This window comes from Paenibacillus sp. EKM301P (assembly GCF_011800295.1).
GTDB classification, from domain to species: domain Bacteria; phylum Bacillota; class Bacilli; order Paenibacillales; family Paenibacillaceae; genus Paenibacillus; species Paenibacillus polymyxa.
Map to the genome: position 1 here is coordinate 1 of NZ_JAALFM010000019.1, position 57,671 is coordinate 57,671.

52 protein-coding genes and 1 riboswitch are annotated in these 57,671 nt (G+C 46.8%); of the genes, 35 read left to right on the forward strand and 17 right to left on the reverse strand.

Translation table 11 applies throughout. The features are described 5' to 3' along the window. Positions 1-233 precede the first annotated feature (233 nt). Complete coding sequence (locus tag HFD99_RS23545) at positions 234-1,055, reverse strand: AraC family transcriptional regulator (RefSeq protein WP_025364015.1); 822 nt, start codon at positions 1,053-1,055, stop codon at positions 234-236. A gap of 174 nt (positions 1,056-1,229) precedes the next feature. Between HFD99_RS23545 and HFD99_RS23550 the strand changes: the two genes are divergently transcribed. Next, complete coding sequence (locus HFD99_RS23550) at positions 1,230-3,422, forward strand: alpha-galactosidase (RefSeq protein WP_025364016.1); 2,193 nt, start codon at positions 1,230-1,232, stop codon at positions 3,420-3,422. Positions 3,423-3,446: 24 nt separating this feature from the next. After that, positions 3,447-4,886 carry a PTS transporter subunit EIIC gene (locus HFD99_RS23555; RefSeq protein ID WP_025364017.1) on the forward strand — a complete coding sequence of 480 codons (1,440 nt, stop codon included), beginning with the start codon at positions 3,447-3,449 and terminating at the stop codon, positions 4,884-4,886. An 84-nt stretch (positions 4,887-4,970) separates the two neighbouring features. On the opposite strand, the gene HFD99_RS23560 is transcribed toward HFD99_RS23555, so the two are convergent. Together HFD99_RS23560 and HFD99_RS23565 are read right to left on the reverse strand one after the other, a co-directional pair. Beyond that, positions 4,971-5,459 (reverse strand): DinB family protein, encoded by a 489-nt coding sequence (locus tag HFD99_RS23560; RefSeq protein ID WP_025364018.1) that lies wholly within the window; start codon positions 5,457-5,459, stop codon positions 4,971-4,973. Positions 5,460-5,595: 136 nt separating this feature from the next. After that, a complete protein-coding gene (locus HFD99_RS23565) occupies positions 5,596-6,210 on the reverse strand; it encodes a superoxide dismutase (protein WP_016819339.1) in 615 nt (204 codons plus the stop codon). 521 nt (positions 6,211-6,731) lie between these two features. Here HFD99_RS23565 and HFD99_RS23570 point away from each other — a divergent pair. From HFD99_RS23570 to HFD99_RS23600, 7 genes are all read left to right on the forward strand, one after another. Beyond that, the gene (locus HFD99_RS23570) at positions 6,732-7,157 is read left to right on the forward strand and encodes a GNAT family N-acetyltransferase (RefSeq protein WP_013369410.1); all 426 of its coding nucleotides are present in this window, start codon (positions 6,732-6,734) and stop codon (positions 7,155-7,157) included. A gap of 119 nt (positions 7,158-7,276) precedes the next feature. Further along, complete coding sequence (gene lepB / locus HFD99_RS23575) at positions 7,277-7,861, forward strand: signal peptidase I (protein ID WP_016819338.1); 585 nt, start codon at positions 7,277-7,279, stop codon at positions 7,859-7,861. A gap of 93 nt (positions 7,862-7,954) precedes the next feature. Continuing rightward, a complete protein-coding gene (rnhA, locus tag HFD99_RS23580; protein ID WP_016819337.1) occupies positions 7,955-8,392 on the forward strand; it encodes a ribonuclease HI in 438 nt (145 codons plus the stop codon). A gap of 96 nt (positions 8,393-8,488) precedes the next feature. Then, a complete protein-coding gene (gene queG / locus HFD99_RS23585; protein ID WP_025364019.1) occupies positions 8,489-10,222 on the forward strand; it encodes a tRNA epoxyqueuosine(34) reductase QueG in 1,734 nt (577 codons plus the stop codon). Between the two features lie 105 nt (positions 10,223-10,327). Then, positions 10,328-10,582 (forward strand): YneF family protein, encoded by a 255-nt coding sequence (locus HFD99_RS23590; protein WP_013369414.1) that lies wholly within the window; start codon positions 10,328-10,330, stop codon positions 10,580-10,582. A 54-nt stretch (positions 10,583-10,636) separates the two neighbouring features. After that, positions 10,637-11,230 carry a GTP cyclohydrolase I FolE gene (gene folE / locus HFD99_RS23595; RefSeq protein ID WP_013369415.1) on the forward strand — a complete coding sequence of 198 codons (594 nt, stop codon included), beginning with the start codon at positions 10,637-10,639 and terminating at the stop codon, positions 11,228-11,230. A gap of 198 nt (positions 11,231-11,428) precedes the next feature. Beyond that, positions 11,429-12,274 carry a lipoate--protein ligase family protein gene (locus HFD99_RS23600; protein WP_031462868.1) on the forward strand — a complete coding sequence of 282 codons (846 nt, stop codon included), beginning with the start codon at positions 11,429-11,431 and terminating at the stop codon, positions 12,272-12,274. An 11-nt stretch (positions 12,275-12,285) separates the two neighbouring features. Here the strand turns inward: HFD99_RS23600 and HFD99_RS23605 are convergent, their stop codons facing one another. Together HFD99_RS23605 and HFD99_RS23610 are read right to left on the reverse strand one after the other, a co-directional pair. Further along, the gene (locus HFD99_RS23605) at positions 12,286-13,665 is read right to left on the reverse strand and encodes a Fe-Mn family superoxide dismutase (protein WP_031462869.1); all 1,380 of its coding nucleotides are present in this window, start codon (positions 13,663-13,665) and stop codon (positions 12,286-12,288) included. A 252-nt stretch (positions 13,666-13,917) separates the two neighbouring features. Continuing rightward, positions 13,918-14,955: an alpha/beta hydrolase gene (locus HFD99_RS23610; RefSeq protein ID WP_017428436.1), complete on the reverse strand. Its 1,038-nt coding sequence runs from the start codon at positions 14,953-14,955 to the stop codon at positions 13,918-13,920. 298 nt (positions 14,956-15,253) lie between these two features. On the opposite strand from HFD99_RS23610, the gene HFD99_RS23615 reads away from it, so the two are divergent. Together HFD99_RS23615 and thiC are read left to right on the forward strand one after the other, a co-directional pair. Continuing rightward, entirely contained in the window at positions 15,254-15,997 is a 744-nt protein-coding gene (locus HFD99_RS23615; protein WP_016819332.1) for an IclR family transcriptional regulator, read from the forward strand. A 117-nt stretch (positions 15,998-16,114) separates the two neighbouring features. Further along, positions 16,115-16,226: riboswitch (TPP riboswitch) on the forward strand. Between the two features lie 187 nt (positions 16,227-16,413). After that, on the forward strand, positions 16,414-18,258 hold the full coding sequence (gene thiC, locus HFD99_RS23620; protein WP_025364021.1) for a phosphomethylpyrimidine synthase ThiC: 1,845 nt from the start codon (positions 16,414-16,416) through the stop codon (positions 18,256-18,258). Between the two features lie 208 nt (positions 18,259-18,466). Here the strand turns inward: thiC and HFD99_RS23625 are convergent, their stop codons facing one another. Beyond that, positions 18,467-18,619: a hypothetical protein gene (locus HFD99_RS23625; protein WP_010348453.1), complete on the reverse strand. Its 153-nt coding sequence runs from the start codon at positions 18,617-18,619 to the stop codon at positions 18,467-18,469. Positions 18,620-19,125: 506 nt separating this feature from the next. On the opposite strand from HFD99_RS23625, the gene HFD99_RS23630 reads away from it, so the two are divergent. Next, positions 19,126-19,962 carry a YitT family protein gene (locus tag HFD99_RS23630; protein ID WP_013369422.1) on the forward strand — a complete coding sequence of 279 codons (837 nt, stop codon included), beginning with the start codon at positions 19,126-19,128 and terminating at the stop codon, positions 19,960-19,962. 173 nt (positions 19,963-20,135) lie between these two features. Here the strand turns inward: HFD99_RS23630 and acnA are convergent, their stop codons facing one another. Continuing rightward, positions 20,136-22,847 carry an aconitate hydratase AcnA gene (gene acnA, locus HFD99_RS23635; RefSeq protein WP_016819329.1) on the reverse strand — a complete coding sequence of 904 codons (2,712 nt, stop codon included), beginning with the start codon at positions 22,845-22,847 and terminating at the stop codon, positions 20,136-20,138. 421 nt (positions 22,848-23,268) lie between these two features. Between acnA and HFD99_RS23640 the strand changes: the two genes are divergently transcribed. The 14 genes from HFD99_RS23640 (at position 23,269) to HFD99_RS23705 (ending at position 37,948) form a co-directional block, all read left to right on the forward strand. Then, complete coding sequence (locus tag HFD99_RS23640; RefSeq protein WP_123796789.1) at positions 23,269-24,264, forward strand: amidase domain-containing protein; 996 nt, start codon at positions 23,269-23,271, stop codon at positions 24,262-24,264. A 73-nt stretch (positions 24,265-24,337) separates the two neighbouring features. Beyond that, complete coding sequence (locus HFD99_RS23645) at positions 24,338-25,426, forward strand: D-alanine--D-alanine ligase (RefSeq protein WP_019686144.1); 1,089 nt, start codon at positions 24,338-24,340, stop codon at positions 25,424-25,426. A 102-nt stretch (positions 25,427-25,528) separates the two neighbouring features. Continuing rightward, positions 25,529-25,852 (forward strand): hypothetical protein, encoded by a 324-nt coding sequence (locus HFD99_RS23650; protein WP_016819326.1) that lies wholly within the window; start codon positions 25,529-25,531, stop codon positions 25,850-25,852. 139 nt (positions 25,853-25,991) lie between these two features. Then, entirely contained in the window at positions 25,992-26,993 is a 1,002-nt protein-coding gene (gene uvsE, locus HFD99_RS23655; protein WP_025364023.1) for a UV DNA damage repair endonuclease UvsE, read from the forward strand. A 173-nt stretch (positions 26,994-27,166) separates the two neighbouring features. Beyond that, positions 27,167-28,033 carry an inositol monophosphatase family protein gene (locus HFD99_RS23660; RefSeq protein ID WP_025364024.1) on the forward strand — a complete coding sequence of 289 codons (867 nt, stop codon included), beginning with the start codon at positions 27,167-27,169 and terminating at the stop codon, positions 28,031-28,033. 37 nt (positions 28,034-28,070) lie between these two features. Next, the gene (locus HFD99_RS23665) at positions 28,071-28,307 is read left to right on the forward strand and encodes a hypothetical protein (RefSeq protein ID WP_039268816.1); all 237 of its coding nucleotides are present in this window, start codon (positions 28,071-28,073) and stop codon (positions 28,305-28,307) included. A 171-nt stretch (positions 28,308-28,478) separates the two neighbouring features. Continuing rightward, positions 28,479-30,209 carry a sensor histidine kinase gene (locus HFD99_RS23670; RefSeq protein WP_225164893.1) on the forward strand — a complete coding sequence of 577 codons (1,731 nt, stop codon included), beginning with the start codon at positions 28,479-28,481 and terminating at the stop codon, positions 30,207-30,209. Then, on the forward strand, positions 30,187-31,746 hold the full coding sequence (locus HFD99_RS23675) for a response regulator transcription factor (RefSeq protein WP_016819321.1): 1,560 nt from the start codon (positions 30,187-30,189) through the stop codon (positions 31,744-31,746). The genes HFD99_RS23670 and HFD99_RS23675 overlap by 23 nt, the downstream gene beginning before the upstream one ends. A gap of 174 nt (positions 31,747-31,920) precedes the next feature. Beyond that, positions 31,921-33,213, forward strand: coding sequence for an ABC transporter substrate-binding protein (locus HFD99_RS23680; RefSeq protein ID WP_025364026.1), 1,293 nt, complete (start codon positions 31,921-31,923; stop codon positions 33,211-33,213). Positions 33,214-33,403: 190 nt separating this feature from the next. Then, positions 33,404-34,312: a carbohydrate ABC transporter permease gene (locus HFD99_RS23685; protein ID WP_016819319.1), complete on the forward strand. Its 909-nt coding sequence runs from the start codon at positions 33,404-33,406 to the stop codon at positions 34,310-34,312. 5 nt (positions 34,313-34,317) lie between these two features. Next, positions 34,318-35,157, forward strand: a complete 840-nt coding sequence (locus HFD99_RS23690; protein ID WP_013369435.1) for a carbohydrate ABC transporter permease — start codon at positions 34,318-34,320, stop codon at positions 35,155-35,157. Positions 35,158-35,273: 116 nt separating this feature from the next. Beyond that, a complete protein-coding gene (locus tag HFD99_RS23695) occupies positions 35,274-36,386 on the forward strand; it encodes a rhamnogalacturonan acetylesterase (protein ID WP_025364027.1) in 1,113 nt (370 codons plus the stop codon). A 73-nt stretch (positions 36,387-36,459) separates the two neighbouring features. Further along, positions 36,460-37,494, forward strand: coding sequence for a glycoside hydrolase family 88/105 protein (locus tag HFD99_RS23700; RefSeq protein ID WP_025364028.1), 1,035 nt, complete (start codon positions 36,460-36,462; stop codon positions 37,492-37,494). Positions 37,495-37,546: 52 nt separating this feature from the next. After that, entirely contained in the window at positions 37,547-37,948 is a 402-nt protein-coding gene (locus HFD99_RS23705; protein ID WP_025364029.1) for a sensory rhodopsin transducer, read from the forward strand. 101 nt (positions 37,949-38,049) lie between these two features. On the opposite strand, the gene HFD99_RS23710 is transcribed toward HFD99_RS23705, so the two are convergent. From HFD99_RS23710 to HFD99_RS23720, 3 genes are all read right to left on the reverse strand, one after another. After that, on the reverse strand, positions 38,050-39,000 hold the full coding sequence (locus HFD99_RS23710; RefSeq protein WP_025364030.1) for a DMT family transporter: 951 nt from the start codon (positions 38,998-39,000) through the stop codon (positions 38,050-38,052). Between the two features lie 207 nt (positions 39,001-39,207). After that, the gene (locus tag HFD99_RS23715) at positions 39,208-40,524 is read right to left on the reverse strand and encodes a glutamate-1-semialdehyde 2,1-aminomutase (RefSeq protein WP_025364031.1); all 1,317 of its coding nucleotides are present in this window, start codon (positions 40,522-40,524) and stop codon (positions 39,208-39,210) included. Positions 40,525-40,606: 82 nt separating this feature from the next. Next, positions 40,607-41,728 (reverse strand): LCP family protein, encoded by a 1,122-nt coding sequence (locus HFD99_RS23720; protein ID WP_025364032.1) that lies wholly within the window; start codon positions 41,726-41,728, stop codon positions 40,607-40,609. Positions 41,729-41,831: 103 nt separating this feature from the next. On the opposite strand from HFD99_RS23720, the gene HFD99_RS23725 reads away from it, so the two are divergent. Genes HFD99_RS23725 through bcp form a run of 4 tightly spaced genes read left to right on the forward strand, consistent with a single transcriptional unit; the run spans position 41,832 to position 44,971 of the window. Continuing rightward, a complete protein-coding gene (locus tag HFD99_RS23725) occupies positions 41,832-42,872 on the forward strand; it encodes an ABC transporter ATP-binding protein (RefSeq protein ID WP_016819312.1) in 1,041 nt (346 codons plus the stop codon). Then, positions 42,865-43,659: an ABC transporter permease gene (locus HFD99_RS23730; protein ID WP_025364033.1), complete on the forward strand. Its 795-nt coding sequence runs from the start codon at positions 42,865-42,867 to the stop codon at positions 43,657-43,659. Before HFD99_RS23725 ends, HFD99_RS23730 begins: the two co-directional genes overlap by 8 nt. A 4-nt stretch (positions 43,660-43,663) precedes the next feature. Beyond that, positions 43,664-44,452, forward strand: coding sequence for an ABC transporter permease (locus HFD99_RS23735; RefSeq protein WP_019686156.1), 789 nt, complete (start codon positions 43,664-43,666; stop codon positions 44,450-44,452). A gap of 42 nt (positions 44,453-44,494) precedes the next feature. Continuing rightward, entirely contained in the window at positions 44,495-44,971 is a 477-nt protein-coding gene (gene bcp / locus HFD99_RS23740; protein ID WP_039268825.1) for a thioredoxin-dependent thiol peroxidase, read from the forward strand. A gap of 59 nt (positions 44,972-45,030) precedes the next feature. On the opposite strand, the gene HFD99_RS23745 is transcribed toward bcp, so the two are convergent. From HFD99_RS23745 to HFD99_RS23770, 6 genes are all read right to left on the reverse strand, one after another. Then, the gene (locus tag HFD99_RS23745; protein ID WP_025364035.1) at positions 45,031-46,149 is read right to left on the reverse strand and encodes a GerAB/ArcD/ProY family transporter; all 1,119 of its coding nucleotides are present in this window, start codon (positions 46,147-46,149) and stop codon (positions 45,031-45,033) included. 15 nt (positions 46,150-46,164) lie between these two features. After that, positions 46,165-46,401 carry a hypothetical protein gene (locus tag HFD99_RS23750; RefSeq protein WP_016819308.1) on the reverse strand — a complete coding sequence of 79 codons (237 nt, stop codon included), beginning with the start codon at positions 46,399-46,401 and terminating at the stop codon, positions 46,165-46,167. Between the two features lie 31 nt (positions 46,402-46,432). Then, positions 46,433-47,542 carry a GerAB/ArcD/ProY family transporter gene (locus tag HFD99_RS23755; RefSeq protein ID WP_025364036.1) on the reverse strand — a complete coding sequence of 370 codons (1,110 nt, stop codon included), beginning with the start codon at positions 47,540-47,542 and terminating at the stop codon, positions 46,433-46,435. A gap of 5 nt (positions 47,543-47,547) precedes the next feature. After that, entirely contained in the window at positions 47,548-48,756 is a 1,209-nt protein-coding gene (locus tag HFD99_RS23760; protein WP_025364037.1) for a Ger(x)C family spore germination protein, read from the reverse strand. Further along, the gene (locus HFD99_RS23765) at positions 48,753-50,294 is read right to left on the reverse strand and encodes a spore germination protein (protein WP_039276775.1); all 1,542 of its coding nucleotides are present in this window, start codon (positions 50,292-50,294) and stop codon (positions 48,753-48,755) included. Before HFD99_RS23765 ends, HFD99_RS23760 begins: the two co-directional genes overlap by 4 nt. A gap of 515 nt (positions 50,295-50,809) precedes the next feature. Then, a complete protein-coding gene (locus tag HFD99_RS23770) occupies positions 50,810-51,466 on the reverse strand; it encodes a DedA family protein (RefSeq protein ID WP_016819304.1) in 657 nt (218 codons plus the stop codon). Positions 51,467-51,611: 145 nt separating this feature from the next. On the opposite strand from HFD99_RS23770, the gene guaA reads away from it, so the two are divergent. Together guaA and HFD99_RS23780 are read left to right on the forward strand one after the other, a co-directional pair. Continuing rightward, the gene (gene guaA, locus HFD99_RS23775) at positions 51,612-53,150 is read left to right on the forward strand and encodes a glutamine-hydrolyzing GMP synthase (RefSeq protein ID WP_017428420.1); all 1,539 of its coding nucleotides are present in this window, start codon (positions 51,612-51,614) and stop codon (positions 53,148-53,150) included. Between the two features lie 469 nt (positions 53,151-53,619). After that, positions 53,620-54,237: a Type 1 glutamine amidotransferase-like domain-containing protein gene (locus HFD99_RS23780; RefSeq protein WP_019686161.1), complete on the forward strand. Its 618-nt coding sequence runs from the start codon at positions 53,620-53,622 to the stop codon at positions 54,235-54,237. Between the two features lie 99 nt (positions 54,238-54,336). Here HFD99_RS23780 and HFD99_RS23785 read toward each other — a convergent pair whose 3' ends face one another. Continuing rightward, entirely contained in the window at positions 54,337-55,467 is a 1,131-nt protein-coding gene (locus HFD99_RS23785) for a Gfo/Idh/MocA family protein (protein ID WP_031462885.1), read from the reverse strand. Between the two features lie 129 nt (positions 55,468-55,596). Between HFD99_RS23785 and HFD99_RS23790 the strand changes: the two genes are divergently transcribed. The 3 genes from HFD99_RS23790 to HFD99_RS23800 all read left to right on the forward strand — a co-directional run bounded on the left by HFD99_RS23790 (position 55,597) and on the right by HFD99_RS23800 (position 57,530). Then, positions 55,597-56,442, forward strand: a complete 846-nt coding sequence (locus HFD99_RS23790) for a LysR family transcriptional regulator (protein ID WP_123796790.1) — start codon at positions 55,597-55,599, stop codon at positions 56,440-56,442. Between the two features lie 187 nt (positions 56,443-56,629). Further along, positions 56,630-57,103, forward strand: coding sequence for a MarR family winged helix-turn-helix transcriptional regulator (locus tag HFD99_RS23795; RefSeq protein ID WP_123796791.1), 474 nt, complete (start codon positions 56,630-56,632; stop codon positions 57,101-57,103). 37 nt (positions 57,104-57,140) lie between these two features. Then, on the forward strand, positions 57,141-57,530 hold the full coding sequence (locus HFD99_RS23800) for a hypothetical protein (RefSeq protein ID WP_123796792.1): 390 nt from the start codon (positions 57,141-57,143) through the stop codon (positions 57,528-57,530). Positions 57,531-57,671: the final 141 nt, after the last annotated feature.

Consider the following 57,671-nt stretch of genomic DNA (forward strand, 5'->3'; position numbering starts at 1 on the left):
GCATGCTCATTTTAACTATACCACATGATTTAGAATCACTTTACTGGTAATCTTGACAAGCTATTAGCTGGTATAGCCTAATGAAGCAACGTCAATCTAATACTTTATTTTTTAGTCTAGAACTTTATTTTCTTTTGAAAATAGCGGCAGTATGGACTTAAGGTTACTCCATGCTGCCGCTATTTTTTTGTTTCTGGAATGAAAATGCCTAACTTAGTTACGAACAAAGCGTGTTATTTCTGGTGATGTTTTCGGTATTCGGATGGGGTCAATTTGTTGACCGTTTTGAACATCTTGGAGAATAGGAGTACATCTTTATACCCTACAGACCGAGCAATATCTCCGATTTTAAGGGAAGTATTTTTTAATAGGGAGCATGATTTTTCAATCCTCAAATGCAATAAAAATTCCTGCGGTGACTTATTGAGTTGCTGTTTGAATAAACGATGCAAATACGAACGGTCAATTGAAATGTACTTGGCAATGTCACTTACGGTAATGAAATGTGAATAGTTTTGCTGAATAAAGAGAAGCGCTTCTTTAATATACCGCTGCTGTCTTACCTCATTGTTGACTTCCTGATTAGGATAAAGTTCAAACATCAGATATAGAAATTCATACAACTTGGATGCAAGCAGCAGGTCTTTGTTGGATTTCAGCGTAGAAGAAACGACGATGCTCTCCATACAGAGGGCAAGGCTGCCCTCGGCTTCGAACTGGAAAATGGGATTATCCCTATTGATACAGGTTCGGCTTAGATATTCTTTGGCTTGCACCCCATTAAAACCGATCCAGGCATATTCCCACGGGTCGACTTCATCCGCTTCGTAGTAAATTAAAACCTTCGGCTCAATAAAGAAAGCATCGTTTTTCTCCAAATGATAGATTTTATCGTTGACTTTAAAGATCCCTTTTCCTTTTAAAATAAAATGCACCATATACCCGCTTCGAATGGCTGGACCATAAGAGTGTTTGCTGGTACAGCTTTCTTTGCCACATGTGTATAAATTAAGATCCAGGTTGTTATAGGAATGATTGGAAAAATGCGAACTCATTTGGTTTCACCTCTTAATTCATCTCTGCATATTATCACACCGTTTCATATAGAGTCTACATTATTCCATATAATTATTAAAACTATTCAATTATTATTAGGGTGTAAGAAACAAGGAAACAACATAATTTATATTTTTTGAAAATATTACTATTGGCGCTACAAGGGGGTTACTATGGCTATATACATTGATAAAGAGAAGCTTTTATTCCATTTACAAGGCAGCAATACGAGTTATGTCATGCAGGTTATACGTGATGGTTATTTAGCTCATCTGTATTGGGGGAAGAGAATTCAGACCTATCGGGGGAGCAACAAAATCATCTTCATGGATAGAGGATTTTCACCTAATCCCGATGGGGCGGATCGAGCCTTTTCACTGGATACCATCCCACAGGAATACCCGTCATTTGGAAATAGTGACTTCAGGATTCCTGCGTATCAGCTTCAATTGGAGAATGGTTCTACAGTGACAGATTTTCGGTATAAAGAACATCGGGTTTACCAAGGCAAACCAAAATTGAAAGGGCTTCCTTCTACGTATGCGGAGGATGATGGCGAAGTAGAAACACTGGAAATCATCCTTGAAGACCCATTAATTGATGTAAGGGTTGTACTATCCTATAGCCTATATCAAAAAGGGGATGTCATTACCCGTTCAGTCCGTTTCGATAATGAAGGTCAGCAGCAGCTAAAGTTGCTTAGAGCATTAAGTGCTAGTGTGGATTTTCGTGATGATGAGTACGAACTCATTACCTTGTACGGTGCGCATAATAATGAAAAAAATATAGCAAGACGAAAAATTTTACCCGGGATTCAAATGGTAGACAGCTGCCGCGGAGCCAGCAGCCCTCAACAAGCACCCTTTATGGCACTTGTAAGGGAAGGAACAGATGAAGAACAGGGCGAAGTGTACGCCTTTAATCTGGTGTACAGCGGGAACTTTACGGCCCAGACTCAGGTTGATTCCTATCGGAACACTAGAGTTACGATGGGGATTAATCCTTTTGATTTTACATGGTTGCTTGAACCAGAGGAATCCTTCCAAACGCCAGAAGTCGTCATGGTATACACCGAAAATGGCTTGGGTGGTATGTCGAGAATTTATCATGATTTATACAGGAACAGATTATGTCGTGGACCATTTCGTGACAAGGAGCGGCCGATCCTGATTAATAACTGGGAAGCCACCTATTTTGACTTTGATGCCGACAAGATTGAGCAGTTGGCCAAGGAAGCTCAAAGTGTAGGAGTGGAGCTGTTTGTATTGGATGATGGATGGTTTGGAAAGCGTGATGATGACAATACTTCATTAGGCGATTGGGTGGTGGATCGTCGCAAACTTCCAGATGGCTTGCCGGATCTTGCCAACCGCATTCGAAATTTGGGTATGGAGTTTGGCTTGTGGTTTGAACCTGAAATGGTATCCATAGACAGCGATTTATACAGAAAGCATCCCGATTGGTGTATCCATGTCCCTGATCGTCCGTATACGTTGGGCAGAAATCAGCTTATGTTGGATTTATCGAGGAAGGAAGTGTGTGAGTACATCGTTAAGTCGGTTTCCGACATTTTATCGGATGTTCCAATTACTTATGTGAAATGGGACATGAATCGTCACATGACAGATGTGGGTTCGGCCGCTTTACCACCTGAAAGACAAAGGGAGACGGCGCATCGTTATATTCTGGGGCTCTACAGTGTTATGGAAGAGCTTACATCGAAGTTTCCTCATGTCTTATTCGAGAGCTGCTCTAGTGGAGGAGGCCGTTTTGATGCCGGTATGCTCTATTACATGCCTCAGACCTGGACAAGTGATAATACGGATGCCATTTGCCGACTGAAAATTCAATGGGGAACAAGTCTTGTCTACCCTCCGATTACGATGGGCGCACACGTCTCCACGGTACCTAACCATCAAGTGGGCAGAATAACTCCATTGGAGACCAGAGGTTATGTCGCCATGGCCGGGAATTTAGGATATGAGCTGGATCTGACGGTATTAACCGTTGAAGAAAAAGAAGTGGTAAAACAACAGATAGCTCTGTATAAAGAAATGAGATCGCTCATTCAGTTTGGAAAGTTTTACAGAATTATTAATCCATTTGATGAAAATGAAGCCGCATGGAGCTTTGTGTCAGAGGATCAAACGGAAATGGCGGCCAGCTATTTCAAGGTTTTATCCCAACCGGCTGCTGCGATTAAAACGTTAAAATTCAAAGGTCTGAATCCAGACTACGTTTACAGAAATATAGAAACGGGTGAGCTGTTCGGTGGTGATGAATTAATGCATGTTGGCATAACGCTTGCCAGGGTGAAGCAGGACTTTTTAGGCATGTTCTGGAGATTTGTTAAAGAGGACATCTGATTCAGCTAGAGGAGGTTTTACTAGATGGAAGCAAAAGAAAAGCAGTATAAGCAAATATCTCAAGAAATTTTAAAATATATCGGTGGTGAAGAGAACATTATCGGTGTGGCCCATTGTGCCACAAGACTAAGAATTGTCCTTGAGGACAATGAAAAAGCGGAATTAAAGAAGATTGAAGATATTGATCTGGTTAAAGGTGTTTTCATAGCAGGGGATCAACTGCAGATCATTTTTGGAGCAGGGTTGGTCAATAATATCTATGCTGTGTTCTCCAAACTGACTGGAACGGAAGATATGTCATTAAGTGATGTCAAATCGAAGTCCGCACAAAAGCAAAATCCTTTTCAGAAAGCGATTAAATCCCTGTCAGATGTCTTCATTGAGATCATGCCTGGAATTCTTGCCGCCGCATTGTTAATGGGGATAACCGGTCTTCTAGGTCAAAAGGGGCTATTCGGCCCTAAATCGATTGTGGAGATGTATCCAATTTTCCAAGGGATCAATCGCTTTGTTCAGATCGTTTCCACAGGGATTTTCACCATCCTCCCGCTGCTTGTTGTGTATTCTGCAACCAAGAGATACGGTGGTCGTCCAATTCTCGGGCTTGTGCTAGGTGCGATTATGCTTCATCCGGCCTTGGCGGATGCTTTTGAGGTAGCTAAAGGAAGCCAAAATCCGGAATCGATCAGTCTTTTCGGGCTTCCCGTACAGTTGGTTGGCTTCCAGGGCGGTATTATTATTGCTCTAATGATGGGATATGTGGTAGCCAAGTTGGATCAGTTTTTTAACAAAAAGGTTCCAGACATGATTAAACTATTTTTGGCCCCTTTGCTGACGGTCTTTGTTTCTTCCCTGCTTCTGTTTACCATTATCGGTCCTCTTGGGAGAGAGTTGGCCAGTCTGGTGACTGTTTCGTTGCTCTGGATGACGCAAAACCTAGGGATATTCGGCTTTATGTTTTTTGCAGGTATTCAGCAGATCATCGTTATTACGGGTTTGCACCATGTTATGGGCGCGGTAGAAGCACAGTTGTTAACCGATACAGGCAGAAATTTTATCAATCCATTGGCATCGGTAGCTTTGATGGCTCAAGGGGGCGCCGTTTTGGGGTATGTTCTTTTGAATCGCAAAGACACCAAGGTTAAAGAACTGGGTTACTCTGCATTCGGGTCTGTACTTTTTGGAATCTCGGAACCAGCCATCTTCGGGGTCACTTTAAAGTATAAATTCCCTTTAATTGCTGGTTGCCTTGGAGGAATGGTTGCAGGGGCATATGTATATTTAAGCAAGCTGACAGCCATAGGATTCGGAACCACGGCTCTTCCTGGCTTTGCAATTGCAGCATCAGATAACCACGGTCATATCAATTATCTTGTCGCTCATCTGATTGCCCTGTTATGCGGAGCATTATTTACATTGGCTTACGGTATGATCAAGAGCAAGAGGTCAAAAGTAATATCTTAAGGAATGAATCGAAGTTTATGAATAAAAAGGAGTAGAAAGAGCTTGCAGGCTCTTTCTACTCCTTTTTATTTGCGGATATCGTACTTATATGGAGGGATCGCTCTCAATCAGCCCTTTGCCGATCACATTGGCTGATACCGGAGGCTTGCCAAGCTCGCGCGACCATACGGATAACTGCCCGATATGATGAATCTGGTGGGCAATGACATGGCGCATTACCTCACCCCAGGCATCAATCGCAATTCTGCCGTCCGGGAGGTGATCTTCAAACCTTTTTCGTTCCAGACCTTCATGCCAGGCGAGTACGAACGGCTCTACATCGAGTCGAAACTTTGCATCCAGCACGCGGACTTTATTCAGCGTATTATACTGAGAGAAGTCTTCCTGAAAATCAGGTTTGCCTTGAATGATTTGAATCCAGCTCCATTCTACATCAACGATATGAAAGAGCGTTTTTAGAATTCCGCCAACCCCGCCGATGCGTTCTTTCAGCAGTTCCTCCTGCGGCACCTCTTCACACCAGCGGTACCATTGTTCCCGAATCATCCAATTGTAACGAAAAAAAGTCTGCATCCATTACCCTCCAGGGACTGTAATAAAAAATGGTTTCCACCAGTTTACCACAGAATGCCAAAAGGGCTGTCTCATTCGTAGAAAATCTACTTTTGAGACAGCCCTCGTGATTCAGGATAAGAATGTTGCTACTGGCTTATTTCTTTGCAGCTGCGTAACGTTTGTTGACTTCATCCCAGTTGATTACATTGTAGAAAGCTGCAATGTAGTCTGGGCGTTTGTTTTGATATTTCAGGTAGTAAGCATGCTCCCAAACATCCAATCCAAGCACCGGAGTCAGACCTTCGAACAGCGGGCTATCTTGGTTTGGAGTGCTAGTGATCGCCAATTTGCCGTCTTTGCCGACAACCAGCCAAGCCCAGCCGCTACCAAAACGAGTTGTAGCTGCTTTAGTGAAGTCTTCTTTAAATTTGTCATAGCCGCCCAGTTCGTTGTTGATGGCTTCAGCAATTGCACCTGTTGGCTGTCCACCGCCGTTAGGAGCGATAACTTCCCAGAACAGGCTGTGGTTGTGGTGTCCACCACCGTTATTGCGAACCGCAGTGCGGATGCTTTCAGGAACGCTGTCCAGATTGGAGATCAGATCCTCCAGGCTTTTGCTTTGCAGTTCAGGAGCGCTCTCCAGAGCTGCATTTAAGTTCGTAACATATGTGTTATGGTGACGATCATGGTGAATTTCCATTGTCAGTGCATCAAAGTGTGGTTCCAGTGCGTCTTTTGCGTAAGGAAGTTCTGGTAATTGAAATGCCATAATAAAATCCCTCCTGGTTATATGGTTGGGTAAGTGTTCCTATGTAATAATACCCTCGATAGTTATATTAAACCGCATTCGGCCTATTTTTTCAACATTTTTGTTTGTAAAATACCAAACTGAGCAATAGGGCCTGGTAGCTAGCATGTCCAAAAACCCGATTGGAATACGTAATACATAGGTAATAAGAGGTAAATTTGCCCCTTAAAAATGTAAACGCTTTATATACAGCGCTTACATGAGAAAAAAGGATGTATTCCGTCAAAAAGTATGGTTTAATGGTCAAGGAAGCAGAATTTTGGGCTTTTTTGTCGTCTGCTATAAGCTGTCATGTCTATGACATGACGAACTTGAGGGCACACACCCTTTTCCTGTTCTTCATTTCATATATAGCAGATCGTATGCATTTTTATCATAATGCCTTGTGATTAACACCATGATAAGCGCTTTATGGATTTATGTAAAAATGACGGTGCTGTCTCAATTTTTTTATTATGCTTACGAAAAGGGAGATATTACTTATGCACGTTCGTTCCTTTCAATTAAGTGATGTGAATTCAGTAACGGAACTCATGCAAATTGCCTTGTCAGAGGAGTGCTACAAAGAGACGGTGGGTGCTTTTGCCCGTCAGCTTTCGTGGGATTCCGGTTTGATCGTCGTTGCCGAAGAAGAGGGAGAGATCGTTGGTGCCCTGATTGGCACGATTGATCAGAATCATGGTTGTTATTATCGTATTGCTATTCACCCGGATCATCGTCGGATGGGAATCGGGAAATCGCTTGTGGAGTCCATGGAGCAGCGTTTTCAGCAACGTAAGGTTAGCCGTATTTGGGTAGCAGGGGACAAGCATAACAGTGCGGCCATGCCGTTGTACGAAGCTATGGGCTACGGAGCAAGCCAGATTTTACAGGCGTTTCAGAAGCTGAGTATTTTGGCACCTCATTAATCGGTATTCGATATACAGAAACGAAGTATAATATTTACATTTAGAGCATATCTGAGTAACCGTTGCAATCGGGTACGGGATATGCTTTTCTATTTATAACAGGGTTGAGGAGGTTAATTATGGACGCTTTGGCTCCTTCGTCAGACCCGCTTCCTTCACCGGAAACGTCCAAACAGGCAGGTCGCTCTGGTTACATCCGCGATTGGTTAGTCACTCTGCTGATCGCGATGGTTGTCTTACTGCTTCTGAACCTGTTTGTATTTAACTTGTCTACGGTCAGAGGACATTCGATGCAGCCGACGCTAATGGAAAGCCAGCATTTGTTCGTTAACAAGCTGGTTTATAATTTTCATGATCCGGGAAGAGGGGACATTGTGATTTTAAAAGATCCCGATTCCAAACTGTCCAGCCCAAGATTTTTAGTGAAAAGAGTCATAGGTATTCCCGGAGATGTCATTCGGATTGAGCATAATCATTTATATGTAAACGGTGAGCTGCTAAATGAACCGTACACCAACTCGGACGTGGAGGATGGTGATTACGGTCCTTTTACGGTGGAGCCAGAACACTTCTTTGTCATGGGAGATAATCGCCATACGGCTGCAAGCAAGGATAGCCGGTACTTTGGCAGCGTTAAGTCTGAAGATTTACTGGGACGTGCAGAGTTTATATTTTGGCCGATCTCGGAGTGGAAGTGGCTATAGAGCAGTTATGAGTCTGAAATCAATGCGGAATACGTGCGACCCGATCAGAGCTACAACGGATCAGCGATTCCCAATCAGGAAAGGAAGAGGACGATGAAAGAAGTGATGGTTTATACCGACGGTGCTTGTTCGGGGAACCCGGGCCCAGGGGGCTGGGGGATTGTTTTGCTGTATGGAGAGCATCGTAAGGAGCTGTCGGGTGCCGAAAAGATGACGACAAACAACCGCATGGAGATCAAGTCGGTGATTGAAGCGCTGAAGCTGCTCAAGGAGCCGTGCCGTGTAAAAGTACACAGTGACTCTGCCTATGTCGTCAATTGCTTCAAACAAGGCTGGATTAAGAATTGGCTCCGTAATGGCTGGCGCAACAGTAAAAATCAGCCGGTGGAGAACAAGGAACTTTGGGAAGAACTATGGGCACTAATGGGTAAGCATGAGGTTGAATATGTGAAGGTGAAGGGCCACAGTGACAACGAACTGAATAATCGCTGTGATTTTCTGGCGACGAGTGCTGTTAAAAATTTACGGTAGCATCTGCTGCTATTTTCTGTTGAAATTTGAGATAGGAGAATGATACATCATTCTCCTATCTGTCACGAAGAATTGTGAAAGAGAGGTGAGTATCGGATGCAACGCGAACTAACTCGGACGGCGACCGGAACGGCTTCGACTTGGGCTTCGCTCAAGCAGGAAATTATTGAGGCAGCTCCAGGGCTGGGGATTGATTCCATCGGGTTCGCATCCGCCGATCCCTTTCTGTCTCTGAAAGCTATATTGGAAGAGCACCGTGCTAAAGGCTATGAATCCGGCTTTGAGGAGCCTGATATTGATAAGCGTATCTATCCAGAGCTGTATGGCTCGCAGCCCGCATCCCTGATTGCCATTGCGGTGGCGTATCCTTCGAAAATGAAGGACCCGCCGAAGTCGGACAAGGGCAAATACCGTGGTATTATGGCGCGTTCAGCCTGGGGCAAAGATTATCATCTGGTACTGCGCGAAGCGATGGAAAAGCTTGAGGCTTTTATAAGTGAGCGGGTACCTGATGCACTGTTGAAAAACATGGTGGATACCGGAGAATTGTCGGACCGAGCCGTTGCGGAACGCGCAGGAATTGGCTTTAGCGGCAAAAATACGATGATGATTTCACCGACACTGGGGTCATGGATTTATCTTGGGGAGCTGTTGACGAACATTCCCTTCCAGCCCGATGAACCGGTTACGGATGGTTGCGGAGAGTGCACCAAATGTTTGGATGCATGTCCTACCGGTGCGCTTGTAGGTCCGGGACAGCTGAATGCCCAGCGGTGTGTATCCTTTTTAACGCAAACCAAGGGCTTTTTGGACGAGGAGTTTATGCTGAAAATAGGGAATCGGCTGTATGGATGTGATACGTGCCAAATCGTATGTCCCAAAAATCGAGGCCTTAACTGGGATCATCATCCCGAGCTTACACCCGATCCTGAAATTGTAAAGCCGTTGCTGTTACCATTACTGGATTTGAGCAATCGCGAATTCAAAGACCGGTTTGGTCAAAGTGCAGCGGCTTGGCGGGGGAAGAAGCCGATTCAACGCAATGCAGTCATTGGTCTTGGAAATTTCAAGGATGTTAGCGCGGTGCCCAAATTGACGGAGGTTTTATTGGATGATCCGCGTCCCGAGCTGCGAGGCACGGCGGCGTGGGCTTTGAGTCGAATAGGAGGGGAAAACGCTATGACAGCGATCAAGCAAGCATCAGAGAAGGAACAACATGAGCAAGTACGCGAAATGATCGCGCAGGCGCATTCCAAGCTAGCGGAACAAGAGCAGGCAGAGCAGCAAACTTCTGCTGAATTAAAGACGGAGGATTCACAGGGTCCAACTAAGATTTATTATGACGAAATGGAGACGCCTGTGGGCACTCTGACGCTGTGTGCTACGGATCGAGGGCTATGCCGAATTGACTATGGCTCTTTTTATGCGAAGGAAGCATTGCTTCAGCAATGGGCCCGGACATGGGTCGGGGAATATGTCTATGTACAGGAGCCGGAAAAGCTGCGCGAAGCTGCAGAACAACTGCGTGAATATTTTGCGGGAGAACGACGGGAATTCAGTATAGCCTATGATTTGAGAGGCACTCCTTTTCAAGAGCAGGTATGGCGCGCACTGCAAAATATTCCGTACGGACAAAGTGTGTCCTATCAAGATATTGCAGAATCGATTGGACGAGCCAAGGCGATACGTGCTGTCGGCGAAGCCAATAACAAAAATCCATTGCCTATCCTGTTTCCATGCCACCGTGTATCGGGTGCAAATGGTAGTTTGGTTGGCTATGCCGGAGGCTTGCCAGTCAAAATGAAGCTGCTGGATTTGGAGAAGGAATAAGGACATATGTTTGCAAAAAGTAATTTGCTAGCTGTCCCATGTTTTGCTATGATAGGTTCGTGTAATTCAAGATGTCTCATATAAATATACAGAGGTGACGACTTCGTGGTGTGGAATATTGTCATTCCGATTATTACCCTGATTGTTGGCTTGGTCGGGGGATTTTTCATCGGTGCTTATTATCTTCGCAAACAGCTTGAAAAGATGCAGAACGACCCTGAAACGCTGCAAAAAATGGCCAAACAGATGGGCTACAACCTGAATGGGAAACAAATGCAAAAAGCCCAGCAGATGATGAAGAACCAACAGTTCTCCAAAAATCAGCCTGGTGCGCGTAAAAATCAGGGCCGTCGGAAATAATGAGCAACGTGAGCACGGATGCCGCATGAGGTTGCTGCATAGAGGAGGATTACTGTGGCTGGCGTAAAAGATTATATTAACCGCAAAGCTGCGGATAACCGGGATAAAATCGAATACCATGTGGAGCAGATTTTAAAACTGATCGGTGAGGACCCCAAGCGTGAAGGTTTGTTGGAAACACCGGCACGCGTTGCGCGCATGTATGAGGAAATATTTGCGGGTTATGAGGTTGATCCACGGGATGCGCTGGGTGTGACATTTGACGAGAATCACGAGGAGCTTGTAATCGTGAAGGATATTGTCTACTACAGTCAGTGTGAACACCATATGGCTCCTTTCTTCGGAAAAGTGCATATCGGCTATGTACCCAGTGGCAAAATTGTAGGACTAAGCAAGCTAGCCCGTTTGGTGGAGGCGGTGACCCGCCGATTGCAGGTACAGGAGCGTATTACCTCGCAGATCGCTGATATTCTAAATGAAGCGGTCTCCGCTCACGGAGTTATGGTGGTCGTGGAAGGCGAACACTTGTGCATGTGTGCCAGAGGTGTCAAAAAGCCTGGCAGCAAAACGGTAACGTCCGCCGTACGCGGTACGTTCCGTGATAATGCAGCACAACGCGCAGAGTTCTTGTCCCTGATCAAGGAATAATTGAACAGAATGCAATGGTTAGTGATAAAAAAAGGGTGGTTTACGCATAGGCGTAGCCGCCTTTTTTTGTTAACATCGGTAATAGTGACAATGGGATAGCTACTGTGAAGAAGATGAAATAAAAAAATAGCAGCATGCTGCCTTGAAAATTACGATTAGCCTATGGATAACAGTTATTTTTAAGATAGGGGATAACGTATGGATCATTTACATAGCTCAACAGAAACAACAACAGCATTGCCTGAGTTGCAATGGTTGGAAGCGCCACTGATGACTACTCAGGAAGACGTATTGTTTCCGCTGGCTTGGGAGGAGCTGGCTTGTCGGCAAGTAGGGAAAGGAGCTGCGCCCATTTTGCATGTATGGCGGCATCCGGCAGCGCTTGTGATTGGTCACCGGGATCGCAGGCTTCCCAACGCTCCACAGGCGATGGAGCGAGTGCGTAGTTCAGGAACGTCGGTATGCGTGCGTCCTTCAGGCGGAGCAGCCGTCATGCTGGACAGAGGGGTACTGAACCTGTCCTTGATCCTGCCGAATCCGCAGCGGGCCATCAGCCTGCATGAGGATTTTCGGCTCATGGCAGGGCTGATTGCCGATGCGCTGGCCCCGTGGTCTGCCGAGGCGCAGACTGGAGAAATCATCGGGTCCTTCTGTCCCGGGGATTACGATGTGAGTGTCCGAGGACGCAAGTTTTGCGGCATTGCGCAGCGGCGTCAAGCCAAGGCGTATATCATCACGGCCTTTGTGATGATTGAGGGCCACGGAGCAGAGCGCGCACAGGCGGTGCAGCAGTTTTATCGGGAGGCAGCCGGGGATACACCGGCAGGCGTGCAGCAGCCGGATTATCCCCGGGTTAATCCGGCAACGATGGGCAGCCTGGCAGAGCTGGCCGGAGTGCCGTCTGTCGAGGCGTACACAGCATCGCTACGCCGTGTAGTCGAGAGTCGGGCGGCCATTTTGCCTGCCGATGGCTCGCTGGTGCAACTGGAAGGATTGGCAGAACAGATGGCAGCGCTCAGAGAGCGGTACGATTTGCAGGTGTAGTTTATTTTAGTTTAGAATGGTTGCCATCTCAGCTTGGAGGCTTGAGCGTAGCGCGCTTCCACCTCAGGCCAGTTGACGACATGCCACCAATCTTCGATGTATTTATTGCGTTCAGCCTGATGCTTTAAGTAATATGCGTGTTCCCACACATCGATCGCCAGCAGCGGAATAGATTCCCATTGAGTCAGGTTCTGGTGCTTTTCGGCCTGCAAAATTTCAAGCCGCCCGGCGCGCGGACTCCACACCAGAATGGCCCAGCCGCCGCCCTCGACCTTTTCGGCTGCCGAACTAAATTGCTTTTTGAAGGCATCGTAGCTGCCAAAATCCTTTTTAATCTGTTCAGCCAGCGGTCCGCTTGGGTTTCCACCGCCTTGAGGGCTCATGATCGTCCAAAAAAGAGTATGCAGATAATGACCTGCACCGTTAAATGCCAGTTCACGTTCCCAATGCTTTACGAGGTCAAAATCACCTGTTTTTCGGGCTTCTTCCAGTTTCTTTTCCGCTTTATTCAGATCATTCACATAGCTCAAATGATGCTTGTCATGGTGAATACGCATCGTTTTTTCATCAATGTACGGTTCAAGCGCATTATAAGGGTAGGGAAGCGGAGGGAGCCGATGTCCGCCAATAGGGACCGGGCGACCGATTAAGGACTTTTCTGCTGGCGAAGGTTGAGCCTGGCCGGACTGGACGCCTTTAGTAGCCCCAGAACCCTCTCCTCTCATGCCGGCATGCCGCTCTCGAAACGCTTGCTCCGGGTAATCCTCACCCTCTGCCGCTACATGATACAGCCCAGCGGCTCGCGCGATGGAGCCGGGCTCTTGAAAGGGAGTGGTTGAGATCAGGAAATATTGACTTTCATGTGCTGCGTGTATTACAACTCCGGCGGATTTTGGCTGTTGACGCAATGCATGACTGTGTTCAGTCAGCAAACCTAGCTGCCGTACATATTCTTGTGATTGACGGTTCGCGGTTTGCAGCAAATCGTCCAATCGACGATTTAATTCCTGTGAGGCAGGCTGTGAATTCAAGCCTGATTCAGACAACGATTTCTCTCCAGTCGCTGATGCGTCTGATCCCCTTGAATGTGCTGATGATTCATCCAGCTGGTGTGTATGTGCTTGAGGAACAGACGACTCTTTTTTCCATTGATGCTGCCATGCCTGTTCTGCCGGATCAAGCGCGCTCCGTTGCTCTTCGAGCAGCTCGATGGCGGTGCGTTCCGTTTGTTCAAATACGGTTCGCCAATCATCCAGCAGCCGCACATAAGCAGGCTCTAGCCCTTCAGTAGCAGATTTAATCACTTCCACGTGCCAACTTTCCTGCTGCTTCCAATGACGAATTTCCTCCAGCACACGTAAGGGCAGGAAAGACCCATAAGTACTCAGCATTCGTTTTTACCTCCCGTATCCCACTATGGCTATCCGGCAGATCTAGCAGATCTGTCCTGGATGCATATGTACCCAGTATATTCGCCGTCTCACCGTGAATATGTCTATGAACTTCCTTCATCAGGTTATACCTGTTGCGCAGAACAGTAATTACTCATGGAAAATAAAAAAAGAAGCCCGTCTACGGCACGGGTTAAGTGTCCATAGGCAGGCTTCTTTAAGGCGATGATTACTTGTTTTGAAAATAATTTCTTACTTCGTAGTCGTTTGTTTATGGGCAGCAGCAGTGGTTTTCTTGTCCTCCAGCTCCTGCACACTGCTTAGAAATGTCGATACCCGTCGCAAATATTCACGAGGATGCTCTCTGAAAATAAGCTCATGTATCCCGTTTTTGACAATCCATACACTGGAAAGCGGGTTGGTTTGATTGGCAGCAAGCTTTTCCGCAATGGGGTAAGGAGCCTTTTCATCCTGTGTACCATGCACAAACATGATTGGAAACGGATAGTTCTCCTTTTTAACCTCTTGATATGGAATCTGATGCAAGCTGGTGCCGTTTAAGACTGGAAACAGCAACTCCAAAATTTCCAAAGACGGATGTCTCGGCAGATTAATTTGATTGTGAATGTTATGGTACAGTGTATCTGGCTCCAGCAGGAAGGTACTGTCCAAAATCATTGCGTCCACATCCTTGGTTTGCAAGCCCGCCTGAAGAGCGGTTCCTGCTCCCATAGAAAAGCCCCATACGATAATTTCCGACGAGCCGCGTTGCTTCGCAAGCTGAATCGCTCCAAGAAGCTGCTGGGATTCCGCCTTACCTCCGGTTGCGACGGCCTTGCTGTTTTGTGACGCGAATCCATAATCAAACATGACCACATTAAAGTTCAGACTGTGGGCATAATGCGCCAGATCATACATAGGAATCCAGCTTTCTTCGCGATTAGCCCCGTAACCATGACTGAAAATAATGGTTTTCCGCGATTGATCCGCCGGGATATACCAGCCTTGTACGATACGGCTACCATCCTTGGCTGGGAAGCTGACATCTTCATAAGGCATGCCTTTGGCCTGCATCGGATTAGAGTACAAGGGTGCGACGGTGGGATTCGTAAGCACCCAGGCGATGTAAGCATGCAAGGCAATAAAGCAAAACAACAGAAAAAATACGACCGACAGCAGCAGAGCAATCACAACGTGCTTGAACCGCAGCATACGGGGATTAAAGAGTGGGGTGGACGGCTCCTGAACAGCGGTCTGTAGCTGAGCGTTGCGCTGGGATGTCGAAATCATGTAAGAGCCTCCTTATATAAAATTGATCTTCGAATCATAAAATTTAGGTATAATTCCACTTGAAAATAGTAGGGTATGTCCGTATAGATACCTATTATCGTATGATGGCTATTATCCAAAGTCAACGCCTGAACCGGAAAAGTAAAAATGATGCAAAGAATTGTCGATGTTTGTTCTTGTTCTGTAATATGGTTGTCACAAAAACATCGGTTTACAGTAGCCGCGACTATTCTATATAATTTATGTAACCATGTTTCATAGTGTGAAACGAATATGGATACAAGAGGAGCGGTTCACGATGGAAGACCGTAAATTAACCGTCCGCGCTGTAGAGCGTGCACTTGATATACTGCTGTGTTTTACCGCAGAATCTGATCTTGGTCTAACGGAGATTGCCTCCCAAATTGGTCTACATAAAAGCACTGTTCATCGTCTTTTGACTACGCTGGAGGATCGGGGATTTGTCGTTCGGAATGCCGAAACGGAAAAATATAGGCTTGGTTTTCGCATATGGGAGCTGTCCACGCATCTGTCCCAAAGCGATGAGCCGGCGGTGTTGTTACAGCCTGCAATGGAAGGACTGCGTGATCGCTTAGGGGAAACGGTCAGCTTGTACCTGCGGGATGGAAGCATGCGTATTCGCATACAAGCCGTGCAGAGCAATCAGGCGATCCGCAGGGTTGCGCCTGTGGGTGCGCGTATGCCGCTGGCTGTGGGAGCCTCCAGCAAGGTGCTGGCGGCCTTTATGCCACCGCAGGAGCTGGAGGTATTGCTAAGCAGTGAAGAATGGCCACCTTCGGTAGACCCGGAGGTTTATAAAGCCCAGCTGCAGGACATTCGTGAGAAGGGCTATGCGACCAGCTATGAAGAACGTGAGCCAGGAGCTGCGGCTGTGGCCGCGCCTATTGTGAACCGAAAGGGACAGGTCACGGCGGCTTTATCTGTATCCGGCCCGGTCAGTCGACTTGCGCCCGAGACGCTGCATGAGTTTGCACCGATTTTGATCGAAGCAGCCAAGGAAATGGGGCTTATGCTTCCGTGACAGTAATCAATACAAAAGGAAATCATACAAGGGTTGCCAAAGCTATAAATTTAAAGTAGTCTGATAGAGATGGCGGGATGTTTGTTATAGCCGCCAATTCATGTGAATAGAAATTATCACAGTTACTGGGGGAGCCTGTAATGCGGGCTGAGATGGAATCAGGCAAGATTCCGGACCCTTTGCACCTGATCTGGATCATACCAGCGTAGGGAAGTAATCGGCCATTGAAATGTATACGCAGCTGCTGTCTACGGCCGCGCATTGGAATATGATTATTCCACGTGCGATCGGTTTGGATAGCTGTCTCGTTTGATTAGCCGGTTCCCTAGGGAACCGGCTTTTTTGCATAGATCAGCGCCACCCTGGGAATGGTTCCGGATCGGTGTGTCATTTCAACGATACGGGAGGAATGGATCATGAAACCGACAGAAACAAAAGGAACAAAAGAAACAGGAATGAAATCAGCAGATGCAGGATTGGCGGGAATAATAGAAGTAGAGGGAGAGAAGGCCAAAGCGGAGCAAGCCAGTGGGCTAAAGCCCTTTCCGGGGAGCCGTAAGGTGTATATTCAAGGTTCTCGGCCGGATATTGCTGTGCCTGAGCGTGAAATCGCGCTACAACCCACACATACGCCGCAGGGCACCGAGCATCATGAGCCACTGCGTGTGTATGATACCAGCGGTCCGATGACGGACGAAGCCTACCAGGTCGATATCCGTCAGGGATTGCCACCATTACGGCGAGCTTGGGCACTGGAACGGGGGGATGTGGAGGCTTATGAGGGCCGCGCCGTCAAGCCGGAGGATAATGGACTGAAACCCGGCTCCAAACGGGAGACAGTGGAATTTCCCGGCGTGACCAACCGTCCGCTACGGGCTTCGCAAGGGCGTACTGTGACGCAAATGCACTATGCGCGGCAAGGGATCATTACGCCTGAAATGGAATTTGCGGCGATCCGCGAAGGTGTAGAGCCCGAGTTTGTACGACAGGAGCTGGCGGCTGGACGAGCTATTTTACCTTCAAATATCAATCACCCGGAAAGCGAGCCCATGGTCATTGGACGCCATTTTCACGTAAAGATCAATGCGAACATTGGGAATTCCGCAGTTACGTCCTCCATCGAGGAAGAAGTGGAGAAGATGACCTGGGCTGTGCGCTGGGGCTCAGACACCGTCATGGACCTGTCTACAGGCCGGAATATTCATACAACGCGCGAATGGATCATCAGGAATTCTCCCGTACCGATTGGAACGGTGCCGCTATATCAGGCACTGGAAAAGGTGAACGGCGAAGCTGAGAAGCTGACGTGGGAGCTGTATCGAGACACGCTGATTGAGCAGGCGGAGCAGGGAGTGGACTATTTTACAATCCATGCGGGTGTATTGCTGCGATATATACCGATGACGGCGAATAGAATGACGGGAATTGTATCCCGGGGCGGGTCGATCATGGCAGCCTGGTGCCTTGCACACCATCAGGAGAATTTTTTGTATACGCATTTTGAAGAAATCTGTGAAATTATGAAAGCCTACGATGTGGCCTTTTCTCTCGGGGATGGTCTGCGTCCAGGGAGTATCTATGATGCGAATGATGAAGCACAATTTGCAGAGCTGGAGACGTTGGGCGAGCTCACGCAAATTGCATGGAAGCATGATGTCCAGGTCATGATTGAAGGGCCAGGACATGTCCCTATGCACAAAATCAAGGAGAATGTGGATTTACAAATGGAGATTTGTAAGGAAGCCCCCTTTTATACTTTAGGGCCGCTGACGACGGATATCGCACCAGGATATGATCATATTACCTCAGCTATCGGGGCAGCCATGATCGGTTGGTTCGGGACGTCCATGCTGTGCTACGTTACGCCGAAGGAGCACTTGGGTCTGCCGAACAAAGATGATGTCCGCGAAGGAGTTATTACCTACAAAATTGCCGCGCATGCTGCCGATCTGGCGAAGGGTCATCCGCGGGCACAGCAGCGGGACGATGCTTTGTCCAAGGCGCGTTTTGAATTCCGCTGGCGCGATCAGTTCAATCTCTCGCTTGACCCTGAGCGGGCATTGTCCTACCATGATGAAACGCTACCAGCAGAGGGGGCCAAGGAAGCCCACTTTTGCTCGATGTGCGGTCCCAAGTTTTGCAGTATGCGTATCACGCAGGACATTCGTGCCTATGCGGCCGATAAGGGACTGAATACTGAGGAAGCCGTTGCCGCCGGGATGCGAGAGAAGGCAGAGCAGTATCGGGAAGCTGGGCAGTAAAAATCGGTAGCGATACAAAAGTCAATCAACTGGGAAGCCTCAACGAAAAGTACAGTTAAGCTCGTCAGAGGTTTATTTCCATAAACGTATGAGTTTAGGTTTAGAAACGCGTGAGTAACAAAAAGCCGTGGTTCTCTACAGTCGATGTAGAAAACTACGGCTTTTCAGCTTATGTAAAGCGGGATCATGCTACCGGATTAACGGAGCTTTATTTTTTACCCATTTTTTCATTCAAAATGTCCTGAAAGCTGAGCTTCTTCTCCGAGCTGTCTTCTTTCTTCTGCATACTCACCGCGTTGGCACGTTGGTATTGGTGGTGAAAAGGCATCAGGGTGTGGACAGTTAAGTTCATTGTATTCATGTGGTCATTCCTCCAATTCCATTTTGTCAAATTCAGATTGAGTTGCTTAGGACGTCTGTATAGGACTATGTATATGTACTTGATGTCGTAATGCCGTGTAGGTTGCTTGGTAATGTTTCAATCATTATACCCGCATTTATCCAAAGTAAAACGCTTTTGACATAAAACAGGAAGATGGTCGTATGTGTCCAAAATGTGTATTAGGAGGATGGTCATTTTAGGGGAAAATGTGCCTAGGGCCTAAACAAGGGCTAGAGGCCCGTTTTCTCAGTTTAGTAGTCGGGATTGTGTTTTTTTGTCGAATAACCTTGTATTAGCGGAATTTTGCGGAATTCTAAGGTTGGACTAAGGCAGTCTGGTGGCGAATTAAAGTGTCAAAGTTGTATTGACTTTATGTTGGGTAGTGGATACCATGAACTGGTTGTCAGCGTATTTTGGCAAGAAGAGTCAGCCAATCCATCTGGCAATTCATCCGTTGAAATGTTAGAGAGAGGATTAGAGCATATATGAAAAAAAGTATTGCAGATATCGTATTTATTATTCTAGGTGCGTTTTTTTTCGCGCTGGCTGTTAATCTGTATGTGATCCCGAATGAATTTGGCGAGGGGGGCGTTACAGGGGTCACGATCATCTTGTACTACCTGTTTCAGTGGTCTCCCTCGATCGTCAATCTGGTCATTAATGGCTTGCTGCTGATTGTCGGATATAAATTTTTGGACAAGAGAACGACTCTGTATACTATAATTGCGGTCGCTTTTAACTCGCTGTTTTTACATTTAACAGTCAACTGGCGGATTGATTCGCATGAGCCGACGATTAATGCCGTATTTGCCGGAGTTTTGGTAGGGGTCGGCATTGGCTTAATTGTACGGGTCGGTGGTACAACGGCAGGAACAGTCATTTTAGCCCGGATTGCCAACAAGTATCTGGATTGGAATATCAGCTATGCCTTGTTGTTTTTTGATCTGATTGTCGCCTTCTCTTCCTACTTTATTATTGGCCCGGAAAAATTAATGCTAACTATCGTTATTTTGTACGTCGGTACGAAAGTTATGGATTTCATGATTGAAGGATTGAATCCGAAAAAAGCGGTCATGATTATTTCGGAGCATCAAGACAAAATTGCTGAGATGGTCATTACGCAGATGGACCGTGGAGTTACCGTCCTGTCAGGCCACGGATATTACACCAAAAATCCAAAAGAGGTCCTATATATCGTCATTAGCAAACAAGAGGTGTCGGCGCTTAAAAAGATTGTAAAAGCTATCGATACAGCAGCATTTATCACCATTCATGACGTACGGGATGTATTCGGAGAGGGCTTTTTGGATATTTCGAAGTAGTTTAGCAATGCGAAGGCAAGGATATAAGAGAATACAGTGGCAAGCCGGTCCTGAGAGGATCGGCTTTTTTTGTCCTGTTTTTTGCCTTACATAGGGCCTCATACAGATAAAAAACACCCCTGAATCGCAGATGAATCTGCAATCAGGGGTGTTGTATATATAATGCTATATCATTACGCTTGAATCATTTGACGCAGTACGGTTTGCAAAATACCACCGTTGTGGTAGTAGTCGATGTCAACGGTGCTGTCCAGACGGGCAGTGACCGGGAATTCGAACTTGGTGCCATCCTCGCGTTTGGCTACAACCGTAAGTTCTTGACCTGGTTTCACGTCATTGTCAATGCCGAGAATGTCGAAGGTTTCGCGACCGTTCAGGCCCAAGCTGGACCAGCCATAGCCTTCCTGGAATTGCAGCGGCAATACACCCATACCGACCAGGTTACTGCGGTGAATCCGCTCGAAGCTTTCTGCAATGACGGCTTTAACACCTAACAACAGCGTACCTTTGGCTGCCCAGTCACGAGAGCTGCCTGTGCCGTATTCCTTGCCGGCGATGACGATCAGGTTCTGATCGGCTGCCTGATATTTCATGGATGCATCATAGATGGACATTTCCTCATCTGTAGGCAAGTACTTGGTCACACCGCCTTCGGTGCCTGGAGCTACATTGTTACGGATACGGATGTTGGCGAATGTACCGCGCATCATGACTTCATGATTACCGCGACGGGAGCCGTAGGAGTTGAAGTCCTTGCGTTCCACGCCATGCTCCTTCAAGTACAGTCCTGCCGGGCTGGAAGGGGCGATGTTGCCTGCTGGTGAAATGTGGTCCGTCGTGACTGAATCATTCAGCAAGGCAAGTACACGGGCATTCCGGATTTCCTTGATATCCTGCACACCATCCTGAAGCCCTTCAAAGAATGGCGGATTTTGAATATAAGTTGAGTTTTCATCCCATTCATACAATTCGCCTTCAGGAACCGGAATGGAATTCCATTTTTCGTTGGCCGTAAATACATTTTCGTATTTGCGACGGAACATATCCGGGCTCAGAGACAGGCTAATCGCTTCCTTGATTTCTTCGGAAGTAGGCCAGATATCTTTCAGGTAGACAGGCTGATTGTCCTGATCGTAACCGAGTGGTTCGTTCACCAAATCAATATTTACCGTGCCGGCGAGAGCATAAGCGACTACCAGTGGCGGTGAGCCGAGATAGTTGGCTTTGACTTGCGCATGCACACGTCCTTCAAAGTTCCGGTTACCGGAAATAACTGCGCCAACGGTCAGATCATTGTCTGTAATGGCCTGACTCACTTCGTCAGGAAGGGGTCCGGAGTTACCGATACAGGTCGCGCAGCCATAGCCTGCCACATGGAAGCCGAGGGCTTCAAGCGGTTCGATCAGCCCGGCTTTTTGCAGGTATTCCGTTACGACAAGCGAGCCTGGTGTCAAGCTTGTTTTAACATAGCCTGGCTTTTTGAGCCCGCGCTGTACTGCCTTTTTGGCGAGCAAGCCCGCGCCTAGCATAACGCTTGGGTTGGAGGTGTTCGTGCAGCTTGTAATCGCTGCAATCACGACTGAGCCAGTACCCAGCTCGCTGGTGGAGCCGTCCGGATGGGTCAGTGGAACCTTCTGTGCGATCTTTTCATCGCTCAGTCCATAGCCGCCTTTGTCTACCGGGGTACGGATAATGCCTTCGAAAGTTTCTTTCATGCGGCTTAGCTCAACACGGTCCTGCGGACGTTTGGGTCCGGCGAGACTCGGTACAACTGAAGCCAGGTCCAGCTCAAGCGTATCGCTGAACACAGGGTCTGGGGTATCGGATGTGCGGAACATGCCTTGAGCTTTGTAATATTCCTCTACAAGGCTGACTTGCTCATCGGAACGTCCAGTGCTGCGCAGGTAAGCCAGCGTTTCGGCATCAACCGGGAAAAAGCCGATCGTTGCGCCGTATTCCGGTGCCATGTTGGCCACGGTCGCACGGTCAGCCAAGCTAATGTTGGCCAGACCTGGGCCGTAAAATTCTACGAATTTGCCGACCACGCCTTTTTTACGCAGCATTTGCGTGACTGTCAGCGCCAGGTCGGTAGCGGTAGCTCCTTCCGACAGGCTACCTGTCAGCTTGAAGCCGATCACATCAGGAGTGACAAAATACAGCGGCTGCCCCAGCATACCCGCCTCTGCCTCGATCCCGCCGACACCCCAGCCTACGACACCGAGTCCGTTAATCATCGTCGTATGGGAGTCCGTTCCCACAAGGGAATCCGGGAAGACAACAGTTTCGCCGTCGATGGTTTTGGTGGCAGCCACGGAAGCGAGATACTCTAGATTAACCTGATGAACGATACCGGTGGATGGCGGCACCGCACGGAAGTTATTGAATGCCGTTTGCGCCCAGCGCAAAAAACGATACCGTTCTTCGTTACGTTCAAACTCTACATTAATATTGTAGTCCAGCGCGTCACTGGTACCGAAGGCATCAACCATGACCGAGTGGTCGATTACGAGATCAACGGGAACGAGCGGGTTGATTTGTTTCGGATCGCCGCCCGCTTTTTTCACCGTATCACGCATAGCTGCCAAATCGACAACCACCGGGACGCCAGTAAAATCCTGAAGCACGATACGTGCAGGAATGAACGGAATTTCCTTGTTGGTGTCACGATCCTCAGCCCAGCCTGTCAGCTGCTGCACGTGTTCTTCTGTAATGGCGCGTCCGTCAAACTGGCGAACCGCTGCTTCCAGCAACACTTTAATGGAGAAAGGCAGCTTGGCAACACCGCTTTTTCCTTGTTCCTCCAGTGCCTTAAGACTGTAGTAGCGATAAGGCTTCCCGTTAACTTCCAAACTACGGGCAATGGAGAATTGATCTTTTCCTGACATAAGTATTACCTCCTTGAAGTGGATGCTTGCGGGAAAATAGGGATGTCTTTGTTCGACGTCTTGCACATTTGGTTTTAATTGGTTGCGTTCTCAATTTCATCTTCAGTGGTGCATCGTAAGTTAAGAGGTTGAGATGAATGTAATTCGTTTCATTAGATGAAACATGATTTCAAAATGATTGCTTTTGGATTAAGTATACCGTTTTCAGACGGTTCCGTAAAGTTTTTTTGACCTAAATTATGCGTGTTCAGACTGGAAAATAAAACGTTCCGTTCCCCCGCGTTTCGATGTTCATACCAAGCTTTAGAGATTCATACTTATAGATAGAGAGCATATCCGACCAGAGAGGAAAGAAGGAAGTTATATATCAGCGTGGTTATCCCCGAATAAGGATAGCGAGACGAAAAATGGAGGGATAGGGATGGGGGAGCGGGAATGGAAACAGGCCCTTTTTGCTTATGTGAATCAGTACAATCGCAGTGAGGTAAATGGTGTACCACAGCCGGATGAGTACCTGGAGGTGGGCCAGCGAATGGAGCGGGCGGCACGTGCGGCCAGATTGGAGCAGTGGTACAACGAACGGGACGCTGTTCCCCTGCGCAGCGAGACACGCGCCAAGCCGCTACGAATAGTGCAGGATAACCCGGATGAGGCAGTGGTCGATGTACAACTGCATGTGAGGCTCTTTTATGAGAAGGGCGGGATGACGCACCGGGAGGATCGGATTGAACGGGAGCGTCTAACGTTTACACGCGAGGGCGAAGCCTGGCAGGTGACGAGGATCGAGCGCGATCCGGCAGAAAGAAAGCCGGCGGGAGGAGAGGTTCCTTTTGAACAAGCGTCGTTTAATCAGGGAGGAAGTCTGCCGCTGCTGAATCGTGGTGTGCTGGGCTTCGGCTCATCAGCACGCCCCAGTCGATATCGTCGTGAAGAAGCAGCGGCCTATGCAGATCAGTGGTGGGATAACTTTAACCCGGAGTTTGAGGCGTTTGATGTGGATTGCACCAATTATATCTCGCAGTGCCTCTTTGCAGGTGGTGCACCGATCCACTATACTGGTAAAAGAGAATCGGGCTGGTGGTATAAAGGACGGGTCGCCGGACGTGAGCTGTGGAGCTATAGCTGGGCGGTTTCCAACAGTCTGGAGCGGTATTTGGGCTCCAGCTCCTGGGGGTTGACCGCAGAGCAGGTGAGTCGACCGGAGCAGCTCATGCTGGGGGACGTCATTTTTTATGATTGGGATGGTGACGGAACCTTCCAGCACAGCACGGTGGTAACGGCCTTTGATGCTGGCGGCATGCCGCTAGTCAATGCACATACGGTAAGCTCCAGACATCGTTATTGGGACTATAAAAATTCGTATGCGTGGACGGACAATACGGTATATCGCTTTTATCACATCGCCGACTATTTTTAAATGAGATGATGGATAACAGGTACAGTGAAGCAAATCAGGCACAATGACGAAAGCAGGAAAGCGGAGGATAGGCATGGCAAATCAAAAATTGACCGTAGGGCTGGTGTACGGTGGTAAATCGGGCGAACATGAGGTATCGCTGCAAACGGCGTATGCGGTAATGAACGCTTTTAACTATGAGAAATACGAGATTATTCCTTTTTATATTACGAAGGCTGGCGATTGGCGTAGAGGGACGCTGTTAAGTGCGCCTCTGACTACTGTAGACCAATTGAAGCTGGAGCACGCTGAGGGTGGCACCAAGGCGGCATTAGATACGTTGTTCGGCAAGTTGTATGGAGAGCAGACGCTGGATGTACTGTTTCCGCTGCTGCACGGCACCTTTGGCGAGGACGGAACGATTCAGGGTCTGTTCGAAATGGCTGATATGCCCTATGTCGGGGCAGGCGTGCTGGCTTCGGCAGCAGGTATGGATAAAGGCGTCATGAAGAAGCTGTTTGAGCATGCAGGATTGCCGCAAGTGAAATACTGCTATTTTAATAGTACACAGTGGGCACAAACCGGTCATGACTTGGTGCGTAACATAGAGACTGAGTTGGGTTATCCTTGCTTTGTCAAACCAGCCAATCTGGGATCGAGTGTTGGTATTTCCAAAGCGAGTAACCGAGAAGAACTGGAAAAGGCTGTTGATCTGGCTCTGCAATTTGACCTGAAGGTGATTGTGGAGGAGTACGTCGATGCCCGTGAGATTGAAGTCAGCGTACTTGGCAATGACGAGCCGATTGCCTCGGTACCGGGTGAAATTGTGTCGTCGAGTGATTACTACGACTATGCTGCCAAATATACCGATGGTCAATCGGAAATGCTCATTCCGGCACCACTGGACGAGGAAGTGGCAGATCGTATCCGTGAAGCCGCATTGCAAGCTTTCCGTGCTCTGGAAGGTTGCGGGATTTCCCGTGCCGATTTCTTCGTCAGACGCTCAGATGGACATATCCTTATTAATGAAGTGAATACAATGCCTGGCTTTACACCGTTCAGCATGTATCCATTATTGTGGAGAGAAACCGGCGTATCCTATGTAAGTCTGCTGGATCGCATGATTGCTCTTGCGCTGGAGCGTTATGAGCGCAGGTCGGCACTGCACTATGAGAACTCATAAACGAAAAACGAAGGGGAGCTGATCACTCTCCTTTTTGTTCATATACATTGATAGACTTGAGCATTTTACCAAACTCTTAAGTATGAAAGGTGGCGGCTACACATGGGCTTTCAAACTGAATTTAACTCGGTGTGCAAATTTAAGAGCGAACAAGAACTTTATGAACTGCTGGAATATGGACGTGGCAAAATGGTTAAATCCGGCCTGCGCGTTTTTCCGACAGGACAGAAGGTCATCGCTTACAGCGTGGATAACGTGGCAGTAGCCATCGTTCAGATTGTGGGCTGTATCGCCGAAATCAATTTCCAAGGTGACGAAGTGACCGAGGTAGAAATGACTCTCATCCGTAAGCTGAATGAAGAGGAATCAAGAATTCAGACCGCATTGGCGGATGAAATGTTTTTTGGAGCACAGCAGCAATCCTAGCTGTTTGTTTCTTACAGTTTTGTGCAATACACCGAATCAGCAGGTGCTTTTCCGGGTATGATCAGTAGAAAAGGGGTTTAGGTCACAGAATGAAATCGGCCTTGCCATCTACTGCGAACTGCTGAAAGGAAGGACATCTATGATCGTAAGGTTCGGTTATGTTGCCATGTCGGTCACCGTGCAAAATGCATCCCCTTCTAAAACCATGACCATGGCCAGCTTTAACAAGATCGGAGACCGAGAAGCCGCGATCCGTAAGTTAGAACGGATTGCAGCCGAAAATCTCCATAATACATTGAGGCTGCTGCGTCATAATCGTGCGAGTGATATTCAGGTCTATCGTTTCTCATCCAAGCTGATTCCGCTTGCGACCCATCAAGATCTGAGGGATTGGGACCCATTTCAGGCGCTTGCTGCTGATTTTGCAGAGGTGGGGGACTATGTCAAGGCGAATAAGATGAGGGTATCGTTTCACCCCGATCATTTTACAGTGCTGAGCACTCCCCGTCCTGAAGTGTTGCAAAGCTCTATTCATGATCTGAAGTACCACGTGGCGATGCTGGAGGCTATGGGACTTAGTGCCGAAGCCAAGAACAACATTCATATTGGTGGTGCATACGGAGATAAGGTGACCTCAGGTCAGCGTTTTGTAGAGCAGGTTAGTGCGCTGGATCTTTCATTAAGAGAACGGTTAACATTGGAAAATGATGATAAAACGTTCAATGCGGTGGAAACACTGGAAGCTTGCAAAATAACAGGCTTACCAATGGTTCTTGATATTCATCATCAATGGGTCAATAACGAGGGAGAGAAGCCGTGGGAGCTTTGGCCGGATATATTGGATACCTGGAAAGGGGAATTGGCCCAAGCCGGATCTTCTGCGGATCATCCATTGCCGCCCAAAATTCATGCGTCCAGTCCCAAAAGTGAAAAAGACCCTCGTGGTCATGCAGACGGTGTTCTGGTGGAGCCATTGCTGACCTTTCTGCGTAATATCGCTGGATATACGGATCGGATTGATGTCATGCTTGAAGCCAAACTTAAGGATGAAGCGTTGTTCGGATTAATGAATGAACTGCGTCTTCAGGAAGATAACGGGGTCAAAGTGTTGGATGGGGCTTCCATAGAAATTACGCCTTAGAAAGCAGTATTTCGCGGATAAAGCTTCCATATGGAGAAACTTTATGAAGCTTATTGTGTATACTAGAATGTGTAAACTAGCAAACTTGTACTGAAACAGAGATGGTTAAGAGAATGTCTGTTGGGCAGGCTCGTAAACCACGTAACAATGATATAGAAAGTAGAGTGAACACGTTGAACGAACATGAAAACGAAAAGGTTCCCTATATCGTATCAGGAAAAAGCTATACGGCCGTGGCTATTAATGCGGCATCCAAAGCCGGGGAATGGATTAAAAGCAGGCTGGGCACAGTTGAACAATTGAATACCAAGCAGTCGCCGACCGATCTAGTGACAGAGGTAGATAAAGGTGCAGAACAGATGATTCGTAGACTCATTCTCACCCATTTTCCCGATCATGCCATCTTGGGTGAAGAAGGGGTAGAGCCGGGAGCCGAAGCTTCAGCCCGAGCATTAGAAGCTGCCCGTGAAGAGGAATATTTATGGATTATTGATCCGGTAGACGGCACTACCAATTTCGTGCACAGTCTGCCGTACTACAGTGTGTCTATTGCCTTGGCTCATCGTGGTGAAGTGATTGTCGGGGTAATTTATGATCCGTCCCGTGATGAAATGTTTGTAGCGGAAAAAGGAAAAGGCGCATATGTCCACGGCAATCGCATGCAAACATCGAGAGAAGAGACGCTGGGAGATAGCCTGGTGTGCATCGGTTTCCCGCCGGATCGTACGTATGCACAACCGTTGAATATGAAAATTACGCAGGTTCTTACACCTCAGGTACGCGGCATTCGGGCGCTCGGCTCGGCAGCATTGCATCTGGCTTATGTGGCGTCGGGACGTTTGTCTGCTTATTGCGAAATCGGTTTGAATGCCTGGGATGTGGCCGCGGGCGCTTTGCTGGTACAGGAATCAGGAGGTACCATTACGGACACATTGGGCCAACCTTATGACCTGAGTGTACGGCATATTGTAGCTACGAATACAGCTATTCATTCTCAACTTATTCAAGTGCTGAAAGAAGCAGACGCAACCGGGTTATAATACTACGTACACCATCATTCTGAAGGAGGAAATCGCGATGAGCCAGTCCGAAGAATTGGAACGCCAGCTCAGTGAACTGCTGACGGAAGGCGAAATTCGTGAGAATGAGGCCAAAAAACGGGAACGACTCAGTCCCAAATATGAGGTGCGGGTTCAGACTCAAATGGACCCTATTGTCGAGGAGACGCGTAAATACCGGAGTATGGCACGTGAACTTGATGACCGATATGACGAATATATGAGCAAGGCGGACAAATCGAAAGCAACCGATTAACGCTAAGCAAGCCCAAATACCTCTTGCCGAATGACCAAGGCATGGGGTATTTTGTATAATATATAGAGTTTTCTCCATTTTGAGCTGGACGGGCAGGACGTGCGAAGGAGGCGACGTGTACTGATCACCTATTTTAAGAGCGCTTACAAAAATGCTGGAATCCATCATAAGATGGTACTGCTGATTACGGTGCTCATGCTGGTTAACTTTGCGGTTGTTGCAGTCATACTTAAATACGTATTTCATATTTATGATAATCAAATGTATAAAAAGACATCTGAAGTACTCAATATTTCTTCGATTGGCATTGAAAATGAACTGAAGGATGTTGAAAAAGTTACGTTTAAGGTAATAACGGACGAGCAGCTTCAGCGTTATTTGCTCCAATTGGAAAAGGAAACATCACCTTATGTCAAAACGGTATTGCGCAAAAAAATAACGAATAGGCTTATTGCCTTCGCCGGCTCTGAAACCTATGTCTATTCTATGATGGTGATCGACAAAGAGGGACAGGTCATGAGTGCGGGCAACCGCGAAGGTATCCCCCAAGAGCTTCGATCCACCCTGTCGGAGTTGGCAGACGAATATGACGGCTCCCATGCATGGTATGCGGCAGGTCATTCCTCATTGCTGGCAGCCCGGCAATTCAAATCCTTTACCGATTCCAATTTTACGCTGAACGGGCTCGGCACGCTTGCGATTCGGGTACGAATTGACCGGATTGTAGCGGATCGTGTGCAGACCTCCGGCCGTGACGGACAGTTGATGATTACAGACGGAAGACGGATGATTTATCCCGAAACACCGCTTTTGAGTGAGAGCGATATTCAGGCAGAGCTTGAGCGGAAGCAACCTTACGGGATCGCGACCTATACAGGCGGAACCTTTTTTGCTGCTCAGATCAAATCCTCATATACGGGCTGGACGTATTTACATATGACTCCCTTTGATGATATGTTCCGCAGTATTACGATAATCAAAGAAATTGTAAGCGCTATTTTTGTCATTATGCTGCTTATTGCATTGGCGCTGGGCGCGAGGCTGTCGGGCAGCATTACTCAACCGATTGTTCAGTTGATCCAGAACATGCGTAAAATAGAAAAAGGCGACCTCGACCGTCTGGAAGAGGAAGCGCTTGGGGCGGTACCCCTTTCCACACAGGATGAGGTTGGTCTCTTGCATCGGACGTATAAGAAGATGATCCGCCGTATCCGCGAGCTTATTAATGAGAATGTTGCCAAGCAGCTATTGCTGCGGGAAACAGAGCTAAAGGCGCTTCAGGCACAGATTAATCCACATTTTCTATACAATACGTTAGAATCTGTGAACTGGCTCGCCAAGGCCAACAAGCAGGACCGGATTTCAGAGATGGTGGAAGCCCTTGCTTTTCTACTACGCAGCACGGTCAGTTTTGAAGAGCAGTTGATTCCGCTTCAAAAAGAGCTGGATATCGTGAGGAGCTACGTAACGATCCAAAAAACACGTTTTGATGAGCGCCTCAATTTCCACCTCGATGTCCCGGAAGAGCTGATGGATGCACAAATTCCGAAGCTAACGCTTCAGCCCTTGGTGGAGAATGCGATCCATTATGCGCTGGAGCCGCGTATTGAACCGTGTCGGATCACGATTGTGGCCAGAGAAAGCGAGGGAGCGCTGTTCCTGCGGGTTGAAGATGACGGACCTGGAATGAGCCCGGATTTCTTGGAAAAGCTACGCAGCGGTCAGATCACAACCCGTGGGCGGGGCATTGGACTTGCGAATATTCAGGAACGGATTAACCTGACATTTGGTACACCTTGGGGGATAGAACTGCACAGCGAGTCAGGAACAGGTACGTCAATTCATGTCTGTATTCCATATGTGAAAGGGGATCAGGGTCGTGTACAAGGTGCTACTGGTTGATGATGAGCGTATGATTTTGGAAGGCATATCACAGGTGGTCGATTGGGGCAAGGCCGGAACACAACTGGTAGGTACGGCGCGTAATGGGATTGAGGCATATGATCAGATCCAGGCGAGCCCGCCTGATTTTGTGATCAGCGATATTTCCATGCCAGGACTGGACGGTATCGGACTCGTTGCCAAAACGACGGAGCATTTTCCAGACGTTCGTTTTATTCTGCTGTCTGGCTACAAAGATTTTGACTATGCCTGTCGGGCCATGCAATACGGGGTAAAGCACTACTTGTTGAAGCCCTGCAATGAGCGGCAAATTCATGAGGCTCTGACTGAGCTGGGACAGGAGCGAGAGGAACAGGAAGAACGCAAGCAGTTTGTGAACCGGATGAAGCTTGATTTTCAGCGTATGCTGCCGCATGTGAAGGAGCATTTTTTGAAGGAGTTTATTTCCTATAAAACTTACGGTAGCCGTGATATCGCTTTTTATGAGCGTTTGTTCGGTCTGGAGTTGCAAGATAAGCAGGTTCGAATGCTGCTGCTGCGGGTAGAGGAGTCCCACGAGCCGGAGCATTTGTTTGCTTTGCAAAATATAGCAGGGGATTTAATGGATCATGTCTTGCTCAGTACGACGATGCAAGGGCAGCTGCTGATTGTGCTGGAAAGTGCGGATGACACGTCTGGGTTTATGAAACAGATTGAAGCGGTACGTACGACGTTCCACCGTTTTTATAAGCTAGAGGTGACCGTCGCAGTTAGCGAGTCGGATAGCATGCAGCATTCGCGGGGGATGTACCGGGAGACATTGCATTGTATGAATCACCGCTTTTACACCGGGGAGGGCAGCCTCATTACGAAGGAAGATTTGGCGGCTGATGACACCCGGGAGATGGCAGATTTGGAACTGGACGAAGAGAAGTTCGGTCTGCTGATCAAGGCTGGAAATAGGGAGGAAGTTGCACAGGAAGTGGATCGGCTGTTCGGCATCCTGTCCCGTATGAAGCTGGAAATTTCCGTAACCCGTTCTTATGTGCTACAGCTATATGCTGCCATGATTCGTATATGTCCTGAAGAAGAGCGTGCGGCGTTCACGAGTCGAATGGTCGTGCTGGCAGAGCAAAAAACATTGGCATGCCTCAAATCTTTTGTACAGGAAGCCGCCGAACGAATGACCGCAATTTATTATAAAAGCAATGTATATCGCCAATCTTCCACGGTGGATAAAATGATCACTATTATTGAGCAAAACTATAGAAAATCCGATCTTTCGCTGAACGGAGTGGCGGGTCAAATGCTCTATATGAATTCCGACTACTTAGGGAAAATCTTCAAAAAAGTGACGGGGGAAAACTTTTCACACTATGTTAACCGTTACCGGATCGAGCGCGCGGCTGAGCATATTCGGGAGACGGGAGACGTAAAGGTGTTTGAGCTGGCGGAATGGTTCGGCTTCGGCGGGAACGCGCAATATTTTAGCCAGGTGTTCAAAAAATGGGCAGGTATGACACCCTCCGAGTACATTAAATCACACGAACGGGGATGAGCAGCTGAGTCCCTCTGTTTTTTAAACCTTTGAAATCTGATTTGTGTATTCCAATGTTTCTCTGCTTTTGGGAAAATAACAACAGGAGCAAATGTAAACGCTATCAAACAAGCGTAAGTACATTGTTACTCGTAATAAGGCTCCTTTCTAGAACAGCGAAAAGGGGAGAGATAGGTGGGCAAAAAGGGATGGTTTCTGGTCATAGCGATGCTGCTCGTGTTGACGACGGCATGTAGTGGAGCAGACGGTGGAGGCAATTCGGGCGCAAGTGCAGACGGGAAAGTAAAGTTGCGGATCGCTTGGTGGGGATCGGATACGCGCCACGAATATACGCAGAAGGTTATCGATTTGTATAAGCAAAAAAATCCGAATGTAACGATTGATGTGGAATATGCCTCTTTTGATGACTACTGGAAGAAGCTCGCACCGCAGGCGGCAGCGAACCAACTGCCGGATATCGTGCAGATGGACATTTCGTATATTAGCCAATATGCGAAGAACGGCCAGCTGGAAGATATGGCGCCTTACTTGAATCAGAAAATCCAAGTCGCTGATGTAAACGAAAATGTACTCAAAACCGGAATCATTGCCGGAAAGCAATATGGTATTCCAACAGGTGTCAATGTGCTGGGCTTCCAGTACGATCCGGCACTGCTCAAAAAAGCGGGCATAGACAAAATTCCTGATGACTGGACATGGGACCAATACAAAGAGCTGGCTTTGAAGGCAGCCTCCAATAAAGTTTACTTTGACAGCTCCATGGCTGCGGATATTTTCTTCCACTACTATTTGCGGACACATGGAAAATCTCTCTACAATACGGAAGGAACAGGATTGGGGTATGATGACGATAAGCTGTTTGTTGATTTCTTCGGTGGTTTAGCTGAGCTGATTAAGAAGGGGGCGACACCGACTCCTGAAGTCATGAACCAAACGAAGGGAATTCTTGAGGAATCGGATATCGTAAAAGGAACAGGTATCGGCATTTGGCAGTGGTCCAATCAGTATGTGGGCTTACAACAGGTCGTTAATCGCCCAATGGCGCTTGCTCCGATGTTTGGACCGAATATGGAAAAAGGCGTGTATATGCAGCCTACCATGTACTGGGCGGTGGCTTCCCGTTCACAGGTGAAGGATGAGGCCGCAAAGTTTATTGATTTCTGGATGAACGATGTTGAAGCGAATAAATTGATTAAAGGCGAACGCGGCGTACCGATTTCTGCCAAAATCAAGGAAGCTGTAGCGCCAGAGTTGAGCGAGGCAACGAAGCAGGTGTTTGAATTTGTGGCTTCCATGGAGCCAAAAGCTTCTCCAATGAGCCCGCCGCCACCGGTTGGATCGCCGGAAGTGATTGCTACATTGACCGATTACATTGAGCAAGTCAATTTCGGACAGATGACGCCTGAAGACGCAGCGGTCAAATTCCGGGCTGATGCGAATACCATCCTTGCGAATAACAAGGAGTAATAATGCAGGGTTGAAGGACCGATTCGTTAGGTTAACCGTGCGTAGTGCAAAGCATGACTTGCGCACGGTTGATCCGACGAACCCATTGCAGAAGCAACCTCTGTAGATATCACAATATAGTTCATATAACAACGACTATATAATATCTTTGAATTAGAAATTTTTTTAAATGCAACAGAGGGGAGGCTTGATGAGCTTGCGAAATCATCAGAGCTTGAAAGCCAATATGACCGGATATGCGTTCATCAGCCCGTTTATTGTGGGCTTTCTGGCATTTACGTTAATTCCAATGTTTATTTCGCTGTATCTGTCCTTTACGAGCTACAATCTGTTCACCCCGCCCAAATGGATTGGTCTGGGTAACTTCGAAAAAATGTTCACAGGTGATCCGAAATATTGGAATTCGATCAGGGTCACATTTACGTATGTATTGGTCGGTGTACCGTTGCGACTGATTTTCGCGTTGTTTGTGGCGATGATTTTGAATACCAAGTCACGCATGGTAGGCACCTATCGGACGATGTATTATCTGCCTTCTATTATCGGGGGTAGCGTTGCAGTGTCCATCATGTGGCGCAATATTTTCAGTAATGAGGGCATTGTTAACAGCTTGCTTTCGGCCTTGGGGGCAACCCCAGTGAAATGGTTTGGTGATCCGAATGCTTCGCTCATGATGCTGATCACCTTGTCTGTATGGCAATTTGGTTCATCCATGCTTATTTTTCTGGCAGGGCTGAAAAACATTCCGCTTGAAATGTACGAGGCATCCAGTGTAGATGGCGCTACGCCAGTACGAAAATTTTTCAGTATTACGCTGCCACTGCTGAGTCCGATTATTTTATTTAACTTGATTATGCAGACGATCAGTGCGTTTATGACCTTCGTCCCAGCCTATGTTATCTCCAAGGGTGAGGGTGGTCCAATGGATGGAACGATGCTGCATTCACTGTATCTGTTCCGACAGGCGTTTATGTTCAGCAATATGGGATATGCGGCGGCTATGGCCTGGGTCATGCTCATTATGATTGCGATACTGACAGCGATTTTATTTATGACATCCAAGTTCTGGGTGTTCTATGAAACGGAAAAGGGGCGCTGATACCAATGGCATGGAAAACGTTCAAATGGCCAATTTATCACATTCTGGTTGCTGCACTGGCGCTCCTAATGCTGTATCCCGTGTTCTGGATGCTGTTCAGCTCTTTTAAAGAAAGTCGGACGATATTCGTCACGGCCTCCTCGCTTTTCCCTACAGAATGGATTTGGCAAAACTATGTAACAGGCTGGAAAGGCACGACTGGTTATAACTTTGGCACATATATTCTGAATTCGCTCACGATCGTAGTGATTTCCACGATTGGCGCTGTGCTTTCCTCCTCATTGATCGCATTTGGCTTCGCACGTTTGAAATTCAAAGGGCGTAACTTGTGGTTTGCTCTGATGATGGTGACGCTGATGCTGCCGGGGGATGTAGTGCTGGTACCGCAATATATTATTTTCACCAAGCTTGGATGGATCAATACGATCTTACCGTTGGTGGTGCCATCCTTTTTCGGGATGCCGTTCTTCATCTTTCTGATGGTGCAGTTTATACGGACGATTCCAGCAGAGCTGGATGAAGCGGCGACGATTGACGGATGCGGCAAGTTCCGGTTGTATTTTCGAATTATTTTACCCTTGCTCAAATCCTCGCTGGCTACGGCGGCAATCTTCTCTTTCTACTGGAAGTGGGAGGATTTGTTAGGCCCGGTACTGTATCTGAACTCGCCAGAAAAATATACCGTATCGATTGCACTCAAAATGTTCCTCGACAGTGAGTCAGCCTCCAACTGGGGAGGAATGTTCGCGATGTCCATCCTAAGTCTGCTGCCTGTCATCGCTGTATTCTTCGCTTTCCAAAAGCAAATCGTCGAAGGAATGAGCACGAGTGGTCTGAAGGGATAAGACCTAAAAAATGTATAGTCTGAGGATATAAAGCTCGCGCATAGAAATGGGCTGCATCTGGATATGCATACGATGAATGATGAGGTCTTTAGGGTGATGGCTGAGGGGTGAGTAAAATGTGGAAGTTTGACTTTGGTCCGGGGAAGCCTGCGGAGGGCTACAAGGCCGTATCCCCGGATTGCATGTATACGGCTGAGCAAGGCTATGGCTTCGAGACTACGGAGCATGTGTATGGCCGACAAAGGCAGAATCCAGCCAAGGATGCACATACACGGCTGCGAAGCAGCTTTTGTATTCCACTGAACGCTTCGTTTGTTGCAGATGTACCGGACGGAATAGTTTTGGTCACCGTATTGCTTGGCGATCCACTGGCGGAAACGCTCACGCGGCTCCGGGCTGGTGAGGGCAAGCATATGCTGCCTCCCGTCCACACGTTGCCAGGCCAGTTCACCGAGGCAATGTTTACGGTGCCTATCCGGGATGGTAAACTGCGCCTCATCGTATCTGGCACCGCACCGAGACTCAATGCGCTGGAGATTGTGCCAGCACCACAGAATCTCCGGCTATTCCTAGCCGGAGATTCCACGGTTACGGATCAAGGGATGTCCGGCTATCCGTACACAGGCTGGGGACAGGCTTTGCCGGCCCTGTTCAAGCATGATGTCTGCGTGGATAACCACGCCGTATCGGGGCGAAGCTCCAAGAGCTTCGTGGACGAGGGACGGCTGGACGCTATTTTGGAAGAAATGAAGACAGGAGACTTCCTGTTCATCCAGTTCGGCCATAATGATCAGAAGCCCGATCTGGAGCGGGCCACGGAGCCTATTACGACCTACAAGGAGCATCTGCGCCTGTATGTCGACGGAGCGAGAAGCAAGGGCGGAACCCCGGTGCTGATTACGCCTGTACATCGTCGCTATTTTAACGTGGACGGTACGTTGTCCGACACACATGGCGACTATATAACGGCGGTTCGCGAGCTGGCCGAAGAAGCGAACGTGCCGCTTATTGATCTGTCTGCCCGCACGCAGGAGTTATATGAAGAGCTTGGCCCCGAAGAGAGCAAGGAGCTTTTTATGTGGCTGCTGCCTGGGGAATATATGAACTTTTCCGGCGGTTTAGAGGATAATACACATTTTCATGAGAATGGCGCGGTTCGGATTGCAAATATGGTGACGGCGGCTGTGAAGGAACTGGATTTGCAACCGCTGCGCATGTACTTACGTTGACGGATGACCTTTTTTGGAACAGGTGGCAAGGAGGGCAACTAGCGTGAAGCTTACCAAGGGAGGAGACGTGGAAATGCCCGCATTGAGTTTTGATGAGGAACAGATTAAACAGGTGATTGACCGGGTAGTGGAACGCACGTTTCAAATGCACTATAGCTGGGATTGGCCAGGTGGAGTAGCCTTTTATGGAGTATGCGAAGCCTATGAAGCGACAGGCAATGAACAGTATTTGACCAAGCTGAAAGAATGGGTTGACGAAAATATTGAGGATGGACTTCCGCCACTGTCGGTGAACGGCGTTTCTGTCGGGCATTGTTTGTTGACGCTACATCAGGCTACAGGTGAGCAAAAATACCTGGATATCGCTATCGAGATGGCAGAATTTTTGACGAAAAAAGCTGAACGGTTTGCCGACGGCATTTTCCAGCATACCGTGAATTCACTACATGATGTATTTCCGCAGCAAGCATGGGTGGATACGATGTTTATGGCCGGTTATTATTTGCTGCGGATCGGTCATTTGCTGGGCAACAAGACATATTGGGAGGATGGAATCCGGCAATATCACGGGCATGAAGAATTTTTGCAGGACCCGGATACGAATTTGTATTACCATGGCTGGGATCATGCGAACCAAAGCCGCATGTCGGGCATATACTGGGCGCGCGGCAATTCATGGGCAGCACTCACGATGGCCAAGGCGCTGAAATGTGTCGAGGTGCAGCATCCATCCTACATGATCATTGACGGCTCACTGCGTGACCAACTCAATGCACTGGTGCGGCTGCAATCCCCCGAAGGGCTATGGCATACGGTGCTGAACGATGATACCTCTTATCTGGAAACCTCTGGTTCGGCAGGAATTGCGACTGCTTTGCTTATGCAGGGCCGATTGTTTAACAAATACACGCAAAAGGCGATTGACGGTATCCTTTCCCGCATTAAAGAGGACGGCACAGTGACTGGCGTATCCGCTGGAACTGCTGTAATGAACGATATAGATGGCTACCGAAACGTACCCTACAAACGCATTCAGGGGTGGGGTCAGGGCTTGGCGCTTGCTTTTCTGGCTGAACTGCTGCGTACCCAGGAGAATCCGTACGGGTAGAAAAGAGGCATAGAGATGTAAAAGTATTCATAGCTGAAAGGAGGCCATTGGCATGGGAGATACTGAACGGTCACAGGAAAAGGCGGCTAATCAGCCGCAAGGAAGCTTATTCTGGGTCATTCCCGACGGGTATATTCCACCGGAAAGCCGGGGAGAGCTGCTCAGTCATGAAAGTATATGTGTGCTGAACTGTGGAAACTGTGCGGCAAAGCTGAGCATAGACATTTATTTTGAAGACCGCGAGCCGTTGGAGGGAATGATCGAGGTGGTGGAAGGAAGACGAACCCGCCATATCCGAACAGCCTCGCTGGAAAAGTCCGGCGAACGGATTCCGACAGGTATTCCTTACGCAATTACGGTCACTAGCGATGTGCCCATCATCGTACAATATAGTAGACTGGACACCACACAGCCGGAGCTGGCATTAATGAGTGTCATGGCGTACCCGGTCTAGTCCGACGAAGGCAAAGAAGATAAAAAAGAAATCTCCAGGCTGGAATTGCCCAGCTTGGAGATTTCTTTTTTAAGACAAGATTTGTGCCTGCTCTTAGTCCATTATTGGGATTTTGCCGAAGTTGTTTTGATCGGCGCGAAGCTTTTTCGTCCTCCGAAATTGGTGCCCACTACACCAATAATAATCACCACAGCACCAATAATGTGATAGTAGGCAAGCTGCTCTTTCAAAATGTAAGCACCGGCAATCATGGAGATAAGGGTGGATAAATTACCGATCACACTCATTTTGGAGGCTTCGATCCACTTCAAGGCAAAGCTCGATAACAGCGAGGTGACGAGGGTAGACAGTATGCCCAGATAAGCCAGTGCTAGCCAATAATCTGGCTTTACCAGCGGCGCGGTATAGGCGCTCATAGAGCCGTCTATGGCATGATACCCCAAGGCCGCCAGGTTAAAAACGATACATCCTAAAATGGAGGTAACGTAGGTCAACTCCATCGGACTGTACTTTTGCGTTAATGGACGAGCCAGCACGTTATAGCCAGATAGGCATATAGCAGAGAGCACGAGCAGAACAATACCGCCAAAGCTATTGGAAGCTAGCGGTGCTCCGCTCTTCATCACAAATATAAAAACCACACCAAAGACAGAGAGTAGTAAGGAAATCTTTTGAAGCACTGTTGTGCGCTCTTTAAGAAAATAGGAGGCTAACAGAAGTGTAAAGATAGGAACAGTAGCTTGAATAATTCCACCTTCCGATGAAGAAGTGCTCATCAGCCCGAACGCTTGCAAGGGGAAGAACAGTAACGGTGAAAGCAGCGCTAATGGCAAGATACGCAGCACATCACGCCACTTGATATTGATTTTAATCCAACCCAGCAGCACTGGAATGGTCAAAGCAATCAATGACAACGCGAAGCGGTGGGCGATCACATCCAGTGGGCTTGCCTCCGTCACTGTCAGTTTTACAAATAAAAATGAGAAGCCAAGTATAGCTGCATAGCTGAGAGCTGCCAGATAGGCGACCCCATTTCTGGAACGACTGTGCATAATAAACCTCCGTAATCATGATCTCAACTTGTGGTTCTCTCAATATAACCGGATGGTATAACCAGATACAATTCATAAATTTCACAACTGTACCGGTACAGTTGTGAAATGAAAAAGAGCTGGAACGCAGTCCCAGATGTCGGATACCCATCTTTAAGACTACTTCCAGCTCTCATTCTATTCATATTTTATCGCTTACTGCTCTGCTTATTTACCTTGTGACATCGCACGGAACGAATCGTCCGCTGCTTCCAGCGTGGCATCCACGTCTTCGTCCGTATGCGCTGTTGTGAGGAACCAAGCTTCGAACTTGGACGGAGCCAGATGGATACCACGATTCAGCATGTGACGGAAGAAGGATGCGAACGCTTCGCTATCCGTGTCCTGCGCCTGTGCGTAATTCGTGATCGGATGATCGCAGAAATGCGTCGAGAACGCTCCACGAATGCGGTTGATCGTCAACGGCACGCCGTAGTGATCAGCGGAAGACTGAATACCGTCCGTCAGTCTCACAGCCAGACGTTCCATCTCTTCGTACACGCCTTCCCCTTGAAGGACTTCAAGACAGGCGATGCCTGAAGAGATGGAAGCCGGGTTGCCTGCCATTGTACCTGCCTGATAGGCTGGGCCGAGTGGGGCAACCTGCTCCATGATCTGCTTGCTGCCGCCGTAGGCACCAATCGGCAGACCACCGCCCATGATTTTGCCCAGCGCGGTCAAATCCGGCTGAATCGCATCATGATTGTCGAGACCTGCATACGTTTGGGTTGAGCCGTAGTGGAAGCGGAAGGCGGTAATGACCTCGTCATAAATGACAAGGGAGCCGTTCGCCCGCGCCATCGAGCACAGCCCTTCCAGATAGCCTGGCTGTGGCATCACCATGCCGAAATTACCGACAATCGGCTCCACCATGACTGCCGCCACATCGTCGCTCCAGCGCTCCAAAGCTTGGCGCAATGCGTCAAGGTCGTTGAATGGCACAGTAATGACCTCGCTCGCAATGTTGGTTGTAATACCTGCGCTGTCAGGTATGCCCAGTGTGGAAGGGCCGGAGCCTGCGGCTACAAGTACCAGATCCGAGTGACCGTGGTAGCAGCCGGCAAATTTGATGATCTTGTTCCGCCCCGTATAGGCTCGTGCTACACGAATCGTCGTCATGACTGCCTCTGTGCCGGAATTCACAAACCGGACTTTATCCATAGAAGGAATAGCCTCCTTCAGCATCTTGGCCAGTTTGATTTCCAATGCCGTCGAGGTTCCGTACAATACGCCATTCGCAGCCGCTTCGCTGATGGCCTTGGTAATATGGGGATGAGCATGTCCGGTAATAATTGGACCGTAGGCCGCCAAATAATCGATATACCGATTATCATCCTCATCCCAGAAATGAGCACCTTGGGCGCGTTTCATGAATACTGGAGCGCCACCGCCCACAGCTTTAAAGGAGCGTGAAGGGCTGTTAACGCCCCCGACAATATGCTCCAGGGCTTCTTTATATAGTGCTTCGGAGTTTTCCCGTTTCATCATCAAAACTTCCTTTCCGTTCATTAAAATAGGGTATACACACGCCAAAGGGCAGCGTTCACGGCTGCCCCTGCATACATCATTATAGCTCTTTTTGTCCTGTCTTTGTTGTTGATTGTGTGGAAGCATCCTCAGTACTGGTTTTATTGCCTCCTGTAAAGGAAGCTTTATCCGTCTTGGAGGACGATGCACTATCCGGCTGTTTCGTTTCGTTCTGATCCTTATTTTGTTCCTGTGTTTGTGTAGGAGGATTATTAAATATATCCTGTACATAAGATTTCAGTTCTTCCGGATCACGGACGGTAAGAACTGCCGCGCCGCCCACATTTTCTTCGCCAAGCAGCTTCATCGGTGGAACCTGTTCGCTGCCTGCAAAGCTGCTTTGGTACCCCACATTCGCCAGCTTCCACATATCGTTAACACTGAGATTCGTATCAATGTACGGGTTAACCTGCTCTAAAATGCTTGGCAGATTAGCAATGGAAGTCGTGGTCTGCATTTTCTGGGCTACAGCCTCCAAAAATGCCCGTTGCCGTCCGGAACGGGAGAAGTCGGACATGGCATCGTGGCGGAATCGCACATATTGAAGCGCCGTCTTGCCGTCCAGATGCTGCATACCCTTTTTCAAATCAATATCGTATTCATGCTTATCCGCATTACTTGTATAATGCATATCCTTTTCCACTTCAAAATCAATGCCGCCTACAGCGTCCACCAGTTTAATAAAGCCTTGGAAATCCGTATACACATAATATTGCACTGGGATGCCCAATAGATCGCCAGCCGTCTTCATGGCCGTATTGGGTCCGTGAGTAATGGCGGTGTTGATCCGATTTTTTCCGTAGCCGGGAATATCCACGTACGTATCACGCAAAATAGAGAACAGGTGCATTTTTTTCTTCACAGGGTCCAGCGATACAACCATCATGCTGTCCGATCGGGGGACTTCCCCTTTCTGGATGCCACGACCATCGACACCCATCAGCAAAATGTTGACCATATCGGTACTTTCCCACTTGGGCGGTTCCGGTGTACGAACCTGATCGACCTGCTTTACATTTTTGAAGGGGGAGTTAGCACCCTCTTTATGCAGATTATCCAGCTGATTATAAATGGATGTAAAATAGTACACGGCAAAGCCGACAATCGCGACGATTACCACGGCTAGAACCGACCATATCGTCCTTTTGGTTCTGCTTGTCATGGATGCTCTCCCTTTCGCTTTTCAGTTCATTACATTATAATTTCTTTTTGGAGCACAATCAATTTAACTATGGATTTTACAAATCCTGATTGAGAGGTATAACATGCTGGCAATTGATGTGCAGGATCTGCGCAAAACATTTAAGGTTCAAAAAAACCGCGAGGGCTTAAAAGGTGCCTTCCTTGATTTATTCGCCCGCGAATACAACGAGGTGGCTGCGGTCAAAGATATATCCTTCCGTATTCCGCAAGGGGAAATATGCGGTTATATTGGTGAGAACGGGGCCGGAAAGTCCACCACGATTAAGATGTTGACAGGTATTCTCGTGCCAACATCGGGACATCTCAAGGTGGGGGGCTATGTCCCTTATGAGGATCGCGAGAAGTTTGTAGGTAACATAGGCGTTGTTTTTGGTCAGCGCAGCCAGCTTTGGTGGGACATCGGCGTGATCGAGTCTTTTCAACTGCTGCGCAAAGTATATCAGGTTCCGGCTATGGACTTCAAACGCAGGCTGGATGAGCTGGTAGAAAGGCTGCAATTGCAGGATTTGCTAAGCCGCCCGGTGCGTAAACTTAGTCTTGGACAACGGATGCGTTGTGAACTGGTAGCTGCTTTGCTGCACAATCCGTCGATTGTTTTTCTGGACGAGCCGACCATTGGGCTTGATATTATGGTGAAGTCCGAAATTCGTGAGTTTTTGAAGGATATGAACCGGGAACACGGGACCACTATTTTGTTGACGACCCATGATTTACAGGATATTGAGGCGCTGTGCTCGCGCGTCATTATGTTGGATGATGGGAATATCATTTATGATGGTGGACTGGATGATCTCAAGGCTCGTTGGGGGACAGGTCGGGAAGTACGGTTCCAATTTGGTACGACGACTGTGCTGGAGCAATTGCAGGCATGGACAGCCGATATGCCATTGACGTGGACTATGGATAACGATTTGGCTGCCAAGGTGTGGATTCCTCTTCATATTAATGTATCGGATGTGCTGGCTAGCGTAGTTGGCCGCACGGACATTACGGATATCAAAATCATTGAAACCAACACGGATGATATCGTTCGCAGTATCTATCAGTCTGGCTCGGCAGAACGCCAAGGCAATCCGCTAGTGGAGGCCAAAGTTCATGCTTAGCGTATATACCGATTTTATTCGTATCCGATTTCTCACGATGCTTGCTTATCGTGTGAACTATTATTCGGGCATACTTATTTATTCCATGAATATCGGCGTGTATTATTTCACATACAAAGCGATATATGGCGATGCGGGTAGTATTGGAGGCTTTACTGCTGCTCAGATGACGACCTATGTAGCCGTATCGTGGATGGCGAGAGCCTTTTATTTTAACAATCTGGATCGCGAAATATCGACAGATATTCGTGATGGAAGCATTGCTATTCAGATGATCCGACCTTATAACTATGTACTTGTTAAGTTTATGCAGGGACTCGGTGAGGGGATGTTTCGCTTCCTCTTGTTTATGATTCCGGGCATGGCGATTGCGATGCTGCTGTTCCCCGTGAAGCTTCCCAGTGACCCGGTAGCCTGGATTGGTTTTCTGGTCATGCTGTTTTTCAGCTTTCTGATCAACACTCAGATTAATATTATTACGGGCTTGACGGCCTTTTTTATCGAAAACAATGAGGGCATGATGCGTATGAAGCGCGTAGTCGTAGACCTGTTTTCTGGGTTGATTTTGCCAATTAGCTTGTTTCCGGGCTGGCTGGTGACAATTTCCCAATGGATGCCGTTTCAGGCAATTACTTATTTGCCGGGCTCTGTATTTACGGGACGTGTAAAAGGCGTTGGCATATGGAATGTGCTGGGTATCCAAATCATTTGGCTGGTCGTTCTGCTCGTGCCGATGATCATCATTTGGCGGCTGGCGCGCAGACGTCTGTTCGTGCAGGGAGGGTAAGCCGATGATGTACTATTTGGGTCTCATTAGCGAATATTTGAAAAATTACATGAAGTCACGGCTCACCTATCGTGCCGATTTTTGGGTAGAAGTCATTTCGGATCTGCTCTTTCAGGCCACGAATCTTATTTTTATTTTAGTTATATTTATGCATACAGACAGCTTGGGTGGCTGGAGTGAAAATGAGGTCGTGTTCGTTTATGGATTTTTTATGGTTCCTTACGGACTGTTTAGTTGTTTCGTTAATCTTTGGAACTTTAGCGAGCGTTATATTGTAAAAGGTGAACTCGACCGAGTAATGACCCGTCCTGCGTATAATCTATTCCAGATTTTCCTTGAAAATGTGGACCCACCCGCGCTGGTTGGCTCAGTGATTGGTCTGATTATTATGGGGATCAGCGGCGCACAGATGGATTTGGCTATGGAGTGGTGGTTTATACCAGCGTTGATCGTTTTGAGTTTAAGTGCCGTGGCGATCTATACGGGTATATACACCATATTGACTTCTCTTTCATTCTTTTCGGATGCGCCCACAGGAATTATTCCGCTCATGTACAATATTCAGGGCTACGGACGTTATCCGGTAACGATCTATAACCGTGCCATTCAGGTTGTGCTGACTTGGATACTGCCTTTTGCTTTTGTTGGCGTATATCCCGCTTCCCTGTTCCTTCAACGAGAGGACATGCGCCATATGGCGCTCTTAACTCCTGTGATGGGAATTGTCTTTCTCACACTAGGCTTACTGGCTTGGAACTGGGGGATTCGGCGTTACCGGGGGGCTGGCTCATAGGGCGGATGATATAAGAACCCCTAAAAGATAGGAGATGATAAGATGTCCACGACATTGACCGTTATTGGACAAGCGGCACCAGACTTTGAATTGCCTGGGAGTGAGGGAAAGAGTGTCAAGCTGTCGGATTATCGAGGCAGTAGGGTATTGTTGTACTTTTATCCCAAGGATTTGACCTCTAGCTGCTCGACCCAGGCTTGCGATTTTCGGGATAAACATGCGGAGTTTAAAGGCTTAAACACCGTGATTCTCGGCATAAGCCCCGATCCACTCAAGCAGCATGACAAGTTTATTGCCAAGTATGGCCTACCTTTTCAGCTGTTATCTGATGAAGAGCATCAGGTGGCTGAGACATATGGTGTCTGGCAGCAAAAACAGATGTACGGCAAGCAGTACATGGGCATTGTTCGTTCTACGTTCCTTATTGATGAGAATGGCATTTTAGTTCATGAATGGCGTGGTTTAAGGGTAAAAGGACATATTGATGCCGCGCTGGAATACATTCAGGATATGGCATAAATTAAAAAAACCTTTTGGAATCGGGTTATGCTTTTTAAGCATCGGTTTCAAAAGGTTTTTTATTCATTTTTGGATGTATTTTGCCGATGTTTCCACTTTTGCCGGCAGAGGTAAACAATCCACAAAAGAAGCGGAATGATCAAGCCGTTCGTATAATGCCAGGCAGCCAAGGGATAAACAAGAGTTCTTACATAATAAAACACATTTGGGGTTATCGAAATGGTCATACCAAACACAATCGCTCCTGCGGGTATGACGAATGGACGACTATTAGAAATTCGGAACAACTGGGGTGTTCCAAAAGTGAAGGCGTAGAAAAAAAGAACTCCCTTGAAATAGGCAGCCAGTGCCCAGGTTAAAGCAACAAGCGATTCAACACGTGTAATATAATTCAGTTCATTAATTTTTGTCGTGAGTACAGAAGAAATGTATGGACTGTAATGGGTCACAAAGGGTCCAATCACAAGCAGGGAGAGCAGCAGAAATAGGCTAATCACGATTCCGCCTATAAGGGAAGCGAGCAATATGTCCTTTTTAAAATGGGCTTTTTTGTTTACATAAGGAAAAACCATAAGCATAATAGACATTCCGGCAAAAGGCATTGCCACGCCTGGAACCATTCCTTGAGCAACAGGAGCCAGCCCATTTTCCAAAACAGGCCGTACATTGGAAAGCTGAACTTGTGGCAGGAGTGCAAGGAATAGACCAGAGAAAATTAATATATATGCTGGTAATAGCATCTCGCTAACACGACCGAAAGCTTCAATTCCGGCTAACGCAGTAAGCACCATTAAGGCTATTCCCATAGCGAGCAGAACACGTAGAGGGGTTTCTACAAATAACTGTGTAGTCAGAAAATCGCCTACCTCTCTCGCAATAAGAACGGTGTTCATTAAAAAATAAAATAAATACCAGCAGGAAACAACGGTTCCGAACACGGGCCCCAAAATTTTACGAATCGCTTCAATAAGTGTAAGGTTCGGGTAGAGCTCATGAACGCGAATAAGCACGTAAATTATGATTAAGCCCAGCGGAATGGACAGTATGGAGCTGATCCAGGCATCCTGATGAGCAATATGTGTAATCATAGTCGGATAGAATAAGAGCATATCCCCGATTAAACTCATAAACATCAGGACAGTCACTTGCCGAACGCTAATACGTGTTTTTTTTGACATGTGGCTGTCTCCTTTCTAAAAACCAAATACATGTGACACAAAAGCGTTAACAGGGTTGTAGATGATTTCAATCAGTACCAGCGGGCTTGGCGTAACCTCTGACTTGGCGGCAAGGACACTAAGCCATGTGCCTATTCCGAGCATAATGATGTACACGAACATATCTTTAAAGCGATGTTTTCGATACAAGCCTGGCAAATCTTTGGCAGCAATGGCTAGACCGATACAGATAATAACAGTGGTGATTAGCACGGTGAAGGCTCCTTCCGTTAAAGGGTGTGGATCAACTGGGTTCCAGGCTGTGGCGGCCTTTCGATCTTAACTTGTATACGATAAGCAGTAGCGAAGGAAGGACAATAGAATCCGTCAAATCCCAATAAATCCAGGCGTTGACGATCGTATCCAGATAGTAAGTAATATTAGGCGCCGACACGATAATCAGACCAAACAGGATCATGAAGCTAGGACCAAGAAAGGTCCGAACATTATTTAATCGCAGTAGTTGAGTCATTCCTAAGGTAAAGGCATAGAAGTGTAAAATGGTTTTAACAAAAGTAGTGATAATCCAGGCAGTACTCATCATGGATTCAATTCTCTGCAGGAAATTTCCTATGTTGATCTTTTTAGATAGCGTATAAGAGGTATACACACTATGTTCGGTTACAAAAGGGCCCAGCACCATGAGAGAAACCAGGAGTAGTACGCTTAACAGAATGCTGGCCGTAAGTCCTGAGAGTAAAACTGATTTTTTTAGACCCGGTTTTTTGCTCACATAGGGAAAAATCATCAGTAAAAAAGCTAGTTCACCGAATGGGTAGGAGAGCGCAAATAGGCTGCCCTCCATAATTTTAGGAATACCTTGTTCCATAATAGGCTTAAGCTGCTGACTGTCACATTGGGGAAGCAAGCACAGGATTAAAAACAAAGCGAAAGCCAAGCATAAAGGAAACAATATTTGAGCTGTACGTGCAATAGGCTCCAACCCCATATACATCCCCCACATCAGCACAAGGATGAAGAGTAAATTGATAACAGGAAGAGGTGTCATTACATAGGTCTGGCTGTTCATAAAATCTCCGACTTCTCTTAAATAAATCGCTGAATTCATCATTAAATGGAACAAATACCATATGGAGATGAGGGCGCCTAGCCACGGACCCAAAATTCGCTGGCAGAGCTGCACAAAGGTGAGATCAGGATACAGCTGATGTACCCGCAGGAGTAGCAGTAGTACAGCCAGTCCTGCAGGGATGCTAAGTAATGAGCTGATCCAGGCATCCTGCTTGGATATGCTAGTAATGAGGGAGGGATACACCAATACACAGTCTCCGATAATACTCAAAAAAACGAGTACGGCTATATTTGTAATGCTGATACGCCCTTTCTCCTCCACCAAGCTCACTCCTTCATTTCTTTTTGGAACGATTCAAACAAAGAACCAATTTTTTTGATCGTAGTCTTTGCCTTATATTCAATTTGTAAGTCCATAAATGGATTTTCTTTTTCTTCTTTTAGTCGTTTCCAAAGCTCAGGTTTGGACTGGTGGATCAGCTGACCAAAACCGAAAATGTCTGACTTAAACTCACGTCGAACAGTCTCTACGGAATGCTTCATAATTTCAACAATTTTTTCATTGCTTGCGGCCTCAATTTCTTTAATATCAGCCATACTGCTTAACTTCATATGCTTACAGTTGACCTCTCGTACTGTGCTGTCGTTGGTAACGGATATGGAGATAACAGGTTCTCCATCGCGAATGATCACTTTTTTTTGGGTGTTGCTTCTTAAGGTTAATAAGGCGATATTACCTCCTCCCTGACAATCGGTGTGCCCCGTTGTAGACTCCACTTTATCCCTGATGTAACTGAGCCCTTTACTGTCAAAGTCATTGATCCATCCCAGCAACCGGTCTTTTTTGAATACACCATTACCTGAAAACCGCAATATGGTTTCAGGCGATATGCTTTTGGTGGCATCCATACCTTTTTCATTGGTCGATTCTATATCTCCCACAGCTTCCAATGCGGGCAGAGTGGACTGGATGTCGGGATTAACCAGATCGCTAAGAAGTTGATCCATGGTTACTTTGGTAGCAGGAGCCCAGGTTTTGGTTAAGGTATCTAACGAAGCAAATAATTTATTTGCCGGCAATTTTTCCATTGGAGTGGGGATCTTTAACATCGTAGAAGCCTTGTTATTCTTGGCTATCGCAATATAAAAGTCACTTCTTGTAAAAGGCTCTCGCATCATGGCTTCAATCGCATCAGCAATTCCCCTTCTCGCATACTCCTCACCTAAAATCAGCATACGAATATGAGATAAATAAATGGAGCGCGGACTTGTATTCGTCATTTTTTCAATGGCCTCTTGAATCGTGGGTGCAGTGGCCTGATAAGTAACGACTGGAGGGCCTGCACTTGGTGATGATTTGGAAGCTACAGCAGAAGGAATGACCACCTGAGCGGTTACCTGATACTGGTCTCCTTCCATATCCACACCGATCCCAATAGCGATGCCCAGCTCATTTAATTCTTGGCGATCCCAGCAACCACCTAACAGTAATGCAATCAGGCCCCAGACGAAGAACAAATGTATGGTCTGCTTCATGGCTGATCCCTTCTGGTTTTTGATTTATTACCGATCCGTCTTTTTTTCGTTTTTTGGCGAATCGTATTTTGGATAGAGATGGATTGAGGCCGTGTCTTCATGCGAGGCCAAGGTAGGCGAAACAGCGTATCTTTCAAATCACTTTCCACATAGGGACCGAACGGGCTCATATAAGATACTCCGAAGGATCGCAGACTGGTCAAATGCAGTAAAAGTACGATTACCCCCATCAATATTCCAAGAAGCCCGAAGGCTGCGGCTAGCATCATTAAAGCAAAGCGGGCAATACGAACCGCAATGGAAAGACCGTTTTCCGGAATAACATAGCTGGAGATCGCTGTAATGGACACAACAATAACCATAGCCGCCGAGACCACTCCTGCATCCACGGCTGCTTGTCCAATGACCAGTGTACCTACGATGGATACGGCCTGCCCGACAGTCTTGGGAATTCGAACTCCTGCTTCACGCAAAATTTCATAAGTTATTTCCATGAGCATCGCCTCGACAAAAGCCGGAAACGGTACGCCTTCCCTTTGGGCAGCGAGACTGACCAATAAGTTTGTAGGAATCATCTCTTGATGAAAGGTAGTTACCGCAATATAAACTGCTGGCGCAAGCATAGCGATAAAAAAGGAAAAGAAACGCAGCAAACGCAACAACGTGCTGATATCAGCACGCTGGTAATAATCCTCTGGTGATTGGAAAAATTGCACAAACAGTGCAGGAATCAACAGAACAAAGGGTGTCCCGTCCACCAAGATAGCAATTCGGCCTTCCAGCAGGCTGGCAGCGACTGAATCCGGACGCTCGCTGTTATAAATGGTGGGGAACAGGGTGAAGGTTTCATCCTGAATTTCCTCCTCGATGTAACCCCCTTCCAGAATTCCGTCAATATCAATTCGGTCCAAACGTTCTCTCAGTTCCTGAATAACTCCTTCGTCAGCGATGCCTTTGACATACATTACGGCCACATTGGTGTGGGTGACTTGCCCGATCTGTCTTGTTTCCATCCACAGGCGCGGATCGCGGATTCGCCTACGAATTAGAGCGGTATTGGTTCGTAAATTTTCGGTAAAAGCCTCCATTGGACCCCGTACGACACTTTGGGATTGGGGCTCGCTAACACTGCGATCCTCCCAACCGACCGCATCAATCCATATGCCCTTTGCGTATCCGTCCAGCAAAATGATAATACTGCCGGATAACATTTGATTGAATAGGGCGTCCATTTCATCCACACTACCTGAGTTACCTGCAATCAAAACTTGATTCTTCAAATAGTCGAATGGTTCTGCGCCCTCCGGTACATGATGTTCATTTACTCGCATCAATGAACGGAGAACCGAATCATGGAGCAATTGAGTGTTAACCAGACCATCGATATAAAAAAGAGCTGCTGGCCATTTTTGCATCCATAATAGCTCTTTAATGATTACATCTCCGCTGTTTCCAAAGGAGCTCTCGATATGATTTACATTATCTTTCAAGTTAGAGGATACATGAGTAAGTGGACAACTTTTATTCTGATTTGGCATACGTAAAATCCTCCGATATTGGAGTTTGTTGGCTTAGTATGCTCTGAATATATGAATTTATGCCTTGACGGCTGCAAAGTAATCTGATGATTAGTGATAAATGGTTAATTATATTTTTGTTTAATTTATGGAGTCTGTCGTATTAGAACTGATTAGAATGGTAGATTGGCAGTACAGGGAGTTATTCGCTGTAGGTAACATTAATGGAATTGGGGGGGCATTTCTCCGTATCGCTTTGTTACCTTTAATATAACGGCTTATGGGTTCGGGATTTAGCGTAGGTGTCTTACTGTCTAGTGGGTGATTCCTTTTTTGGTCCTGTCATCTGCGGAGGGTCTGCTTATTACCCGCATATTTGGAAACATTATTAATGCAGGAGACCCCATTGTATTTACAGGGTCCATTGTTGGGTATGCTGACGACGTAGAACCAAGGTATCATCGGAATGTCTATGTTTGGAGCAGGGGTAGCTCGAATCATGAGCCGCGAATGTGGGCTCGGCTGAAGGAGTTTAACTATTCCGTGTCATCCTTGTGGCTGGTTTTTACTGATTTTTTGGATTTGTATAGCGATCCAAACAGGAAGCTTCTCCACCGATATATAAAATATAGCAGGATTACGAATCCAACCGCTGCTGCGATTCGTAGTGCGTACAGCTCTACCAAATGGAAAATGGCATCCCATTGCGGGCCAAACAGCTTGCCGATGCTTAGAAAGAGGACGACCCAGAATAAAGCACCGCTGTAAGCATACAGGACAAATTTACGGAAAGAAAGAGCTATAATTCCAGCAAAATAGCCGGTAAAATGCCTGACACCTGGGATGAAATATCCAAGGAAAATAAGCCAGTATCCATAACGTTGAAACCATTTTTGTGTTTTCTGTAGCTTGTCCGGCGATAACAAAACCCATTTGCCGTATTTCTGAATAAAGGGAAGTCCAGCCCATTTTCCAATAAAGTAGGTAATGGTCATACCGATGGTTGTGCCCAAAAAGGCTAACAGCACCAGCTTGCTGAAATCCAGAGTACCGGCATAGGAGAGATATCCCGCATAAGCCATCGTGGTTTCCCCGGGAAAAGGCAAGGCAATAAACTCCAGCAGCAAGCCGAAAAAAAGGACGCCGTATCCATATTCTTCGAACAATTGCGCAATCCATTTCAGCACATCCATCGTGTACACTCCTACGGGCAGATTAAGTAATTTAGAATCAATTTATTTTATCAATCTTTTCATGACCACTCAACTATGGTTGATTTCTTGACGTGTTGTTTTATCGTTGCGTATAATGAAACGAACAATTGAGGGAGGCACGGTAATGAATAAGCCTAATGAAATCGTTGTAGTTCTCGATTTTGGAGGACAATACAACCAGTTAATTGCAAGAAGAATTCGGGATCTCGGCGTATATAGCGAGCTCCTTCCATACAATACGCCTGCGGAGAAGCTGAGAGAGCTGGCGCCGAAAGGAATTGTTTTCTCAGGCGGACCTTCCAGCGTATACACAGACAATGCTCCTCAGGTGGATCGGGCAATTTATGATCTTGGCATCCCTATCTTTGGTATTTGTTATGGCATGCAGCTGATGGCCCACCAACTGGACGGTAAAGTAGAACGTGCGGGCAAGCGTGAATATGGCAAAGCAGACGTGCAATTCAATGAGGATGCCCGTTTGACTAAAGGGCTGGATTCTCGTCAAACGGTATGGATGAGCCATGGCGATCACGTTACAGATCTGCCAACTGGCTTTACACTGGATGCGGGAACAGAGAGTGCTCCGATTGCTGCGATGAGTAACCTGGAGCGGAATCTGTATGCGGTACAATTCCACCCAGAAGTGCGTCATTCTGTTCAAGGTAATGAGATGATTAGCAACTTCCTGTATGAAGTGTGTGGTTGTGAAGGCAACTGGACCATGGAATCGTTCATTGAAGAGCAAATCCGTGAAATCCGCCAGCAAGTAGGCGACAAGAAAGTACTGTGCGCTTTAAGTGGCGGCGTGGATTCTTCCGTCGTAGCCATGCTTATTCACAGAGCGATCGGCGACCAACTGACATGTATGTTCATTGATCACGGACTGCTACGCAAAGGTGAAGCCGAAAGTGTAATGGAGACGTTCGTTGGTAAATTTGATATGAAAGTTGTCAAAATTGATGCACGTGAGCGTTTCCTGTCCAAACTGGCAGGAGTGGATGATCCGGAACAAAAACGTAAAATCATCGGTAACGAGTTTATTTACGTCTTTGAAGAAGAATCCGCTAAATTCGATGATTTTGACTTCCTGGCACAAGGCACGTTGTACACAGATATTGTAGAGAGCGGAACAGCAACGGCGCAAACCATCAAATCGCACCATAACGTGGGCGGTTTACCGGAAGACATGAAGTTCAAACTGATCGAGCCACTGAATGCTTTGTTCAAGGATGAAGTGCGTAAAGTCGGTGAAGAATGTGGACTTCCGGCCGAAATTGTATGGCGTCAGCCATTCCCAGGTCCGGGTCTTGCCATCCGTGTATTGGGCGAAGTGACAGAGGACAAGCTCAAGATTGTCCGTGATTCTGACTTTATTTTGCGCGAGGAGATTGCCAAAGCGGGTCTGGATCGGGAGATTTGGCAATACTTCACCGCTCTGCCGAATATGAAGAGTGTTGGCGTTATGGGCGATGCCCGTACGTATTCCTACACTGTAGGTATTCGCGCAGTAACGTCGATCGACGGTATGACCGCCGACTGGGCACGTATCCCTTGGGACGTGTTGGAGAAAATCTCCGTTCGTATTGTCAACGAAGTGGACAACGTCAATCGTATCGTGTACGACGTAACTTCCAAACCACCAGCAACAATCGAGTGGGAATAAGCGTGGAGACTCCCGCATCGTAACCACGAACCCTTTGAGATTCACCAATACAACATCAGGCTCCTCCGCATCGGCGAATTATCGCTATGCGGTGGGAGTCTTTTTTTACGGGGGCAAGGTCGAAACTTTGCTCGGGAAAGTTTTACTGCACGGCAACCTCAATCGACGAGGTTTAGCTAAAGGCGAACAGCATGGCCTCATGCGACGGATATATAAAGTCATTTGTTATTACAAAACAGAATATGAAGTTGAAAAAAGGAGATATTATGCAATGGTAATGTCTCCTCTTTTTATATGAATTTATTAGCTTCAAGCTATAAATAGTTTAAATCAAGTATGGAATTAAACGTTTGTTTTTCATGTCATCCTCTAATGGTGTCATGTTTTGATACCAATATATTTTATAATTTATCTAGATTAAAGTGTTACATATCCCGGTTCATTAAACGCTACTAAGGAGAATAAAGAGATGAAAAAATTATTTTTGTCGTCCTCATTTAAGGATGTTGCACCATGCTTAGTCCATTTCGCCGATGAAAACTTGGAAGGAAAAAAAGTCACTTTCATCCCAACCGCAAGTATTCCAGAGAAAGTTAAGTTTTATGTGAATACAGGGAAAAAAGCATTAGAGAATTTAGGATTAATCGTGGATGAAATCGAAATCAGCACAGCAACATGGAATGAAATAGAGAGTAAAATTAGAGGAAATGACTATATTTATATGACCGGAGGCAACACATTTTATTTACTTCAAGAGTTAAGAAGAACCGGAGCTGACAAAATCATTGCTGAGGAAGTTAATGCAGGGAAGTTGTATATAGGCGAATCGGCAGGTTCGATGATTTTATCACCTAATATCGAATATGCCCGACTTATGGACAATGTGCAGGAGGCGCCTGCTTTGGATTCCTTTGCTGCACTCAGGGCAATTGAATTCTATCCAGTCCCTCACCATACGAACATCCCGTTTAAAAAAGCGGTGGAGAACATCATTGAGGAATATGGCAGCCAATTAAATTTATATCCAATCAGCAACGAAGAGGTTATTTTGGTTGAAGGTGATAGTATAAAAGTCGAGAATGCATGACTTCATTAAATAAAGGAGAATTTCAACTGCTAAATATTTTAAAGAACCTTCAATCCACATCTATCATGGTATTGAAGGTTCTTTTTTTAAAATTCTAACTTACCATACGATCTTTTTCCCAGTTGTAGCCGATTCCTCGATGCGGTCCAGTAACTGATGCAGTTTTAAGGCATGGTTGAAATCGGGGGCGAGACGGGTGTCCGTCAAAATATCCCTGGCAAATACATGATGAGCTTTGGCTACATTCAGGGTTACCCCTTCTTTTGGGAAATCTAGGGTACTATCAGGTTCATGAGCTATACTGATTGTTTCAAAAACACCGTTAGGCGCATGACTCTGCTCACTACTTGGATCATATATCAGTTTTTCAAGCGTCAGATTCCCAAATTGAATATGCCCAAGCGAAGGATTCTGTGACAAACGCAAAATGCCCTTTTTCCCCTGAATCTCTAGCTCAAACTTAGAATTCACTCCACCTTGAATGTGAACGGATGTCGGTGCTCCATTTTCCATTAGTCCGTGAATCAGAATTTGATCGGCAGTATCCTTGGAAATGACTTCACCCGTTTCATGAATAATGGCTTCATTATAACGGGAGGATGTGATGGCCGATAGCTCGCGGAATTCCCCAACGATGTATTGTAGCGCATCCAAGGAATGCCCTCCGTTAATGGTCAGTAGGTTGGCACCACTGGCTCTATTCAGCAGATAAGACGTATCCTGATTTGTTCGTCCTCCTTTGCCGGGAGTAGCTACTTGCATATGACAGGATACTATTTCACCAATTGTCCCGTCTTCCACCAGCTTTTTCATCATTTGCACCTCAAAATCCTGACGTGCCTGCAAGCCGACGGTATGATGGATGCCCGCCAGTTCCGCCGCCTTAGCCATTTCAGTAGCTTCCGCAGTGTTGGCCCCCAGAGGCCACTCACAAAAAATATGCTTTCCCTCTTGAATAGCCGCCATCACCGCCTCATAATGATGGGGAACTTTTACGCTCACCACGACCATGTCCACATCCTCGGAAGCTGCGAGCTTTTTGGCATCGTCAAAAGCTAATGTTGCCCCTACGTCCTCTGCACTTTTTCGTGCACTCTCCATACGGGAAGTGCCGATGGCCGTGATATCCAAGCTCGGGTGCTTGAGCAAAGCAGGAATATGCGTTTGGCTGGCCCATTTGTTATTCATCGAACCTCCTATGATACCTGCACGAATCTTCTGTTTAACCATGTGCCATCCCTCCTAATTTTAAAATGTGAGTAGAAAATAACGCTTAAGCCCAATATAATACACTTAACTCATAAAGAATAATGCTTGTTAATGATGTAGATATCATTTTATTTGATGGGAGGTAAAGCGGTGGATATTCAAAATATGCAGGCATTCGTTTCGGTGGCAGAGCTTAGAAGTCTAACAGAAGCTGCCCAGAAGCTGAATCATCTGCAATCGAATATGACGGCAAAAATAAAGAAGCTGGAGACCTATTATGGCACAGCGTTATTTTACAGAAAGTCTCGTGGTATGGAACTGACACCCGCAGGCGAAATTTTATACGCTCAGTACAAGCAAATTTTGCTGCTATGGCAAGACACGGAGATGAAAATGAGACCCCAGGAGGAAAAACTGCGCGTCGGCACGATGCAGTCCATTGTAGCAGGCGAAACAACAAGGGCGCTAACGAAGGTATATGAGATGTATCCGCAGGTTTCGGTGACATTAAAAACGGGAACCACCACGGAAATGGAACAATTCATCCTCGACGGAGAGCTTGATATTGCTTTTGTTACAGGATATCCTACCAACCCATATATTCATTATCAAAAAATATGCCGTGAAGAGCTGGTGCTGGTGGGGAAAGGTATACACGAAGGTTCGGATCTCCAGCAAGTACTACAAGGAGCTTCTATTATCATATTGTCGGATAGCTGCCTGTACCTCACGCATTTAGAGAAGATGTATCAGGACATGCAATTGACCCATAGCGAGGTTGTCGAGGTTGGAATATTTGATACGATGGTGGAATTCGCTCTAATGGGAATGGGAATTACCCTTATGTCCAAAAAGCTGGCCCGGCAATTTAAAGTAGCATCCTATCTACCCGTTCCTCCGGTTTTTGGCTATATGGATACATATTTAATATCTCGTCCCAATCACAAAATGACAGCAATTGAACATAAATTTATCGAAATCAATAATACGATCTAATAGAATAGGAGAGACATCGAATGCCAATTAATCAAGGCAAATACCAAGGTAGCCATGCTGTATTTCTGGGCGATAGCATTACGTTTGGATATGACTTGCGTGATGGAGAAAAGCCATAGCCCCAACTTTTTTGTGATATGTAGACTTGTCTCATGGCTTGTTTATTTATAGTGAGGGTGTATAATACTTGATATATCAATTGATGGGTCAAGTATCAGAAGGAGGAGAGATAGTCATCAAACATTGCTCTGAAAAAAGCCAGTTATTTTATCGCATGCATCTTTTGTGTAAAGAAATGAATAACGCTTTTGAAGCACAGTTAAAAACCAGCTTTACCAAGGTCGAAATTTTGTATCATATTGACCATCGTCAGGAATTAAGTCAGCTGGAGCTTCAACATCTGCTCGTTCTGGATGGTGCAGCAGTGACCCGGCATCTAAAAAGGCTGGAAGAGGAAGGTCTGATTTTACGCAGTAAAAAAGAGCAGGATAAGCGTGTAACTTATATACGTTTAACCGAATTAGGGATTCAAGAGCTGCAAGTTTTGACAGAGCAAAGACAAGCCTTTCAGGAACAACTTCTCTACAATTTTCAAGACGAGGAAATTGTGGCTTTAACAGATGCACTACAGCGTATGTCTAGCAATGTGAAGAATATGTAAAAATGTGCGAGGACAAAATGATTTTGGAGGCCACTCGATGAAGATTTTAGAAGACTATTTTCACTACTATGATTTAGCAAAAGATGATGAGACGAGCAGAGAACGATTAACCAGCCTTTTTTCCGAGAAGATTGAGTTTGTATTGAATGGTAATCGAAAACAAGGGATGAACAGTTGGAAAAGCTTTTTGAACATGTTCTTCGAGGGGACGCTCGAAATCAAGCATATGTATGAGGGGTGGAAGCTTGTTTCCGAAGAAGCTGATACCTATCAAACTAAATGGGCAGTGTGCGGTAAAAAAGTAACAGGCGAAGTTTATACACTTACTGGAGTGGACAAAGCCCGACTGGATACAGAAGGGAAGATCGTTTATCTGGAAAATATACCAGATACAGCGGATGCTTTTGATAAGTATAAAAATATCTGATTATCCTAAATAATAACCCGCCAGCTGTATAATAGCTTGCGGGTTATCTATTTTCCGAACAATACATATGTGTTCAATTTGTAACATTCGTTTTTTCTGTTGACAAGCCGTAGGCGAGAGCCTAAAATAACGGATGTAATA

Excerpts from the sequence above, each read along its gene's own strand:
- HFD99_RS23760 (WP_025364037.1), bottom strand. The coding sequence starts at position 48,756 with ATGAAGCAGACCATACATTTGTTCTTCGTCTGGGGCCTGATTGCATTA.
- HFD99_RS23630 (WP_013369422.1), top strand. The coding sequence starts at position 19,126 with ATGAAAAAAAGTATTGCAGATATCGTATTTATTATTCTAGGTGCGTTT.
- HFD99_RS23735 (WP_019686156.1), top strand. The coding sequence starts at position 43,664 with ATGATGTACTATTTGGGTCTCATTAGCGAATATTTGAAAAATTACATG.
- HFD99_RS23625 (WP_010348453.1), bottom strand. The coding sequence starts at position 18,619 with ATGAATACAATGAACTTAACTGTCCACACCCTGATGCCTTTTCACCAC.
- HFD99_RS23690 (WP_013369435.1), top strand. The coding sequence starts at position 34,318 with ATGGCATGGAAAACGTTCAAATGGCCAATTTATCACATTCTGGTTGCT.
- HFD99_RS23715 (WP_025364031.1), bottom strand. The coding sequence starts at position 40,524 with ATGAAACGGGAAAACTCCGAAGCACTATATAAAGAAGCCCTGGAGCAT.
- HFD99_RS23780 (WP_019686161.1), top strand. The coding sequence starts at position 53,620 with ATGAAAAAATTATTTTTGTCGTCCTCATTTAAGGATGTTGCACCATGC.
- HFD99_RS23605 (WP_031462869.1), bottom strand. The coding sequence starts at position 13,665 with ATGCTGAGTACTTATGGGTCTTTCCTGCCCTTACGTGTGCTGGAGGAA.
- HFD99_RS23705 (WP_025364029.1), top strand. The coding sequence starts at position 37,547 with ATGGGAGATACTGAACGGTCACAGGAAAAGGCGGCTAATCAGCCGCAA.
- bcp (WP_039268825.1), top strand. The coding sequence starts at position 44,495 with ATGTCCACGACATTGACCGTTATTGGACAAGCGGCACCAGACTTTGAA.
- HFD99_RS23665 (WP_039268816.1), top strand. The coding sequence starts at position 28,071 with ATGAGCCAGTCCGAAGAATTGGAACGCCAGCTCAGTGAACTGCTGACG.
- HFD99_RS23765 (WP_039276775.1), bottom strand. The coding sequence starts at position 50,294 with ATGCCAAATCAGAATAAAAGTTGTCCACTTACTCATGTATCCTCTAAC.
- HFD99_RS23695 (WP_025364027.1), top strand. The coding sequence starts at position 35,274 with ATGTGGAAGTTTGACTTTGGTCCGGGGAAGCCTGCGGAGGGCTACAAG.
- HFD99_RS23610 (WP_017428436.1), bottom strand. The coding sequence starts at position 14,955 with ATGATTTCGACATCCCAGCGCAACGCTCAGCTACAGACCGCTGTTCAG.
- rnhA (WP_016819337.1), top strand. The coding sequence starts at position 7,955 with ATGAAAGAAGTGATGGTTTATACCGACGGTGCTTGTTCGGGGAACCCG.
- guaA (WP_017428420.1), top strand. The coding sequence starts at position 51,612 with ATGAATAAGCCTAATGAAATCGTTGTAGTTCTCGATTTTGGAGGACAA.
- HFD99_RS23700 (WP_025364028.1), top strand. The coding sequence starts at position 36,460 with ATGCCCGCATTGAGTTTTGATGAGGAACAGATTAAACAGGTGATTGAC.
- HFD99_RS23640 (WP_123796789.1), top strand. The coding sequence starts at position 23,269 with ATGGGGGAGCGGGAATGGAAACAGGCCCTTTTTGCTTATGTGAATCAG.
- HFD99_RS23725 (WP_016819312.1), top strand. The coding sequence starts at position 41,832 with ATGCTGGCAATTGATGTGCAGGATCTGCGCAAAACATTTAAGGTTCAA.
- HFD99_RS23565 (WP_016819339.1), bottom strand. The coding sequence starts at position 6,210 with ATGGCATTTCAATTACCAGAACTTCCTTACGCAAAAGACGCACTGGAA.
- HFD99_RS23545 (WP_025364015.1), bottom strand. The coding sequence starts at position 1,055 with ATGAGTTCGCATTTTTCCAATCATTCCTATAACAACCTGGATCTTAAT.
- HFD99_RS23710 (WP_025364030.1), bottom strand. The coding sequence starts at position 39,000 with ATGCACAGTCGTTCCAGAAATGGGGTCGCCTATCTGGCAGCTCTCAGC.
- HFD99_RS23600 (WP_031462868.1), top strand. The coding sequence starts at position 11,429 with ATGGATCATTTACATAGCTCAACAGAAACAACAACAGCATTGCCTGAG.
- HFD99_RS23645 (WP_019686144.1), top strand. The coding sequence starts at position 24,338 with ATGGCAAATCAAAAATTGACCGTAGGGCTGGTGTACGGTGGTAAATCG.
- thiC (WP_025364021.1), top strand. The coding sequence starts at position 16,414 with ATGAAACCGACAGAAACAAAAGGAACAAAAGAAACAGGAATGAAATCA.
- HFD99_RS23730 (WP_025364033.1), top strand. The coding sequence starts at position 42,865 with ATGCTTAGCGTATATACCGATTTTATTCGTATCCGATTTCTCACGATG.
- HFD99_RS23785 (WP_031462885.1), bottom strand. The coding sequence starts at position 55,467 with ATGGTTAAACAGAAGATTCGTGCAGGTATCATAGGAGGTTCGATGAAT.
- HFD99_RS23685 (WP_016819319.1), top strand. The coding sequence starts at position 33,404 with ATGAGCTTGCGAAATCATCAGAGCTTGAAAGCCAATATGACCGGATAT.
- queG (WP_025364019.1), top strand. The coding sequence starts at position 8,489 with ATGCAACGCGAACTAACTCGGACGGCGACCGGAACGGCTTCGACTTGG.
- HFD99_RS23745 (WP_025364035.1), bottom strand. The coding sequence starts at position 46,149 with ATGTCAAAAAAAACACGTATTAGCGTTCGGCAAGTGACTGTCCTGATG.
- HFD99_RS23550 (WP_025364016.1), top strand. The coding sequence starts at position 1,230 with ATGGCTATATACATTGATAAAGAGAAGCTTTTATTCCATTTACAAGGC.
- HFD99_RS23770 (WP_016819304.1), bottom strand. The coding sequence starts at position 51,466 with ATGGATGTGCTGAAATGGATTGCGCAATTGTTCGAAGAATATGGATAC.
- HFD99_RS23615 (WP_016819332.1), top strand. The coding sequence starts at position 15,254 with ATGGAAGACCGTAAATTAACCGTCCGCGCTGTAGAGCGTGCACTTGAT.
- HFD99_RS23720 (WP_025364032.1), bottom strand. The coding sequence starts at position 41,728 with ATGACAAGCAGAACCAAAAGGACGATATGGTCGGTTCTAGCCGTGGTA.
- HFD99_RS23570 (WP_013369410.1), top strand. The coding sequence starts at position 6,732 with ATGCACGTTCGTTCCTTTCAATTAAGTGATGTGAATTCAGTAACGGAA.
- HFD99_RS23560 (WP_025364018.1), bottom strand. The coding sequence starts at position 5,459 with ATGCAGACTTTTTTTCGTTACAATTGGATGATTCGGGAACAATGGTAC.
- acnA (WP_016819329.1), bottom strand. The coding sequence starts at position 22,847 with ATGTCAGGAAAAGATCAATTCTCCATTGCCCGTAGTTTGGAAGTTAAC.
- HFD99_RS23555 (WP_025364017.1), top strand. The coding sequence starts at position 3,447 with ATGGAAGCAAAAGAAAAGCAGTATAAGCAAATATCTCAAGAAATTTTA.
- HFD99_RS23670 (WP_225164893.1), top strand. The coding sequence starts at position 28,479 with ATGGTACTGCTGATTACGGTGCTCATGCTGGTTAACTTTGCGGTTGTT.
- HFD99_RS23650 (WP_016819326.1), top strand. The coding sequence starts at position 25,529 with ATGGGCTTTCAAACTGAATTTAACTCGGTGTGCAAATTTAAGAGCGAA.
- HFD99_RS23800 (WP_123796792.1), top strand. The coding sequence starts at position 57,141 with ATGAAGATTTTAGAAGACTATTTTCACTACTATGATTTAGCAAAAGAT.
- lepB (WP_016819338.1), top strand. The coding sequence starts at position 7,277 with ATGGACGCTTTGGCTCCTTCGTCAGACCCGCTTCCTTCACCGGAAACG.
- uvsE (WP_025364023.1), top strand. The coding sequence starts at position 25,992 with ATGATCGTAAGGTTCGGTTATGTTGCCATGTCGGTCACCGTGCAAAAT.